The organism is Neisseria basseii (assembly GCF_962707005.1).
GTDB lineage: Bacteria > Pseudomonadota > Gammaproteobacteria > Burkholderiales > Neisseriaceae > Neisseria > Neisseria bergeri.
Map to the genome: position 1 here is coordinate 1 of NZ_CAUIXH010000018.1, position 41916 is coordinate 41916.

Consider the following 41916-nt stretch of genomic DNA (forward strand, 5'->3'; position numbering starts at 1 on the left):
TGGATTGTTCATATAAACCTAATTCAATTAAAGAATGATAAAGATTATTATTTTATTTATTTTTAACAAATTTGCAAATGCTTTTTTATTTTTTTTTAGGGAATACACCAAAATCCCGTCATTCCCGCGCAGGCGGGAATCCGAACGCGTCCGCACGGAAACCTATATCCCGTCATTCCCACGTATATCCCGTCATTCCCACGAAAGTGGGAATCCAGTTTTTTGAGTTTCAGTCATTCCCGATAAATTGCCTTAGCATTGAAGGTCTAGATTCCCGCCTGCGCGGGAATGACGGGATTTGAGATTGCGGCATTTATCGGGAGCAACAGAAGCCGCTCTGCCGTCATTCCCACGAAAGTGGGAATCTAGTTTTTTGAGTTTCAGTCATTTTCAATAAATTGCCTTAGCATTGAATGTCTAGATTCCCGCCTGCGCGGGAATGACGAATCCATCCATACGAAAACCTGCACCACGTCATTCCCACGAAAGTGGGAATCTAGTTTTTTGAGTTTCAGTCATTTCCGATAAATTGCCTTAGCATTGAATGTCTAGATTCCCGCCTGCGCGGGAATGACGAATCCATCCATACGGAAACCTGCATCCCGTCATTCCCACGAAAGTGGGAATCCAAGACGCAAAATCTCAAGAAACCGTTTTACCCGATAAGTTTCCGCACTGACAGACCTAGATTCCCGCCTGCGCGGGAATGACGAATCCATCCATACGGAAACCTGCATCCCGTCATTCCCACGAAAGTGGGAATCCAGGACGCAAAATCTCAAGAAACCGTTTTACCCGATAAGTTTCCGCACCGACAGACCTAGATTCCCGCCTGCGCGGGAATGACGGCGGGGCGGTTTCTGTTTTTTCCGGTAAATACCCACAAGCTAAAATCCTGTTATTTTCACAAAAACAGAAAACCAAAAACAGCAACCTGAAATTCGTCATTCCCACGCAGGAGGGAATCCGAATACATCTGCACAGAAACCTGCATCCCGTCATTCCCGCGAAAGCGGGAATCTAGAACGTAAAATCTAAAGAAACCGTTTTATCCGATAAGTTTCCGCACCGACAGGTCTAGATTCCCACTTTCGTGGGAATGACGGGATTTTAGGTTTCTGTAATCTCGGGCAGCTTTCCGTCATCGTTTTAACCCAAAGACACCATTTCAATCTGCTCCATCGTCCTGCCCAGAAAACGCTCGCCGATGGTTCTGAATTTCAAAGGAATATCGCTGACGTAAAAACGGTAGTCGGGATTGTTGTTGTCGGTATTGAGCAATCCTTCCTGAGCAAGGACGCGTGCGGTTTCTTCGGCAGTCGTAATCGCGGAATCGACCAGCGCGACATTGCCCGCCTCCCTGCCGATTAAGGGCTTGAGCAAGGGAAAGTGCGTGCAGCCCAACACCAGCGTATCGATGCCATCTGCAAGCAATGGTTTGAGGTATTCGCATACGGTCAGGCGGGTAACTTCGTGTTCCAACCAGCCCTCTTCCACCAAAGGGACGAGCAGCGGCGCGGCCTGCGTGCGGACAAGCGTGTCGGGGTTGTCCCTATGGATGGCGCGTGCATAAGCATTGCTGTTAACTGTCGTATTGGTGGCGATAATGCCGATTTTGTTGTTGCGCGTGGTTGCCAGCGCGGCTTTCGCGCCGGCGGAAATCACGTCCAACACAGGCATATTGCCCGTCTTTTGACGGATTTTCTGCCCCGCCACCGCCGCAATCGTATTACACGCGATAACCATCGCCTTGACATCGTGTTCCAATAAAAAATCGACAATCTGCATCGAGAAATTTTCGATGGTCGCCTTAGATTTCGTCCCGTAAGGCACGCGCGCCGTATCGCCGAAATAAATGATGTTCTCCATCGGCAGCCGCTCCATCAGTGCGCGCACATTGGTCAAACCGCCGATTCCCGAGTCAAAAACGCCGATGGGTCGCTGCCTGCCGATATTTTCCATCCTTCTTCCAATCTGTCCTAAACATACAATCCGCGTATTGTACACGCGCCGCTTTTTCTTGACAGCCATGCCGTCTGAAAGCAGAACGCGTATTTGGCTGTTATAATGCTCGGACAAGAAGCATCCGCCCCTCGGGTGCAAAGTTTGTAAAACCTGCAAAACTGCCCATAATACCCCAAACCTTACAACAAACCGTTTCCATGTCTGATTTACCCTCCATCTCCCGACTCCTTGCCGATGAAGCCGCCACACTCGATTTGGGTGAAGCATGGTCTTCCCGTTTAAACGCACCGCTGGTCATTTACCTCGAAGGGGATTTGGGTGCGGGGAAAACCACGCTGACACGCGGCATCCTGCGCGGATTGGGTCATCAGGGCGCAGTCAAAAGCCCGACTTACGCCATCGTCGAATCTTATCCGCTGGAACGCTTCACCTTGCACCATTTCGACCTCTACCGCTTCTCGTTCCCCGAAGAATGGGAAGACGCGGGGCTTGACGAACTGTTTGCCGCAAACAGCGTCTGCCTGATCGAATGGCCGCAACAGGGCGGGGAATTTACGCCGCCTGCCGACATCACCGCAACATTGACACACGACGGCGACGGCAGAAAATGCCTGCTGACCGCCCATACCGAACGAGGAAGCGAAAGCCTGCCGCTATGATCAAACTGACACGAAGACAAATCATCCGCCGCACCGCCGGCACACTGTTCGCCCTAAGCCCCATCGCATCCGCCGTTGCCAAAACGGTACACGCCCCGCAGTTTACCGCCGTACGGATATGGCCGTCGCACACCTACACCCGCCTGACGCTGGAAAGCACCGCCGCGCTCAAATACCAACACTTCACGCTCGACAACCCGGGCAGGTTGGTCGTCGACATACAAAACGCGAACATCAATACCGTATTGCACGGACTGTCTCAGAAGGTTATGGCGGACGACCCCTTTATCCGCAGCATACGCGCGGGTCAGAACACACCGACCACCGTCCGCCTCGTCATCGATTTGAAACAGCCTTCCTACGCGCAAGTTTTTTCCCTCCCCCCCGTCGGCGGCTTTAAAAACCGCCTCGTCGTCGATCTCTATCCGCAAGGGATGGATGCCGACGATCCGATGATGGCGCTGCTTAACGGCAGCCCGAACAAAACCCGGCGCGGCTCTCCGGAAGCCGACCTCGCCCAAAACACCACACCCCAACCCGGGCGCGGCAGAAACGGGCGCAGACCCGTCATTATGATCGACCCCGGACACGGCGGCGAAGACCCCGGTGCCGTCAGCTCGGGCGGTTTGCAGGAAAAACACGTCGTCCTCTCCATCGCCCGCGAAACCAAAAAACAATTGGAAGCCTTGGGTTACAACGTCTTTATGACGCGCAACGAAGACGTGTTCATCCCATTGGGCGTGCGTGTCGCCAAAGGGCGCGCGCGGCGTGCCGACGTATTCGTCTCCATCCACGCCGATGCCTTCACCAGCCCATCCGCGCGCGGAACGGGGGTTTATATGTTGAACACCAAAGGCGCGACCAGCTCTGCCGCCAAATTCTTGGAACAGACGCAAAACAATGCCGACGCGGTCGGCGGCGTACCGACCAGCGGCAACCGCAACGTCGATACCGCCCTGCTCGATATGACCCAAACCGCCACGCTGCGCGACAGCCGCAAACTCGGCAAACTGGTGCTTGAAGAATTGGGCAGGCTCAACCACTTGCACAAAGGCAGGGTGGACGAAGCCAATTTCGCCGTTTTGCGCGCGCCCGATATGCCGTCTATCCTGGTCGAAACCGCCTTCCTGTCCAATCCTGCCGAAGAGAAGCTGCTGGGCAGCGAATCCTTCCGTCGGCAGTGCGCCCAATCCATTGCCTCGGGTGTCCAACGCTACATCAATACATCCGTATTGAAGCGGGGTTGATTCCGAAAAATAAATGCCGTCTGAACATTTTTCAGACGGCATTTTTGTACACTTTCCTCAACGGTTCGATCCCTGCACCATATCAATCAGAAACAGGCGGCAATCGAGGTTGCCGTTATAAAGTGGGATTTTGCGTTTTGGCGACAGGCGCATGAATTTGGGCATTTCCCTGTCGCCGGTAAACATACCGACTCGCCAGCCGGCATAGTGTTTTTTCAACCACGTACCCAACTGCGGATAAAGTGCCTGCAAGGCGCGGACTTCCTCAAGGCGCACACCGTAGGGCGGATTGGACACCATAATGCCGCCCACGCCGTTCGGCCGGACGGATTGCGCGTCGGCAACGCTGAAGGAAACGATGTCGTCCACTTCGGCACTGCGTGCGTTGTCCAATGCCGTCTGAACGATGCGGCGGTCGTTGTCGCTGCCCGAAATCGGGGCGCGGACGGGGCGGGTTTGCGCTTCGGCGCGGCGGCGCAAATCTGTCCACAGCGTTTTATCGAAATTTTGCAGTTTTTCAAAACCGAAACGGCGCATCATGCCCGGTGCGCGGCCTGTGGCAATCCAAGCAGCTTCGATAGCAATCGTGCCGCTGCCGCAAAACGGGTCTTGAAACGGCTGCGTGCCGTCGTAGCCTGCCGAGAGCAGCAGTCCGGCGGCAAGGTTTTCGCGCAACGGGGCTTCGCCCGTATCGAGACGGTAGCCGCGTTTGAACAAGGCTTCGCCCGAAGTGTCGATGAAGATTTCGACATTGCGTTCGTCCAAAAAGGCGTGGATGCGGACATCGGGCGCGGCTTTGTCCACGCTCGGACGTGCGTCGTAAATATCGCGAAAAGCGTCGCAGACGGCATCTTTGACGGTCAAACCGACAAATTGGATGCTCTTAACGTTGGCACGCTTTGCCTCGACTTTGACTTTGAACGTCTGCTGCAAGGTAAACCAATTAAACCAGTTGATGTTTTTGGCGAGTTTGTAGATGTCGCGCTCGGTGCGGTATGTCCCTTTGGTCAGACGCAGCAGGATACGGCTGGCGGTGCGCGAGTGCAGGTTGGCGGCGTAGGCCTGTTCCAATCCGCCCCGGCAGGAAACGCCGCCGTCAAACGCTTGGACATCGGTACAGCCGAGGCTTCCGAGTTCTTGAGATAAAACGGTTTCCAAGCCGCGCGGGCAGGTGGCGAAAAGTGTATATAAAGTATTCATAGCGTGTCCTTTCCGGACGGATGTTCCGGCAATGGCGGATTGAAAGGTTTATTCGGCGGTAAATGCCGTCTGAAATGTCCGACTGCCGATTGTAATGTCCGCCGTAAAATCGCGCCTGCCTTCGACACAGACGGGCAGGCGGATGCGTACTGCCTGCCAATTCCCCGACGATTGCCGCTCGAACATATAGCGGTTGAACCCCATATCCATATTTTTCATACTGAAGCTGATACTGACCTGTTCCGTGTCGGCGGGCGCGTGTTCGATATAAATATCGAACGGTTCTTTCGTTGAAACAGAGGTGGCGCGGACGCGGCTTCCGTCCGGCAGCGTGCAACCCTCGGTCAAATCGCATTGCGCCGCCACGGCTTGCGGCTGCTGCGACTGCCACCATTGCAATAAAACGAGCTTGAAGGCGGCAAAGGCAATCAGCAGCAATGCGGCAAGCAGTAATTTGCGGTTTTTAGCCATTTCCGTTCCCCATTTTTTCATCGGCCAACACGGCGTGTGCGCCCGCCGCCAGCCATTGCCCGCCGCAATGCGATGCCGTCTGAACGTCGGCGGCAACGACCAGCGGCACGGATACGCCGTGCTTCAACACTTCGTCCACCGCTGCGGCTTGTGCGGCATTACCGACCCGCCACACGACCACATCCGCGCCCTTTTCCTGCGCCTGCCGCCATTGTTCGCGGGTCTGCACCATCATCCACACGCTGTCGGCGTGTTCGGGTCTGTCCTGCCATTGCGCCGCCTCCATCAAAACGTTCGCACCGCTTCCCTCTGCCGAACCCAAAGGCAGGACGCGGTACGCGCCCATACTGTTCTCACCGTACAAACCTGTTTTCAGGCTGCCGTACAAACGGCGCGGAACGGACAGCGAACGCAAAAGCGCGCCGTTGGCGGGCAGCATGGGGGCAACGGTAAAATCACCCGCCTTCTGCCAAGACCATTCCTGCCCTTCGCAGGATTGCGGTTTGCCCGTCCATTGGTCGGGGTTTACCCATAGGAATTTCAGGCAGACGCGGGCGTGTTCATAGGAATGGATTTTGGTTAACCAAGGCGTGGCGGCGAGGATGCGGATGCCGAGTTCTTCTTCAAACTCGCGTTGCAAGGCTTGGAAGTCGGTTTCGCCCGCTTCGACCTTGCCGCCGGCAAATTCCCAATATCCGGCATAGGGCTTGCCTTCGGGGCGCGAGCTGAGCAGGTAGTCGCCGTCTCGGTTGAGCAGGATGCCGGCAACGACGCGGATAAGGGGGCGGGTGTCTTGGATCATGGCGGGTATGCGGTTGGTCGGTCGGAGTGCAAATGAGAGACGGGCAATGCCGTCAACGGGTTTGCCGCATTTCAGACGGCATTATTTTTCGGCAACGGCAAACGCCAACACGGTATCGCCTTCGTCCGCCATACTCAGGCTGACGCGGCTGATGCCTTGTTCTTCCAGCCATTCGGACAGGGCGGGGCCGTAGAAAAATTCGGGCTTGCCCAATGCGTCGTGCCCGATGCCGATGTTGCGGAAGGAAACCGCGCCGCGTATGCCCGTACCGACGGCTTTGGCAAAGGCTTCTTTGGCGGCAAAGCGTTTGGCAAGGTAGTTGACGGGTTTGCCCGCCTGAGGGAATTCAAGCAGTTCTTCGGGGGTGAGGATGCGCTCGGCAAACGCCTGTCCGAACTTTTTGCTCAGGCGGACGATGCGTTTGAGGGAAACAATATCTGTGCCTATGCCGTAAATCATATTTGCGCTCCTTTGTCGTGAAATGCCGTCTGAAACGGTTTGCCTGCCCTTACGGCAGCATTCTTGCACGGAACATGGTTTCTTTTATCTGGCGCACGGCCTCGGGCAATCCGAGGAAAAGTGCCTGCGAAATCAGCGAATGTCCGATGTTCAGCTCGCGGATGGCGAGGATTTGGGCGATGGGGGTAACGTTGTGTATGGTCAGTCCGTGTCCGGCGTTGACGACCAAGCCCAAATCGCTGGCAAAATGCGCGCCGTTTTGCAGACGCTCGAATTGCTTGAGTTGTTCGGCGTGGCTGCGTGCATCGGCGTATGCGCCGGTGTGCAGCTCAATAACGGGTGCGCCGACATCACAGGCGGCCTGGATTTGCTCGTTGTCGGCATCGATAAACAAGGACACGCGTATGCCTGCGTCGGTCAGGATTTTGGTGAACTCGGCAATTTTGTCTTGTTGCGCCAATACGTCCAAGCCGCCTTCGGTCGTGATTTCCTGACGTTTTTCAGGCACGATGCACACGTCTTGCGGCATGACTTTAAGTGCGTTTTCCAACATTTCTTCAGTCAACGCCATTTCAAGGTTCAGGCGCGTGCGGATGGCGTTTTTGACGGCGAACACGTCCGCGTCTTTGATGTGGCGGCGGTCTTCGCGCAGGTGCATGGTAATCAAATCCGCACCGTGCGTTTCCGCGACCAATGCCGCTTCCACAGGGCTGGGATAGGTCGTGCCGCGGGCATTGCGGACGGTGGCGATGTGATCGATGTTGACACCTAAAAGCATGATGTTTCCTTTCCTCTTCGATTTTTTATTTTGCAGCATACCGGTACGCTGCGTCGGCACCTATGTTGCACGACGGTCAAACTGCCGTATCTGTTCCAAAACCTGCCTCGACTTTACCCCTTCAGGAAGCAGGCTGCCTGTCAGCAGCCGTGTGATTTTCAGGGCATCCTGAAGGCTTTGCGCACTGCCGAAACTGCCCGTCTGCAAATCAATCAGGCTCTGCCCGTCGGCAATAATGACGGTTTCAGACGGCAAAACGCATTCCCTGCCTACGGGCATGACTGCTTCTTCCGGTCTGATACAGTATCTGGCGGATGACTGGATTTCCCTGCCCTCTCCGTCCGTATGCAAATCGGGGGCGACGCCTAAGGCCGTCAGCAGCTTCCACTCGAAGCGGCGCAAATCGGCAACATGGTCTGCCTCGCAGCAGACTGCCTTCATCACTTCAGCCAATGCATCGTATAACTCAGGCATGGGATCTTCGCGCGCGGTCAGTTTTAAAACCAGCTCGTTCACATACAATCCGCCAAACAACGCCCTGCCCTGCGGCTGCCGCCATCCGCCGACCCATTCGGCGCGGTGAAGGGTTTTGAGTTCCTGACTGCCGTACCACGACACGCTGACAGGGACGAACGGAACCAGCACGCCGCGCAATTCGCTCTGCCGCTTGCGCGCGCTTCTTGCCAAAAGTGCCACGCGCCCGTAACGGCGGCTGAATGCTTCAACCCACAGGCTGCTTTCGCGCCAAGGCGAAGATGCCAGCATAAAAACGGGTTCGTGGTTGACTCGGTATTCGGACATAATCGTTGGGGGAATGCCGTCTGAACGCTGCCGCAACTACAAAACGGCAGTCGGATACGAACCAATGATTTTGACAAACGAAGCGCGCCTGCCCAACTGTTTTAATGCCGTCTGAACCTTGTCATCCGTCCGGTGTCCCTCGATATCGATAAAGAACAGGTATTCCCACAACGCCGCCTTTCCGGGACGGCTCTCAAACTTGGTCATGGAAATGCCTGATTCGGTCAGGGGTTGCAGCAGCGAGGCAACCGCGCCTGCCCGGTTGGGTGCGGAAACGACCAGCGAGGTTTTGTCGCTGCCGCCGGCACCGGTTTCGTGATGTCCCATCACCAAGAAGCGCGTGGTGTTGTTCGTCTCATCCTCAATGCACTCAGCAACGGGGCTGAGTCCGTAGATTTCCGCCGCAGTACGCCCGGCAATGGCGGCAACCGTACCGTCTTCCAATTCGGCAACCAGCCGCGCGGCTTCGGCATTGCTGGAGACCGCCACCCTCTCGGCGTTGGGCAGGTGTCTGCCCAGCCAGTCGTTGCACTGCGCCAACGCCTGTGCGTGCGAAAATACTTTAGTGATGCCTTCGGTATTGCTGCTGTTTTTACGCAGAAGGTTGTGGTGTATGCGCAAGACGACTTCGCCGCAAGCCTGCAATGCGGTAACGGCAAGCAGATCTAACGTGCGACCGACCGAGCCTTCGGTCGAATTTTCCACGGGGGCGACCAGATAATCCGCCTGACGCGTTTCAACCTGTTTGAAGCAGTCGTCTATGGTCGGACACGCCATAGTGTGTGCGGCATGACCGAAATGCTTAATCGCCGCCTGTTGGGTAAACGTGCCCTGCGGTCCCAGATAAGCGATGGTCAGCGGGCGTTCGACGGCGAGGCACTCGCTCATCACTTCCCGAAACAGGCGTGCTACCGATTCGTCGGGCAGCGGGCCTTTGTTCAAATCCTGAATGCGGCGCAACACGGCGACTTCGCGTTCGGGGCGGTACACCGCGCCCGTGCCTTTCAATTCGCCGATGGCGTGGGCGTGTTGCGCGCGTTCGTTGAGCAGGCGCAGGATTTCGGCATCGATGGTGTCGATGGCGTTGCGGTGCGGGATGAGGAGTTCGTCGATAGTTTGGGACATAATTTCGCCTGAACAGTATAATTTTCCGTGCATTCTAACATCAAATGCCGTCTGAAGCGGTTTCAGACGGCATTTTCCGTTAAAGGTATTCGCTTTGCCCGTTTTCTTTCCACGCCCGATGCGAGCAGAGCCACAGCAGTACGATGCCGCACGATGTCGAGGCGGTCATTACTGCCGCCATGACGAGTGCCGAACCGTCGTGCAGGACGGTTGCCGCCATGCCCACGCCCGCGCCGATTAAGGACTGGAACACGCCCAACACGGCGTTCGCGCTGCCGCCCTCTTCTTTGAAATAGGACATGAAACACACCTGCGTGTTCGCACCGACCAAGCCCTGCGTGCCGACGGAAAACATCACGCACGCAACCAGCAGCCAAAACGGGGGCAACCCGAAAAACAGCACGGCGGCGAGTTGGGACAGGTTGGCGGCAAATTGGACGACAATCCCCCACAGCAGGATGCTTTGCGGATGCGCGCCGGTTTTGAGCCGCCACGCGGTAATACGGTTGAACGACATCATCGTGATGATGTTGAGCGCGAACGCCCAAGCGTACTGGTGCGGCGTAACGCGGTAAAGCTGCCGGTACACGAAGGAAGATTCGGTCAGAAAGGCGAACATCGAACCGAAGCTGAATGCCTGAAAAAACAGATAACCCATCGCGGCGCGTGTTTGCAAAACACGTTTGAACCGCCCAGCTACCAATCCGAACACGTCCCGTCCGATTTTGCCGCCGGCGGCGGGCTTGGGCAGGAAATGCTGCACCAAACCGAGCAACACCAGCGAATACGCCGCCAGAAAAACAAAAATTGCCTGCCAGCCGCCCAAACCCTGCAACAGTGCGCCGGCCATAGGTGCGACCAGCGGCACAACCATCAGGATAATGCCGATAAGGGCAAACATCTGCGCGGCTTTGCGTCCGGAATAATAGTCGCGCACCATCGCGCCGACAATGACCACAGTCATACCCGCGCCGAATGCCTGTACCGCACGCAGGTTGAGAAGCTGTTCGGCACTTGAGGCAAATGCGATGGCGGCAACGGCAAGGCAGTAAACGGTCAGACCCGCCAGCGCGACGGGTTTGCGCCCCTTGATGTCGGACACCGAACCGCCGACTACCTGTCCGAACGCCGTACCGAACATAAACACACTCAGGCTCTGTTCGATACGGTGGACATCCGCGCCCAGCGATTGCGCCATTTCGGGAATCGCGGGCAGGTAGGCATCGATGGAAAACGGCATCAGCGCGACCAGCATCGCCATCAAAACCGCCATCAGTTTTTCGTTCATTTCAGGATAATGGGCAGAAGGCATAAATTCTCGTCCGATTCGCAAACAAACCGCCCGGCGGCGGAAAACACAATACGCGGAAACGGAAAATTTTAACACACCGGCACAAACAGGCGGCAACAAAAGCCACGGGCAAAACCGGGCAGGCCGGAACGATATAGTGGATTAACAAAAATCAGGACAAGGCGACGAAGCCGCAGACAGTACAAATAGTACGGAACCGATTCACTTGGTGCTTGAGCACCTTAGAGAATCGTTCTCTTTGAGCTAAGGCGAGGCAACGCCGTACTGGTTTTTGTTAATTCGCTATAAAAAAGCCGGAGGCGGGCAAAGATTTGAAAAATATTGTATAATGGAATGGGATTCCCTAACGGATTCCCTAACGGATTCCCTAACGGATTCCCTAACGGATTCCCTAACGGATTCCCTAACGGATTCCCTAACGGATTCCCTAACGGATTCCCTAACGGATTCCCTAACGGATTCCGATATTCAAAAAATTTTGAACATTTTTAGGAATCAAGAAATGAAAAAACTCCTTACTGCATTAACCGTGCTTGCCCTTCCCGCTGCCGCATTTGCCGCCGACAACCAACCGGGCGTTTATGTACAAGGTGACGCGGGTCTTGCCTCCATCCACGCCGATGGCGAAACATTCAACAATTTCCTCCCGCGCGTTTCCGTCGGCTTCGATGCCGGCGATATGCGTATTGCCGCAGACTACTACCGCGTCCGCGACAAAATTGACGACGCTACCGCCACACTCCAAGGCGCAGGCGTTGCCGTCATCAAAGACTTCAACACCAATTCCATCGTCAAACCTTATGTCGGCGCGCGTTTGGGACTGAACCGATTGACCGTAAAAGATGAAGACGGAAAATACAGTAAAACCAAAGCAAGCATCGGCGCATTGGGCGGTGTCGGCTTTGAAGTCGCACCCAACGTTACTTTGGATTTGGGCTACCGCTTCAATTATTTGGGCAAATTTGACGATACAAGGGTATTTGCCAACGAATATACCGCCGGCGTCCGCGTAAAATTCTAACCCCCGAAACCGGCATCCGCCGGCAAGCCGACCGCCGCCATTGCGGCGGTTTCTTTTTCCTGCTTTCCACCTGCGGCAGGGCTTGTGCAAAAACAGCCTGTTTGCGAAATCCGACGCATAAAACAGTTATCCCCGAATTGCGGGATTGATTTATCTTAAATCATTCTGAAACCCCGTCATCCCCCTGATGTCCGCAACCTTTCGTCATTCCCGTGGAAACGGAAATCCGGAACCTCAAACTTTCAGATAATCTTTGAATATTGCCGTTTCCCGAAGGTTTAGATTCCCGCCTGCGCGGGAATGACGGGTTTTTATAATCTTTAGAAACTGCCGTTGCCCGAGCACGGGAATGACGGCGGCGGGGGCGATGCCGTCTGAAGCCCGACAAGGCATTTGATGCCGTCGAAGCGGTGGGCTGAAGCCCACCCTACAGCACTGCCCTATGCTGCAAGCCTTGGCGGTTGCGCGTTCAAAGCGGAGGCTGCCGGGGTGTTCGATAGGGACGGGATGTGCCAAAAAATGTCCAATCGGCGGACACTTTGATATATCTCACCCCGCCAAAGGGGTGCAATACTTTTTTTAATTCTGAAAAAAATAGAAAAATCAGGATGCTTGTTCATCTTGGAAACGGCATCGGACATAAAGCCTGCATCACTTATGCGGCTGCAACGGCTTCCGCAAAATATGTGGCGCGCGTCCTCATCGGCGCAAATACAACAAACCCGTCCCACCGCCTTCAGACGGCATCGCCCTCCCCGCCCCTGTTGCGCGACAGCCAGCCGGCGGCAAAAGTGGCGGCGATGACGACAAACACGCCCAAGGCGGACACGGGCGACAGGTGCTCGCCCAAAATCAAAACCGCCAATAACACGCCGACGACGGGTTCGAGCGAAATCAACAGTCCCGACACGTTTGCCGGAACACTGCCCGTACCTTTATTCCACAACCAATAGGCGTACCAGCTGCACCCTACGCCCAAATACAGCAGCGACACCACGCCCTGCCAGCTCCAATGCACCGTATAACTCTGTGCCAAGGCAAGCGAAAACGGCAGACACATCAGCGATGCGGCGGCAATGGAAACAGATGTAAATGCCGGTGCGCAGATACGGGCAATCAGCCTTTGCGTCGGGCGGACTGCCGTGCAGAAACCGATTCCTGCAAGCAGCACCAGAAAACAGCCGAACCAACCGACTTCGCCACCCTCTTCCGCACCGCCCGCCATCAGCAGCGCGACACCGGCAAATGCCGCCGCGCCGCATATCCAGTGGTAGGCACGCGCTTTGTCGTTGAAAAAGAAGTGTCCGACAAACACCATCAGCAGCGGCTCGAGTCCGACGATGGTCGATGCACTGGCGGCAGACGTATATTTCAGTCCGACAAACTGCAGCATCAGGGTGAATACATAAGTGATGAAGGATACCGCCAGCAGGGGCTTCCATTCCCTGCGCGGAATCTTGCCGATATACCGGCGGCAGGCGGGCAGCACCAAAAGCGCGGCAATCAGCAGGCGCGCGCCAACCATCAGTGCCGGATCGATGACGGCGTAGGCATATTTGGCGGCAATAAAAGAGCTGCTCCAGATAATCAGGGCAAGGATTTGGTAAAACATTTCAACTTATTCGGCTTAAAAACGGTGTTTGTTGGCGGAGGGGCGGATGGGAAGTTTCACACCGGCGGGGCAAAACAAACCGCCTGCCGCGTTCAGACGGCATCCAAAACCATGTGTTTTAAAGCAGGTAGCCTGCTGCGGACGCTGTTCAGCCTGCCTGCATCGATGTCTGCCATAACAACGCCTTCGCCCTCGGGTAATACGTCCAGAACTTCCCCCCACGGATCGACAATCATACTGTGTCCGAACGTGCGCCTGCCGTTTTCGTGCAGCCCACCCTGCGCCGCCGCCACAACATAACATTGGTTTTCGACGGCACGCGTACGCAAAAGCAGCTCCCAGTGCGCCTTGCCCGTCGTATGGGTGAATGCCGCCGGAAGCATCAATACGTCAAACGGCAGCTGGCGGCGGAAAAATTCGGGAAAGCGGACATCGTAACAAATACCTGCCGCCACCGGCACGCCTTCTGCCGACAAGTGCGGCACTTCCCGCCCTGCGCGGATGGTATCGGCTTCGGCATAGCGTTCGCCCAAACCGGAAAAGCCGAAGAGGTGCATTTTGTGGTACAGCCCCGTCCGTTTGCCGTCGCGCCCGTACACCAATAAAGTATTCATGACCTTGCCCGCCTCGGGGCTTTGCAGCGGCACAGTTCCGCCGAACAGCACCACGCCGCACGCTTTCGCCGTTTCCGCCAATGCCGTCTGAAAACGTCCGTTGTCCAAAGGCTCGGCAAGCGCGAGTTTGTCGGCATCGTTTGCGCCCATCAGCACCCAATATTCGGGCAGCAGCACCCAATCCGCACCCTGCTCCGCCGCCCGTGCGACCAGGCGTTTCATGGTGGCGACGTTGGTTTCCGGCGACACGCCCGACACCATCTGCACGGCGGCAACTCTGATTTTGTCCATTTCTTCTCCTTTTTCCTGCCGACCTTGCGGCATATTCCGCCGATACGCTACCATAACGGCAGTTGACGAAAATCTTTACACAAATGCCCATTTTGAACCATATTGCCCTCATCGGCGTCGGGCTGATCGGCGGTTCGTTCGTTCTCGACCTCAAAAGACAGGGACTCGTCCGCACCATTACCGGTATCGACACCGACCGCGACAACCTCGAACGTGCATTGGAACGCGGCGTGATTGACCGGGCTTCCGCCGTCATCAACGCGGACAGTATCGGCGGTGCGGACTTGGTGCTGATTGCCACGCCCGTCGCCTCCGTCCCCGCCGTTTTGACCGCGCTGCGCCCCGTTTTGCCGGAACACACTTGGATTTCCGATGTCGGCAGCACCAAATCTTCGGTCATCGAAGCCTTCCGCCGCTGTCTGCCCGACCGCCTGCACCGCTGCATCGCCGCGCACCCGATTGCCGGTTCGGACAAAAGCGGGGCAGATGCGGCGCAGTACGGCCTGTTCCAAAATAGAAAACTCATCATCACGCCCCACGGCGGCGAAGATTCAGACGGCATCGCATTGATAGAAAACCTGTGGCACGCGGTCGGTGCGGACATTTTCACGATGGACGCGCAAAAACACGATGCAGTTTTCGCCGCCGTCTCCCATATGCCCCACCTGACCGCCTTTGCCTATGTCCACCAGCTTTTCGACCACCCCGACGGAAAGGCGTATCTGAAATTTGCCGCCACGGGCTTTCAGGACTTTACCCGCATCGCTTCCGGCCACCCAGCCGTGTGGGCGGACATCTGCCTTGCCAACAGGGACAACCTGTTGGAGATGATTCGGGGTTTGGGCAGGCAGTTGGACACTTTGGAAACCATCCTGCTGAACCGAGACCGTCCCTCCCTGTACCGCTATTTTGAAGAAGCCAAAGCCACGCGCGACCGCTGGTCTGATGAGAATTGATGTTCAGACGGCATCGCGCCCAAACCGAAACCGCCGCAGACCGAGAATCTGCGGCGGTTTTACTCAACCGGGCCTGCCGTCGGAACGCGGACGGATCAGCCAAGGAATATACTTCCACGCATACAGCAAAAGCGCGATGGCAAACAAAACCGAAGATGTGCGTATACTGTGCGTATAGGCGGTACCGGAAGAAAATACGGCAACCATGCGGACGGCGGTTGCCGCCATCATCAGCCAAAATGCGACCGGAACGGATTTGGGCGGCGGATAAATGGGATTGCCCGTATGACCGAGCGCGGTACGCGCCATCATGCCCAAAGTCAACACGCCGATACCGCCCACACCGATCAGGTGCACGCCCAAATTGAGGAAGGCAGGTTTGAAATAAGACGCGCCGACCGCAATCAGCCCCAATCCGGTAAACAGATAACCGGCAAACAGAATCCACAGCATCGGCTCTTTCAACACGGGCCTATACCACCAACGGTAAACCTGTACGGTAAAAATCACACCTGCCGCAAACGCGAAAACGGCAGACAGCCAAGGTAGCGCGCCGTGCGCCATCAGCATGGCGGTCAACATAGGCAGCCACAGCGAAGCCTGCGCCACCCATTTCGGACTGGGAATCTGCGGCACGTTCAAACGTTTGGACGTAAAAAACGAAATAATCCGCATCCCGATCAGACCGATAAAGCCCGACACCATAATCAGCCCCGACTGCAAACCGCCCAACAGCCCCTCGAAATTGCCGTTGTGCAACTGGACGTGGAACGCCGCGTGCGTACCGCCCAAGACGAACAGCGCGAACACGGCAACATAATTGCGTTGATTCTGCGAACGGATAACGGGCAAAGCCATGCACACCGCGCCGTACCAGAAAAACAGCGTACCGAGTATGCCGCTTGCCGCCGCACCCCAACCCGGGATAAAGACGGCAATCCGCGCAGCCAACCAAAAGGCGGTCAACCCGACCAGAACGCCGCCCCTCGTAGGCGGCTGCCCCGTCCAAGTGGCGACGGCGGTCAGCAGGAAGGCGATGACGACGAGACCGGCATAACCCCAAATCATCTCATGCGCGTGCCAATAGAAACCGGACAGCTCGTGCGTTCCCGTGTAGCCGAAACCCCACAGCAATACGGACAATGCGCCGTACAGTGCCGCCAGCGAATAAAACGGGCGGAACGCCATTGCCCAGACGGGGTGCTTGGTAAATTTCATGTGTGTTCCTTGTTTATCATTAATATATTTGCCGCAAAACGGAATCATGCCGGCAAAAACGGTTCGACGGCGGGAAACAGCTCGCGTTCTTCAAAGCGCGCGTGGTCGCGCAGGGTTGTGGCAAAAGCGGTATTCCACGCCGCGTTACCGTATTCGGGGCTTGCCATCATCTGCCGCAGTTTGGCGTGATCGCCTTCAAAACGGGTTTTCAACTCAAGCGCGATATTTTGCCAAATTGGGGCAAACATGGTTTCTTCTTCACAGAAATGGATTTCCAGTTCGGCAAAATGCAGCTCGAGTTCGGCACGATGGTCTGCCCCGGGCGTCCGCAACAGACGCACGCACAGGGAAAGCGAGTGGTGGTGTTCGCGCGAAAGCCCGACAAGGGCGGAATGTCGTTTCAACGGTTTCATAAATTTAGGTTACAATAACAAATTATCAAACAGTAGCGCGGATGTTTCAGACGGCATACCGCCGCAGACAGGCTGCATTCTACCGCCCCGACGGACAGGGTTTCAACCATTAAGGTATTTTCCGTGAAACTTAAACCGTACCGATAAGAATAACGATCCATACCGAGAAAATCATGTATTTGACACAACATACGGACTACGGGCTGCGCGTCCTTATCTACACTGCCATCAACGACGATGCGCTGGTCAACATCAGTACCATCGCCGTAACCTACGGCATTTCCAAAAGCCATCTGATGAAGGTCGTTACCGCGCTGGTCAAAGGCGGCTTCCTCCACAGCGTGCGCGGAAAAGGCGGCGGCCTGCGGCTTGCCGCACCGCCCGACCGCATCAACATCGGCTCGGTTGTCCGCCACCTCGAACCGATGCAGCTGGTCGAGTGCATGGGCGAGAACAACGAATGCCTGATTACACCATCCTGCCGTCTGACAGGCATACTCGGCGGTGCAATGAAGTCGTTTTTCACGTATCTGGACGGTTTCACGCTCCAAGACCTGCTCAACAAGCCGACCTACGACCTGCTCTACGAACCGAGAATTCCGATTGTAACGCAACATTAAGGCTGAAAAAGGCTGCAAAAATGCCGTCTGAAACACAAACCGCCTCCGGAGGCAGTTCGGTTTCAGACGGCATTTCTTTATTCAGACCAAATTACAGCCCCGCGGCTGCTTTCAATGCAGCAGCTTTGTCGGTGCGTTCCCAAGTGAACTCAGGTTCTTCGCGGCCGAAATGTCCATAAGCGGCGGATTTTCCGTAAATCGGGCGTAAGAGGTCGAGCATTTGGACGATGCCTTTGGGGCGCAGGTCGAAATGTTCGCGAACTAAGGCAATCAGTTTTTCTTCGCTGATTTTGCCTGTGCCGAAAGTGTCGATGGAAATCGAAGTCGGTTCGGCAACGCCGATGGCGTAGGAAACCTGAATCTGACATTGGGTCGCCAAACCGGCGGCTACGATGTTTTTCGCAACATAGCGGCAGGCGTAAGCGGCGGAACGGTCCACTTTGGACGGGTCTTTGCCGGAGAACGCGCCGCCGCCGTGCGGAGCTGCGCCGCCATAGGTATCGACGATGATTTTACGGCCGGTCAAGCCGCAGTCGCCTTGCGGGCCGCCGATAACGAAGCGGCCGGTTGGGTTGATCAGGTATTTGGTTTCGTCGGTCAGCAGTTCAGACGGCAGAACCGGTTTGATGATGTATTCGATAACAGCGTTTTTCAGCTCTTCGTAACCGATAGACGGATCGTGTTGCGTAGAAAGGACGACGGTATCAATGCGTTTTACCTTGCCGGTTTCGCTGTCGTAAACCACGGTCAGTTGGGCTTTGGCATCAGGGCGCAGCCAAGGCAGGCGACCGTCTTTGCGTAATTCGCTTTGACGCTGCATCAGGCGGTGGCTGTAATAGATGGCAAACGGCATCAGGGTAGGGGTTTCGTCGCAGGCGTAGCCGAACATCAAGCCTTGGTCGCCCGCGCCTTGGTTCAGGTCGATGCCTTCGCCTTCGTTCACGCCTTGGGCGATGTCGGGGGATTGTTGGTCGTAGTACACGCCGACCGCGCAGCCGTTGGCATCAAAGCCCAACTCGGACGAGTTGTAGCCGATGCGTTTGATGGTTTCGCGTGCGACTTTGATGTAGTCCACTTGGGCAGTAGTGGTGATTTCGCCTGCCAATACGCACAAGCCTGTGTTGACCAAGGTTTCCGCCGCGACGCGAGCTTTGGGGTCTTGCGCCAAGATGGCATCCAAAATCGCATCGGATACTTGGTCGGCAACTTTATCCGGATGGCCTTCGGATACCGATTCGGAAGTAAACAGATATTCGCTCATTGCTATTCTTTCATTAAAAACAGGCTGCTGTGTTTTCAGACGGCCTTTTATTTCGGACAGCGGAAATCATAACAAAAACTCCGCTTTTTCTCTATACAAGTGAGAAACATTCGCACTTGCCTACTGTTTCGGAATCCTGTTGCGCGTTTCTTACAGGCAAAAAAATTCCCGCATTAAGCGGGTTTGGATTGCTCTGGCGAGCCACATCGGTTTTTCAACCGTCCACCTTACCTTTCCATTTGAAAAGCAGGTTGGCATGGAATTCCCAACTCTTAATGCAGCGCGCATCGTAGCAGAAAAGGCATATTGCCGCAATACTTCCCTTTTTCAGACGGCATGTTTCGTTTACAATTCAGGCTGTTTCCCCCTTGCTTCCCCGTTATGCACATCCTACTGACCGCCCTGCTCAAATCCTTTTCCCTGCTACCCCTACCCTTTCTGCACAAATTGGGTGTTTTCCTCGGACATCTGGCGTTTTACCTGCGCAAAGAAGACCGGGAACGTATTATTGCCAATATGCGTCAGGCAGGCATGAATCCCGACCCGAAAACGGTGAAAGCCGTATTTGCGGAAACAGCAAAAAGCGGTTTGGAACTTGCCCTCGCATTTTTCAAAAAACCGGAGGACATCGAAACACTGTTCAAGTCGGTACAGGGTTGGGAATATGTTCAAGAAGCTTTGGACAAACACGAAGGGCTGCTGTTTATCACGCCGCACATCGGCAGCTACGACTTAGGGGGGCGATATATCAGCCAACGGCTGCCATTCCCCTTAACCGCCATGTATAAACCGCCGAAAATTAAAGCAATAGACAAAGTGATGCAGGCAGGCAGGGTTCGCGGCAAAGGAAAAACCGCGCCTACCAGCATACAAGGGGTCAAACAAATCATCAAAGCCCTGCGTTCGGGCGAAGCAACCATCGTCCTGCCCGACCACGTCCCCTCCCCTCAAGAAGGCGGGGAAGGCGTATGGGTGGATTTCTTCGGCAAACCTGCCTATACCATGACGCTGGCGGCAAAATTGGCACACGTCAAAGGCGTGAAAACCCTGTTTTTCTGCTGCGAACGCCTGCCTGGCGGACAAGGTTTCGATTTGCACATCCGCCCCGTCCAAGGGGAATTGAACGGCGACAAAGCCCACGATGCCGCCGTGTTCAACCGCAATGCCGAATATTGGATACGCCGTTTTCCGACGCAGTATCTGTTTATGTACAACCGCTACAAAATGCCGTAACGAAAATAAAAATGCCGTCTGAACAGGTTTCAGACGGCATTTTGTCATCTGACGATTTCCGACAGCGGCCAACGCGGGCGTACATTGAATGCGCCGGCCTCTCTACCCATTTTCAAATGCATTGCACCTGCAAAGGCAATCATTGCGCCGTTGTCCGTGCAATATGCCATCGGCGGAAAAAATACATCGACCTTTTCCTCCCGGTTTTTCGGCCTGCCTTTTTGCACAGGTTCTTGCACCGACAAGCTGCCGAACGTTTCGCGCAGCTTCCAATTCGCACCGACACCACCTGCCACAACCAGTGTCCTGAATCCCGTCTGCAACAGGGCCTTTTTCACTTTTGCCGTCAATACGTCCACAACCGCATCCTGAAATGCGCGGCAAATATCGTTGCGGGTTTGCTCGGGAATGGTTTCCGAACCGTTTGCCTCACGCACTTTTTCAACGGCAGTCAAAACAGCGGTTTTCAAACCTGAAAAACTCATCTGCAAATCGTCGGAATGAATCATCGGGCGTGGAAAAACAAACGCTTCGGGCCTGCCCGATTCCGCAAGTTCCGACAGTTTCGCACCGCCCGGATACGGCAAGCCCAGCAGTTTCGCCGTTTTGTCGAATGCCTCGCCCGCCGCATCATCGACGCTCTCGCCCAAAAGCTCGTAGTCGCCTATGCCCCTGACCGCCATAATCTGCGTATGCCCGCCCGAAACCAACAGCGCGACAAAAGGAAAATCGGGTTTTTCCTCCGCCAACAGCGGCGACAGCAGATGTCCTTCCAAATGATGGACGGGAATAACAGGCTTATCCAACGCTAAAGCCAGGGCATTGGCGTAACTCGACCCCGCCAACAGCGCACCGCCCAAACCGGGGCCTTGGGTGAAGGCAACCGCATCGATGCCGCCATACGGCACGCCGGCCTCCTTCAAGCAGCCTTCCGTCAACGGGACGAGGCGGCGGATATGGTCGCGGCTCGCCAGCTCCGGCACGACCCCGCCGTATTCCGCGTGCATCGCCATCTGCGTGTGCAAATGATGTGCCAACAGACCGTGTTCCGTATCGTAAAGCGCAACGCCTGTTTCGTCGCAAGAAGATTCGATTCCCAATACCAACATAATCCGATACCGTCCGAAAATGAAAAAACCGGCGCGCCCGAAGCGGGAAATGCCGTCTGAAGCCTTCAGACGGCATTGTCGCACCGTATCAAAGCGTTCCGTAAGAATGCAGCCCGCTCAAAAACATATTGACCCCGACAAAGGCAAAGGCAGTGACAAACAGTCCGATTACCGCCCACCAAGCCAACACGCGCCCGCGCCAGCCCGCCACCAGCCGCAAATGCAGCCACACGGCGTAATTCAGCCAAACGATAAACGCCCACGTCTCTTTCGGGTCCCAGCTCCAATAACGCCCCCACGCGTCCGCCGCCCACAGCGCACCCAAAATGGTCGCAATGGTAAAGAACAAAAAGCCGACGGCAATCGCCTTATACATCACCTCGTCAATCAATGCCGACGGCGGCAGCCACAGTTTTCCGCCTTTTTCTTCCGCACGCAGGGAAAACAGCTCGGCAATGCCCAACATCGCGGAAATGCAAAACGCGCCGTAACCGATAAAGTTTGCCGGAACGTGGATTTTCATCCACCAAGACTGGAGCGCGGGAATCAGCGGCTGGATGGTGTGCGCCTCGCGGGACACGCTGTACCACAACACAAAGCCGACGACGACCGCCATAAAGCCGAATACGAATCCGCCCAGTTTTTGCACGGCGAATTTTCTTTCATAATACAAATACATCAGCGCGGTAATCACCAGAAACAGGATGAAGACTTCATAAAGGTTGGAAACCGGAATATGCCCCGCATCGGGACGGAGCAGATAGCTTTCGTGCCAACGTACCAGCAGACCGGTAAAGCCTGCTACGGCAGACACCCATGCAAACACGGTTCCCATACCCAACAGCGTGTTGGTCGGCACATTTTTTACGCTTGCCAAAACCGCGCCCGAAATATAGGCAAACAGGGCGAAAAAGACGAATGCACACTGCCACATAATCGCCGACTGGCTGCTGAGGAAATACCGCAGCAGGAAACCGTCTGCCGATTTGATGTTGCCGCCGTACAAACCGACGGCAGCATAAGCAAGCAATACGCCCAAAGGGATAAATCCGCGCATCGGCTTGAAAAACCAGCCCAAAAACACGGCAATACCGGCACTTGCCCACAGAATGGCCGTTTCGTAAACATCCAGCCGGATACCGAAACGCGCCTGAACAAACACCGCCCCCCCGAACACCGACAGGGCAAACAGCCAATCCGGGGCATTCAGGTTGCGGATAAAGGATTTTTCAAGCAGGAGCTCGTGTTCGGGCAGGGTTTTAATGTGTTGCGTCATAATTCAAATCCTTACCGAGCCGTTGCAGACTCTCGACGTGTTTTGGAAACTCTTTTTGCACATCCCGTTCGCTGCGGGCGGAAGACATAGCAAAGCGGATTTTGCCGTCTGAAAACAACAGCCACGCCCGCTTTTCGCGTATATAAAACATAAATACCGTACCCAATACCAACAGCACCGAGCCGAAATAAACCAAAACCGCGCCCGGCGAGCGGGTCATCTGCAAACCTGAGGAACGCACTTCCGAAAACCCGTCAAGTTGCAGCAGCATAGGGGCGGGATATTCCGTCAATCCCGTGTATGCATCCATACTGTGCAGCAGGAAACGGTTCCGCGCTTCATCCTGCTGCCATTCGGGCAAGCCGTACCGGCGTATGGCCTCATCCAAAGCGGCGTTCATCACGCCGTAAAGCATTTCGTAGAAATAGCCCTGCATCTTATCCTGCTGCTCTTTCGGGATATTGGACGTAATAAATTCGTCCAATCCCAAATAGCCTTTTTGTGCAAAGATGTTCAGCGTGTTTTCCGCCGCCAGCATGAATTGTTCGCGGATTTCGGCAGGTGCGTCTTTGGTTGCGTCGGCAACCAGACGTTTGCGCCCTTCCCCATCTTTCAAAAACTCGCGCAATGCCATGAAAGTGTCCGCTTTCCCTTGTTTGTCCAAAGGAATACGCAGCCAGCGATATTGCTGTTGCAAACCGCTGCGCGTGCCGGTCAGCCAAAAATAATCTTTGTCCTGCAAAATCGGCAGCATATAGTTTTTATATTCGACCGCCTGCCCTGCCGCATCACGGATGCGGTACACGATGGAAGGACCGATATTGGTGTATTTTTTACCTTCCTGAGTAACGGCGCGGACATCGTTCAGCGTGGATTTCAAGCTTTTTTCCCGTTCCGCGCCCTCGCTCATGTCCTCCACATTCATAGAGGTAAACTGATCGAACTCAAGACGATATTTGTGTTTGCCAATTTCCAACGGAAACTGCCGCATGGATGTTGCCTTCAACACGACAGGCTCGCGCGAAGCATCACCCAAATTCCACGCCTTGAATGTCAAATCCGAACCGCCGTCGGCAAAACTCGCCTGATAAATCGTGATGCCGTGCAAAGTCAAAGGATGGTTCACGCGAATGGTCCGCTCGAGTTTCTCACCGGTTGCCTTGTCCGTTACTTCAATATCACTGGCAAAATCGCGCGGCATACCGGTATTGTAAAAGTCGATATGAAATTTTTTCAGTTTGACTTCAAAAGGCAAGTCCTGAACCAACATCCCGTTGTCAGCATTAAGGAAAACCACATCCGCACTTTGCCCTTCGGAAATATTGACGTTGCCCCTAAATGAGAGATTGGACGCACCCAAAATACTTTCGGGCTTGAAATCCTTAGCATAAACCGCCTGATTGTCCGGAACAATCCGACCGGTCAGCATACCCAGTTTCAACAGCAGGTTACTGTCTATCAGCCCACCCAGGCAAATGACAATCAAAGCAATATGGGCAAAGATATAGCCCCATTTGTTCATCGTGCCTTTTTTGGCGGCAATCAGAACCGACCCGTCCTCACGGCTGACGGTTTTTCCCTGAAAACCCTGCACCTCCAAATAACGTTTGGCAACTTCGGGCGCAATTTTTACATCCAACAGCGAAGAATGGCGCATCGCCGCCAAAGATTTTTCTTTAACCTTTTCCCGAAAAGACTTCATTTCGCGCCAGAACGGCGGCACATTGCGAATCAGGCACAAACTGGTTGAGATGACCAAAAAGAGCATAATGACAACGAACCATGCCGAAGCATAGACATCATACAGTCCCAGAAAACCAAAAATCTGCACCCAAAACGGTCCGAATTTGACCAAATAATCTGTCTGCGGCTGGTTTTGCTGTAACACCGTGCCGATAACCGATGCAATACCCAGCAGACTGAGCAAGGCGACCGCAAAACGCATCGAACTGAAAAAAGCGAACCACGGATGTAAAAGAAGCGGGGTAGATCTACGGGATTTACTCATTGTGTGTTTCTTCCGCAATCAGGAATATAGAAGACGGAATCGGACAATAAAGGACACTCTGCTCCGATTCTACTGTCTTGATGCCTTTTATTTCAAGACTATAAAGATGGTTTATATCAATCCTAACAAATGCGATTTAGAAAACTTATCGCAAAATTGTCTGAAGCCGTCTGAAAACCTTTTCAGACGGCTTCTGAAGCAGACCCTTGGATGATTAACGCAAACCCTGGATAAAGTTAGCAACTGCTTTTAAATCTTCTTCGGACATTCGGTTTGCAATATCCGCCATAATGGCATTTTTGCGCTGACCGGATTTATAAGCGTTCATCTGGTCGATAATATATGCCTGATGTTGTCCTCCCAAGCGCGGATAAGCCTGAATTTCACTCCCCCCCCCGGGCATACCTGCACCGCTCGGACCGTGGCAGGACATACACGCCGGCAATTTTTTATCGCTCAAACCGCCGCGATAGATTTTCGCGCCCAATTCGGGATTTTCCTTAGGATTGGCTTCGCCGGATTTGGGCTGCTGTTTGGCATAGAATGCGGATACATTCAAAATATCCTGATCGCTCAAATTCATTACCATCGGTTTCATCACAGCTGCCGACCCGTGGGTGCGTTTGCCGTCGCGGATACCGATAGTTTGATGATAGATGTAAGCAGTATGCTGTGCCGCCAAACGCGGATACATCGCAATGCCGCTGTTACCGTCTGCTGCATGGCAAGCCGCACAAACCGTTGCGGCAACCTGTTTGCCTTTTTCCACGTCTGCTTTGGGAGATGCGGAAACCGCACCGGCAGCCAAAACAAAGGCCAATAAAGTCAATCGTTTCATGGAGTGCTCCTGATTACAGCATTGGATAACGCAACAATGCTCTTTTTATATTCAAATACGGGATTTTTAATCCGATTAAAACCGATGATTCTGCAAACGTGATATTCTATACTAAATTTACATTAAATTACTACTGTGTTTCACATAAAACCAACCGCATATTTTTGCTGTCGGTCAAACGGCGGCAGAAAACAAGGATATGTCCATGAACCTTTTTCAAAACGCCAAATTCTTCACAACGGTAAACCATCTCAAAGACCTGCCGGACACATCGCTCGAAATTGCCTTTGTCGGCAGGAGCAATGCCGGAAAATCCAGTGCCATCAATACCCTGACCAACCATGTCCGTCTTGCCTACGTTTCAAAAACACCGGGACGGACGCAGCATATCAACTTTTTCGAGCTGCAAAACGGCAATTTTATGGTCGATTTGCCCGGCTACGGTTATGCCCAAGTCCCCGAAGCGGTACGCGCACATTGGGTCAATCTGCTCGGCGACTACCTCCGCCATCGGAAACAGCTTATCGGTCTGATTCTGATTATGGATGCCCGCCATCCTTTAAAAGAACTCGACATCCGTATGCTGGACTTTTTCCACACCACAGGCCGGCCGGTTCACATCCTGCTGTCAAAAGCCGACAAATTATCCAAAAGCGAACAGATAAAAACCCTGTCCCAAGTCAAAAAACTGCTCAAACCTTATTCCGACAGGCAAAACATCAGCGTACAGCTGTTTTCCAGCCTGAAAAAACAAGGTATTGACGAAGTCAACCGAACTGTCGGAAGCTGGTTTGACGCAGCAGATGCCACCGCTTCCTCTCCAGAGGAAGACTGAACCCATTATACGGAAACCGTATTTCCCCCACTTGACCGACCGCAAACATTTAAAAAATTGCCACTGCCAAATCTAAAATGCCGTCTGAAAGACTTTTCAGACGGCATTTCGCGGAGTCTTTAAAACAGAGAATCCAACTGCTGCTGTTTGGAATCCGTATTGCTCGGAAGCGCCGGCGTTTCCTGTACATCCTGACGCGTTTCGTCAGACCTTCCCTGCTGTTCTTTTTCTACTGCCGCTTCATCATCTTCTCTTGCCCGTCGGGAAGGTTGCGGCGCAATACCGCTGTTGTCCAGCATCAAGCCTGGATCGGTTACCATACGTTCTTTCATATAGTATTCGCCATTGCTGCTGACCACACCCTCAGGCATTTTCATCCCTTTGCCCTGCTTTCCTTTCAACGCAAAACGCATATAGTCCACCCAAACCGGCACCGCAATCGTACCGCCGTAGCCGGCACGCCCCATACTCTTAGGTTTGTCGAAGCCGATATATACGGCAGTAACCACATCAGGGTTAAACCCGACAAACCACGCATCCTTATTGTCATTGGTCGTACCCGTTTTACCGGCAATATCCGTTCTTCCCAACGCAGCTGCCCCCCTTGCCGTACCGACACGGACCACATCCTGCATAATCTTATACATAATATAGGCATTGCGCGGATCGATTGCCTGAGGCGCATTTTGCCCGGCCACCAAAGGTTGCATTTGGGCACGCAACCTGCCGTCTCTGTCATAAATCTTATCGATCACGTGCGAAGAAACCCTATATCCGCCGTTCGCAAATACGCTATATGCCTCCGCTATCCTCAACGGTGTCGTCTCGCCCGTACCTAAAGCCATAGACAGGCTGACAGGCAGCTCGGACGGTTTGAAGCCGAAACGCCGGATATACTGTTGCGCGTAACCGACACCGATAGACATCAAAATACGGATGGAAACCATATTCTTGGAAGCTGTCAGAGCCTGCCTTAAAGTGATATATCCCGAATATCTGCCGTCTGAATTTTTAGGTGTCCAAACCGAACCGTTCGGCCCTTTCCCCGGCAGGGAAATCGGCGCATCGTTAACCATTGTGGACGCGGTCATACCCTTAGATAATGCCGCCGAATAGACAAACGGCTTAAAGGTCGAACCCGGCTGCCGCATTGCCTGAACGGCACGATTGAATGTTTTGCTGTGAAAATCATAACCGCCGACCAGCGCGCGCACCGCCCCGGTTTTCGCATCCAGCGAAACCAAAGCACCTTGCAGGAGCGGCTCTTGAACCACCGCCCAACGCCCGCCATTGTTTTTGACACGGATGACCGCGCCCCTGCGGATACGATCCTCACCCATTTTCTCATTATCGACCGCGCGGGCCGCAAAACCCAAGGCACGCCTGTCAAGCGTAACCCGCCTGCCGCCGGGAAGCTGTATGACGACATTTTTCTTTTTAGTAACATCCAACACAACGGCGGGAATCATTTTATCGACGGTATAGAGTCCCGACAGATACTGGCTGACAGTCTCCTCGACATCTTCACTCTTACTCAAATCGATATAGTTTTCCGCACCGCGGTAGCTGCTGCCGCGATCGAAATTCCGTAGAGCCTTGCGCAATGCCTCAGTTGCCACCTTCTGATGATCGGTGCGGACCGTGGTATAAACCTTAAAACCCTGCGTATAGGCATCTTCACCGTATTTCTCATACAGTTCCTGACGCACCATTTCCGCCACATATAAAGCACTCTGATCGATTTTCTGAACAAACCGCTCGTAATGCAGCTCCTCATTCAACGCCTGATCGCGCTGTTGCACGGTAATCATCTTCTCCTCGAGCATATTGTTCAAAATATACTTCTGGCGCAACTTGGCACGTTCCGGATTAACAATCGGATTATAGGCAGACGGAGCCTTGGGCAGTCCCGCAAGCATGGCAGCTTCCGCCAAAGTCAAATCTTGGACATTCTTATTGAAATAGATTTGCGCGGCAGATGCAAAACCATAGGCGCGCTGACCGAGGTAAATCTGATTGAAATACAACTCGAGGATTTTGTCTTTGCTTAAAGACTGCTCGATCTTATAGGCAAGCAACGCCTCATTGAATTTGCGTGTGAACGTTTTTTCACTGCTCAAATAAAAATTTTTCGCCACCTGCTGTGTAATCGTACTCGCACCCGACTGCACGCTGCCGGACACGACATTGCCGACGGCAGCGCGGGCAACACCCCAAACATCCACCCCCCAATGCCGGTAAAAGCGTTTGTCCTCGGCGGCGATAACCGCATTCCGCAACACCTCGGGGAAATCGCCGATTTTTGTAAATTCGCGCCGCTGCTCCCCATACATACCGATGACTTCTCCATCCGCCGAATAAATAGTCAACGGCATTTTAGGCTGGTAATGCTGCAAAGAATCCAAAGACGGCAGTTTCGGATACGTTACCAAAATAGCAATGGCAACCAGCCCCACTCCAAATACACATAATCCAAAAACCAAACCAAAACAGGTAGTTATAATCTTTTTAATCATAGCTGAATGATAATTTACCATTATCGGTATTAAATAAAGTAAAATAGCAGCCGATTTCTACAAAGCACAGTTTCAACGTGTAAAAAACAAGAAATCCATTACGGATACCGAAACGGTTACTCACTGTACAAATAAAGTAGGAACTTCATCATGCGCTTGTTTAACAGCTTGAAAAACCCTAAAAAAACAGATGCCAAGCCCCAAAAGAAATCCTCAGGGCTCAATAACCGCACGGCAATCGGCGTCGACATCGACCAACATTCCATCAAAATGGTCCAATTGTCAGGACGTAGTTTAAACCAAATCCAATTGGAAAAATACATTATTGTCAAACTGCCGAAAAATATTGTCCAAGGCAACAAAGTTCAAAATTACGATCAACTTGTTACATATTTGCAACAAGCCTATTCCGAACTGGGTGCTTCGTGCAAAAACATCATCGCATCCGTCCCGCAAAATCTGACAACCATCGAACAATTGACCTACACGGCCAAAGATGCGGAATTAGATCTGCAGGGGTTCGTGGAGTCCTCCATCTCCGAAGTCAGCTCAATATCGCTCGAAGAAGCCAATTACGACTATCAGGTCTTGTCCCAATCGGCCGCCGGCGAAGCTGTTTTGGCCGTTGCATCGAGAAAGGATGAAATCGAACCCCTGATTGACGCATTCAACGCCGCCGGTATGAAATTATCCGCGCTTGATGTGGACATTTTCGGGCAATACAACGCCTACGCGCTGTGGATAAACCATTTCGCCCCCGAACTTGCAGCCGAAAAAGTCGCCATTTTCGGCGTATATGCCGCACAAACCTACGCCTTGGTCATCCAAGACGGAAAAATCCTATACAAACAGGAAACCTCCGTCAGCGAAGAACAGCTCAACCAACTCATCCAGCGCACCTATCAGGTGACAGAAGAAAAAGCGGAAGAAATCATCAACTCCCCGCAAAAACCTTCCGATTACCAAGAAAGAGTGGCAGACCATTTCAACCAGCAGATTACCCAAGAAATACAAAGGGTCTTGCAGTTTTATTACACCACGCAGACCGCAGACGATATGACCGACATCAAGCATATCCTACTGACGGGGGAAGCGGTGCGCCAGGAAGGCATCGCCCAAACCGTCGCCTCGCAAACCAATGCGGATGTACAATGCGTCCATCCCGCACGTTATTTTGCGGACGACCTCAAAACAGACAAACAACAATTCGAACTTGATGCGCCGACACTGACCAGGGCGTTCGGTTTGGCGGTACGGGGATTATAATTATGAACAATTTAATCAAAATCAACCTCCTCCCCTACAGGGAAGAGATGGACAAGCGCAAACAGCAGCAGTTTAAAATGCTGATGTACGGCGCCGTGCTGACGGGCGTTGCCGCCGTTGCGGCAACCTACCTGTTTATCGACAACATGATCAATAACCAGTCGGAAAGAAACACGCTGCTGGAAACCTCCATCGCACACTTGGATACCGAGCTGTCAGAAATACAAAAGCTCAAACAGGAAAAAGATGCCTTCCTGATTAAGAAAAACAAAATCGAGGAACTCCAACTCAAACGCCTCCAAGCCGCAAAAATCCTCGACAGCCTGAATGAGGCCGTCCCCGAAAGCACCTACCTGACCTCGCTGGATGCCGTTACCGCCGACTCTTACCGGCTCAACGGCAGGACATCCAGCGACAACCGCGTTGCCGCCATGATGAGGGCGATGCCTAATACCGGCATATTCAAGCAACCCGAATTGTTAAGCATCAAGAAAAACAATTCGTATCAAGAATTTACCCTTCAGGCAACATTACAACCTATCGTAAAGGCGGCCGAATCCAAAGAGAATCCGGCTTCGGGAAATGCACAGGAGGCAAACTGAATGGCTTCTAAATCATCTAAAACCAACTTGGATCTCAACAATCTTCACCTGCTCAACCTTCCTGCCAGGCTTTTTATCGCCCTGCTGGTCGTTGCCGCCATGCTGGGGCTCGGTTATGCCGGATTGTTCAAAAGCCAGATGGAATCCCTTGAGGAATATGAAGCAAAAGAAACCGAACTGAAAAACACCTACAAACAGAAAAGTATCGACGCGGCCAGTTTGGACAACCTGAAAGAAGAGCTTGCCTCCATCCGATCCGCCTTCAACATTATGCTGAAACAGCTTCCGACCGATTCCGAAATTCCCAATCTGGTTCAAGAGCTTCATCAGGCGGGTTCGAGCAACGGCCTGCGCTTGGACAGCGTCATACCGCAGCCGCCTGTTGACGACGGCCCGATACAAAGGCTGCCCTATTCCATTTCCATTACCGGAAACTACAATCAAATCAACCAGTTCACGCGCGATGTCGGCAGCCTTTCGCGGATTATCACCCTTGAATCGCTCAAAATCACCCAATCCTCCGAAAACGGAGGGGGGGCGGACGGCAAAAGCAACATCCTGAACCTCAGCGCCATTGCCACTACCTATAAGGCAAAATCCATAGAAGAACTTGCCGCACAACAGCAGGCTGCAGAAGCGGCACAAAATGCCGAACAAAAATAACTTATGTTAGGGAAACCATGAAATATTACGCCTTATTCATCAGCCTTGCCACCCTATCTGCCTGTTCCCAAGATGCTGAAGACCTGAACGGGTGGATGGCTCAGACACAGCAGGAAGCCAAAGCAGGAATCATACCTTTCCAAGCTCCGACCCTGCCGGTCGCGCCGGTATACAGCCCCCCTCAGACGACAGGACCCAACGCTTTCGATTTCCACCGAATGGAAGCCGCCAAAAAAGGGGGTAACGCCCCCGACACCAAGCGTATTAAAGAAACGCTGGAAAAATTCAGCTTGGAAAACATACGCTATGTCGGCATTGTGAAGTCCGGTCAGAAAGTATCCGGCTTCGTTGAAGCCGACGGTTATGTCTACACAGTCGGCATCGGCAACTATTTGGGGCAAAATTACGGTAAAATCCAAAGCATTACCGACGACAGCATCGTTTTGAACGAATTAATCGAAGACGGTACGGGCAACTGGGTTTCCCGCAGGGCGGAACTGCCTCTGAACGCTTCCGACAAAAACACCGAACAAGCGGCAGCACCCGCCGCAGAACAAAATTAAGAAGGGGATTAATCCATATGAATACCAAACTGACAAAAATCATTTCCGGCCTGTTTGTCGCAACCGCCGCCTTTCAGACGGCATCGGCAGGAAACATTACAGACATCAAAGTCTCCTCCCTGCCCAACAAACAGAAAATCATCAAAGTCAGCTTTGACAAAGAAGTTGTCAACCCGACCGGCTTCATAACCTCCTCACCGGCCCGCATCGCCTTGGACTTTGAACAAACCGGCATTTCCATGGATCAACAGGTACTCGAATATGCCGACCCTCTGTTGAGCAAAATCAGTGCCGCACAAAACAGCAGCCGTGCGCGTCTGGTTCTGAATCTGAACAAACCGGGCCAATACAATACCGAAGTACGCGGAAATGAAGTTTGGATTCTCATCAACGAATCGGACGATACCACATCCGCCCCCACCCGCCCCGCCGTAAAAGCCGCGCCTGCCGCACCGGCAAAACAACAGGCTGCCGCACCGTTTACCGAGTCCGTAGTATCCGTATCCGCCCCGTTCAACCCCGCAACACAACAAACGGCAGCTGTACAGGCAAAACAAACCAATATCGATTTCCGCAAAGACGGCAAAAATGCCGGCATTATCGAATTGGCGGCATTGGGCTTTGCCGGGCAGCCCGACATCAGCCAACAGCGCGACCACATCATCGTTACGCTGAAAAACCATACCCTGCCGACCGCGCTCCAACGCAGTTTGGATGTGGCAGACTTCAAAACACCGGTTCAAAAGGTTACGCTGAAACGCTTCAATAACGACACCCAGCTGATTATCACAACAGCCGGCAACTGGGAACTCGTCAACAAATCCGCCGCGCCCGGATACTTTACCTTCCAAGTCCTGCCGAAAAAACAAAACCTCGAGTCGGGCGGCGTGAACAATGCGCCCAAAACCTTCAAAGGCCGGAAAATCTCCCTTGACTTCCAAGATGTCGAAGTCCGCACCATCCTGCAGATTTTGGCAAAAGAATCCGGGATGAACATTGTTGCCAGCGATTCCGTCAACGGCAAAATGACCCTCTCCCTCAAAGACGTACCTTGGGATCAGGCTTTGGATTTGGTTATGCAGGCGCGCAACCTCGATATGCGCCAGCAAGGGAACATCGTCAACATCGCGCCCCGCGACGAGCTGCTTGCCAAAGACAAAGCCCTCTTACAGGCAGAAAAAGACATTGCCGATCTGGGTGCGCTGTATTCCCAAAACTTCCAGTTGAAATACAAAAACGTAGAAGAATTCCGCAGCATCCTGCGTTTGGACAATGCCGACACGACCGGAAACCGCAACACGCTTATCAGCGGCAGGGGCAGCGTGCTGATCGATCCCGCCACCAACACCCTGATTGTTACCGACACCCGCAGCGTCATCGAAAAATTCCGCAAACTGATTGACGAATTGGACGTGCCCGCGCAACAAGTGATGATTGAGGCGCGTATCGTCGAAGCGGCAGACGGCTTCTCGCGCGATTTGGGCGTTAAGTTCGGCGCGACAGGCAAGAAAAAACTGAAAGATGCAGACCGCGCATTTGGCTGGGGTGTGAACTCGGGTTTTGAAGGCGGCGACGGCAAATGGTCTGCCCAAACCAGCATCAACCTGCCGGTTGCCGCTGCCGCAAACAGCATTTCGCTGGTGCGCGCGATTTCCTCCGGCGCGTTGAATTTGGAATTGTCCGCATCCGAGTCGCTTTCAAAAACCAAAACGCTTGCCAATCCGCGCGTACTGACCCAAAACCGGAAAGAAGCCAAAATCGAATCCGGTACGGAAATCCCCTTCCAAGACACTTCAAGTTCGGGTGGCAGCAGCAGCACGACCACAACCTTCAAAAAAGCCGTATTGGGGCTGACCGTTACGCCGAACATCACGCCCGACGGGCAAATCATTATGACCGTCAAAATCAATAAAGACACACCTGTCGACTGTACCGTAAAAGATGAGACGACCAAGTGTATCCAAACCAAAAACCTGAATACGCAGGCTATGGTTGAAAACGGCGGCACTTTGATTGTAGGCGGCATTTATGAAGAAGAGAACGGCAATACGCTGACCAAAGTCCCCCTGTTGGGCGACATCCCCGTTATCGGCAACCTCTTTAAAACACGCGGGAAAAGCACCAACCGCCGCGAACTGCTGATTTTCATTACCCCGAGGATTATGGATACGGCCGGCAACAGCCTGCGCTATTGATGCGGCAAAATAAGGGCATATGTTTTATGGCATATGCCCTTTCTTTATGCTTTTGCCGCGCCCAAAATGCCGTCATTCCCGCTCAGGTGGGAATCCAACTTGTCCGGTTTCGCTTGTTTTTCGTCTCGTAACTTTTGAGCCGTCATTCCCGCGAAAGCGGAAATCCGGTCTCTTCAGTTTCGGTCATTTCCGATAAATTCCTGTTGCTTTTCATTTCTAGATTCCCACTTTCGTGGGAATGACGGCGGAAGGGATAAATCCTCACAATCCAAAGCCTCATCATTTCCACAAAAAACAGCAACCCGAAACACCCCGTCATTCCCGCGCAGGCGGGAATCTAGGTCTTTAAACTTCGGTTTTTTCCGATAAATTCTTGCCTCATTGAAATTCTAGATTCCCGCTTTCGCGGGAATGACGGGATATGGGTTTCCGTGCGGACGTGTTCGGATTTCCGCCTGCGCGGGAATGACGATTAGGGCATTCCTGACGATTCATCGAGCCGTAGGGTGGGCTTCAGCCCACCAATTTCACCGCATCAAGGGTTTTGGGGAATAGGCGTGATTCGGCGGTTTCGGTTTTCGGCGGAGTTGGTTGAAATCGGTGGGCTGAAGCCCACCCTACAGTCCACCCTACAACCCATCTTACGCATCCGCCTTACGCATTTATCCTGCGCCTGCCGAAATGCCGTCATTCCCGCGCAGGCGGGAATGACGGATTTTAGGTTGCTGTTCTTTGTTTTCTGTTTTTGCGGGAATCCGTTTTTTTGATCGGCTGTGTTTGAATATAGTATTGATAAACATATTATCTTCAATATATTCAATTGGATAATTGTTTACCTAAGCAAAGATAATTGCCTTTTCCTGACAAATAAGTGAAATCAACGGATTGTCAAAACACAGCCTGAAATAAAAAACCTCCCTGATTTCTTTTATTTTTCCTTAAAATCAGAAAGATTCGGGATGGTCGGGTTATTTTTCCAAACGTACCGCCGCCCTGCCGATTTCGTATAAAATCCTGCCGTAACCCGACAAGCCCGAACCCTGCCGCCCCGAAAGGCGGGGTGTCAAACATTAAGGAACCGTGATGAAAAACTTTAACGACAAACTCATCCTCATCGGACTGATGGGCGCGGGCAAAACCACGCTGGGCCGGCAAATGGCGCAGCGGCTGGATTACCGTTTTTACGACAGCGATCACGAAATCGCCGCAGCGGCGGGCGTTCCCATCCCCACCATATTTGAAATGGAAGGCGAACAGGGATTCCGTTCGCGCGAAACCGCCATACTCAGAAAACTGATTGTCCTGCCGCATATCGTCCTGTCCACCGGCGGCGGCGCGGTGTTAAAAGAAGAAAACCGCGCCCTTATCCGCAAAAGCGGCACAGTCGTCTATCTGCACGCGCAACCTGAGACGCTCCTCGAACGGACGCGCTGCGACAGTAGCCGCCCCCTTTTACAAGTTGCCGATCCCTTAGGCAGATTGCGCGAACTCTATACCGCACGCGACCCGCTTTACAGGCAAACCGCCGACTTCACCGTCGAATCGGGAAACTGCCGGGAAACCGTGCAAACCCTGCTCAAACGCTTATCCAGATAAACCGGCATATGCGCCGCGCCCAAAAAACCAAACCGCGCCCCGCCCGGCGGGCCGGCGGTTCAAACTTTAAGGAACAACAATGAAAACACTGACCGTACACGCACCTTCGCACACCTACCCTATCTTTATCGGCAACGGACTGCTGCCGCAGGCGGGCAGCCTGCTCCAACCGCATTTGGGCAAACGCACCGCCATCATCACCAACGAAACCGTCGCCCCACTCTACCTCGGCACGCTTCAGACGGCATTGGATGCGGCAGGCGTATCCCATTTCAGCATCATCCTGCCCGACGGCGAGGCGCACAAAAACTGGCAGACGCTCAACCTCATCTTTGACGGGCTGATGCAAAACCGCGCCGAACGCAAAACCACGCTCATCGCACTGGGCGGCGGCGTGATTGGCGACATGGTCGGCTTTGCCGCCGCCACCTACCAGCGCGGCGCACCGTTCGTTCAAATACCGACCACGCTGTTGAGTCAGGTCGATTCCTCCGTCGGCGGCAAAACCGCCATCAATCACCCGCTCGGCAAAAATATGATCGGCGCGTTCTACCAGCCGCAAGCCGTACTTGCCGACTTGGACACGCTGCACACCCTGCCCGCCCGCGAACTGTCCGCCGGTATGGCGGAAGTCATTAAATACGGCACGCTCGGCGACATCGGTTTTTTTGAATGGCTGGAACAGCATATGCCCGAACTGATGACGCTCGATCGGGAAAAACTCGCCCAAGCCGTGTACCGCTGCTGTCAGATGAAGGCAGACATCGTCGCCCAAGACGAAACCGAACAAGGCATACGCGCATGGCTCAACCTCGGACACACCTTCGGACACGCCATCGAGGCGGAAATGGGTTACGGCGTATGGCTGCACGGCGAGGCCGTTGCCGCCGGCTGCGTGTTGGCGGCGCGTTTGTCCGAACAACTGGGCAAAACCTCCGCCGCAGATACCGCGCGGCTCGCCGCCCTGCTCGAAGCCGCCGGACTGCCGTCCGCACCGCCCGTGTTTGCCTTTGAAAAATGGCTCGAACATATGAGCCACGACAAAAAAGTCAGCGGCGGCGTGATGCGCTTTATCGGTCTGAACCGGCTGGGCGAAGCCGTCATCACCGAAATTACCGACACGGACATCCTCCGCCGCACCCTGCAACCGTATCTCTGATCAGCCATACCGATGCCGTCTGAAGGGCGTTCAGACGGCATCGGCTTTACCGGTGTGCTGCCGCGCGGGTTTGACGCACGATGATGACTTTCCATCATCATTCTCCACGAAAGCGGGCATCTGGTTATTCCATATCGCAGGGATTTATCCGGAATAACGACAATCCGTCCGCCGTCATTTCCGCGCAGATGGAAATCCGGAAATTCAAAATCACTGGAATTTATCCGGAATAACAGCAACCCTGTCGCCGTCATTCCCGCAAAAGCGGGAATCCAGTCCGTTCCGTTTCGGTCATTTCCGATAAATTCCTGTTGCTTTTCATTTCTAGATTCCCACTTTCGTGGGAATGACGGCGGAAGGGTTTTGGTTTTTTCCGATAAATTCTTGAGGCATTGAAATTCCAGATTCCCGCCTGCGCGGGAATGACGGCTCAAAAGTTACGAAACGAAAAACAACCGAACCCCGACAGACCGGATTCCCGCCTGCACGGGAATGACGGAATCTTAAGTTTCCGTCTTTGTTTTCTGTTTTCGCGGGAATAATAGGGAACAAGCCGTATTTCAGACGGCATTTTCGGTTCGGGGTATAATCCGAATACTTGCGACCATCTGAATCATTTGGACAAACTATGTGTCAACTGCTGGGCATGAACTGCAATACGCCGACCGATATTATGTTTTCCTTTGAAGGCTTCCGCCGCAGGGGCGGCATTACCGACCATCATGCCGACGGTTTCGGCATCGGCTTTTTCGAAGGCAAAGGCGTGCGCCTGTTCCATGACGACAAGCCGAGTGCAAATTCCCCCGTCGCCGACCTCGTACGCGCCTACCAAATCAAATCGGAAAACGTCGTCGCCCATATCCGCAAAGCATCGCAAGGACAAACCTCGCTGGCGAACACTCATCCCTTTATGCGCGAAATGTGGGGCGGCTACTGGCTGTTTGCCCACAACGGGCATTTGGTCGATTTTTTTCCCGAACAGGGCGAATTTTTCCACCCCGTCGGCACAACCGATTCCGAACGCGCGTTCTGCCACATCCTCAACCGCCTGCGCACCCGCTTTGCCGTCCGTCCCGACGACGACACGCTGTTTGACGCGATTGCGGGGCTGACGCACGAAATCCGCAAGTTCGGGCTGTTTAACTTTATGCTTTCAGACGGCATTTCCCTGTTTGCCCACGCCAGCACGCTGCTGCACTACATCGTCCGCCAAGCCCCGTTCGGCAAGGCACGCCTGCTCGACGACGATGTAATGGTCGATTTTGCCGAAGTAACCACGCCGGACGACCGCGTTGCCGTTATCGCCACCCTGCCGCTGACCCGCGACGAATCATGGTCCCAACTTGCCGTGAACGAACTGGTCATGTTCCGCGAAGGCAAAATTATTTTAAACGACCGACCCCGTAACCCCGTCTATATGAGTGCCGAAGAAGGCCTGGAAATCGCACGCGCAGCCGGCGTATCGGTTTGACGTTCAGACGGCATCAGTGAGGAAATACCATGAAATGCCCGTTTTGCAGCCACCCAGACACCCGAGTTGCCGATTCCCGCCTGATGGAAGAGCGCAATACCGTCCGCCGCCGCCGCCACTGCCCCAGCTGCGGCAAACGCTTCGGCACACTCGAAACCGTCGAACTCAAAATGCCCGCCGTCATCGGTCCGGACAAAAAACGTTCGCCCTTCAATGCACAACGTCTCCGCAACGACCTGACCGCCGCCGCCCGAAAATCCGCCCTGACACCCGAACAGATTGACGAAACCGTCCGCCTGACGGAACACAGGCTCTACACTTCGGGTCTTCGCGACATCCCCTCTGCCGAACTTGCCGACATGGTGCTAAAAGAGCTGCTTGAGCACAACACGGAAGCCGCCGTCCGCTTCGCCGCCCTGCACAAACGCTTCGACAGCACGGAACATTTCGCCTCGTGGCTGGCGCAAGCCGTCAAAACAGGCGGCAAAACCTGATTCTCCCCAACCCATACTGATACGGTATCCCCATGTTTTCGGACACAGATACATCCATGATGCAAAAAGCCCTCGACCTTGCCGCTTTGGGGCGTTTTTCCACTTCGCCCAATCCGCGCGTCGGCTGCGTTATCGCACACGGCAGCCAAATTGTCGGGCAGGGCTTCCACGTCAAAGCGGGCGAACCCCATGCCGAAGTCCACGCCCTGCGTCAGGCGGGCGAAATGGCACAAGGTGCGACCGCCTTTGTTACCCTCGAACCGTGCAGCCATTACGGGCGTACCCCGCCCTGTGCCGAAGCTCTGCTCCGTTCCGGCGTAACACGCGTCGTTGCCGCCATGCGCGACCCCAACCCGCTGGTTGCAGGCAAAGGGCTTGCCCTGCTCGAAGCAGCGGGCATCAAGACGGAATGCGGGCTGCTTGAAAACAAAGCACGCGAACTCAACCGGGGATTTTTATCGCGCATCGAACGCCGCCGCCCCTTCGTCCGCCTCAAATGCGCCGTTTCGCTGGACGGCAAAACCGCGCTTTCAGACGGCAGCAGCTTTTGGATTACCGGCAAAGAAGCGCGTGCCGACGTACAGGTTTTGCGCGCCGAAAGCTGCGCGGTGCTGACCGGCATCGGCACGGTGTTGGCGGACAATCCCCAACTCAACGTCCGCGACTTCCCAACCCTGCGCCAACCCGCGCGCATCGTGTTAGACAGCCGCCTGCGCCTGCACCCGTACAGCCATTTGGTTACCGACGGACAATCTCCGACCTACATTGCCACCTTGGAACGCGATGAAGACAAACTCCGCCCCTATCGGGAACACGCACACATCCGCATCCTGATGCCGTCTGAAACGGCAGACGGCAAAATCGACCTGCACCACCTGATGCGCCTGCTTGCCGACGAAGGTTTCGGCGAAATCATGGTCGAAGCCGGTTCCCGACTCGCCTCCGCATTTTTGGCGGAAAATTTGGCGGACGAAATCGTCCTGTACCGCTCACCCAAAATCCTCGGCAACGGCAAAGACCTGTTTTCCCTGCCCGAAAACCGCGCCGCCCTTTCCGCAACGCCCTTGTGGACACCCGTTTCAAGCGAAATCCTCGGACACGACATCAAAACCGTGTTCCGAAAAAACGGCAACGCCTTTTAAAGGGTTTGCGCCGTTTCACTATATAATAACGCCGATAAAAAACGGCCCCGTTCAGACCGCCGCCCGCCCGGAAAAGCGCAAACCGGACTGCCGCACCCCGCCGGCAGCCGCGACGGACTGAAAGCCGTCAAATTCCGATCAAAAAAGGCTTCAGACGGCACCGGCGGCATCCCGCCTCCGCCCGGACATCAAAAATGGACACAAAAGAAATCCTCGGCTACGCGGCAGGCTCGATCGGCAGCGCGGTTTTAGCCGTCATCATCCTGCCGCTGCTGTCGTGGTATTTCCCCGCCGACGACATCGGGCGCATCGTGCTGATGCAGACGGCGGCGGGACTGACGGTGTCGGTATTGTGCCTCGGGCTGGATCAGGCATACGTCCGCGAATACTATGCCGCCGCCGACAAAGACACCTTGTTCAAAACCCTGTTCCTGCCGCCGCTGCTGTCTGCCGCCGCGATAGCCGCCCTGCTGCTTTCCCGCCCGTCCCTGCCGTCTGAAATCCTGTTTTCGCTCGACGATGCCGCCGCCGGCATCGGGCTGGTGCTGTTTGAACTGAGCTTCCTGCCCATCCGCTTTCTCTTACTGGTTTTGCGTATGGAAGGACGCGCCCTTGCCTTTTCGTCCGCGCAACTCGTGCCCAAGCTCGCCATCCTGCTGCTGCTGCCGCTGACGGTCGGGCTGCTGCACTTTCCGGCGAACACCGCCGTCCTGACCGCCATTTACGCGCTGGCAAACCTTGCCGCTGCCGCCTTTTTGCTGTTTCAAAACCGATGCCGTCTGAAGGCCGTCCGGCGCGCGCCGTTTTCGCGCCCCGTCCTGCACCGGGGGCTGCGCTACGGCATACCGATCGCACTAAGCAGCATCGCCTATTGGGGGCTGGCATCCGCCGACCGTTTGTTCCTGAAAAAATATGCCGGCCTGGAACAGCTCGGCGTTTATTCGATGGGAATTTCGTTCGGCGGGGCGGCATTATTGTTCCAAAGCATCTTTTCAACGGTCTGGACACCGTATATTTTCCGCGCAATCGAAGAAAACGCCCCGCCCGCCCGTCTCTCGGCAACGGCAGAATCCGCCGCCGCCCTACTTGCCGCCGCCGTCTGCCTGACCGGCATTTTCTCGCCCCTCGCCTCCCTCCTGCTACCGGAAAACTACGCCGCCGTCCGGTTTATCGTCGTATCGTGTATGCTGCCGCCGCTGTTTTGCACGCTGGTAGAAATCAGCGGCATCGGTTTGAACGTCGTCCGCAAAACGCGTCCGATTGCATTTGCCACCTTGGGCGCGCTGGCGGCAAACCTGCTGCTGCTGGGGCTTGCCGTACCGTCCGGCGGCGCGCGCGGCGCGGCGGTTGCCTGTGCCGCCTCATTCTGGTTGTTTTTTGTTTTCAAGACAGAAAGCTCCTGTCGCCTGTGGCAGCCGCTCAAACGCCTGCCGCTTTATATGCACACATTGTTCTGCCTGGCCTCCTCGGCGGCCTACACCTGCTTCGGCACACCGGCAAACTACCCCCTGTTTGCCGGCGTATGGGCGGCATATCTGGCAGGCTGCATCCTGCGCCACCGGAAAGATTTGCACAAACTGTTTCATTATTTGAAAAAACAAGGGTTTCCATTATGAAAATCATCCTGACCACTTCTATGTCGGGCTTGGGCGGCACGGAAACCGCCACCGTCCGCCTCGGGCGGCTGCTCAAACGGCGCGGGCACGACATCATCCTTGCTTCTTCGGACGGGCCTTTTGTCGGAGAGGCGCAAGCATCGGGCATCCGTTGGCAGCCGGTTGATTTTTACCGGGGCGGGCTTGCCGGCTACCTCAAAAGCACCTTTGCCTACGCCCGGATGCTGCGCCGCGAACAACCCGACATCATCGACTGCCAAATGGCGCGCGTCGTTCCAGCCTGCGCCCTTGCCGCCAAAATCGTTTCGCCGAAAACCAAAATCATCTACCACTCGCACGGTTTGGACGCGGCAACCTACCCCAAAATCGCCAAGCTCTTCGACAAGCTGGGCGTGTACATCATCGGCAACTGCAAACACGAGCGCGACAAACTCATCCGCCACGGCTTCCCCGCCGGCCGGATTGCCTACGCCTACAACGCACTCCCCCCCCCCCCCCCCCCCCCCCCC

At 54.2% G+C, this 41916-nt stretch carries 39 protein-coding genes and 1 riboswitch; of the genes, 19 read left to right on the plus strand and 20 right to left on the minus strand.

The features are described 5' to 3' along the window. Nucleotides 1–1149: 1149 nt before the first annotated feature. On the minus strand, nt 1150–1962 hold the full coding sequence (gene murI, locus Q9I99_RS08780; RefSeq protein ID WP_002241147.1) for a glutamate racemase: 813 nt from the start codon (nt 1960–1962) through the stop codon (nt 1150–1152). Between the two features lie 200 nt (nt 1963–2162). On the opposite strand from murI, the gene tsaE reads away from it, so the two are divergent. Together tsaE and Q9I99_RS08790 are read left to right on the plus strand one after the other, a co-directional pair. Next, complete coding sequence (gene tsaE / locus Q9I99_RS08785) at nt 2163–2624, plus strand: tRNA (adenosine(37)-N6)-threonylcarbamoyltransferase complex ATPase subunit type 1 TsaE (protein WP_301667107.1); 462 nt, start codon at nt 2163–2165, stop codon at nt 2622–2624. Then, the gene (locus tag Q9I99_RS08790; protein ID WP_301667108.1) at nt 2621–3871 is read left to right on the plus strand and encodes an N-acetylmuramoyl-L-alanine amidase; all 1251 of its coding nucleotides are present in this window, start codon (nt 2621–2623) and stop codon (nt 3869–3871) included. Before tsaE ends, Q9I99_RS08790 begins: the two co-directional genes overlap by 4 nt. A gap of 57 nt (nt 3872–3928) precedes the next feature. On the opposite strand, the gene Q9I99_RS08795 is transcribed toward Q9I99_RS08790, so the two are convergent. The 8 genes from Q9I99_RS08795 to Q9I99_RS08830 all read right to left on the minus strand — a co-directional run bounded on the left by Q9I99_RS08795 (nt 3929) and on the right by Q9I99_RS08830 (nt 10819). Beyond that, complete coding sequence (locus tag Q9I99_RS08795) at nt 3929–5071, minus strand: THUMP domain-containing class I SAM-dependent RNA methyltransferase (RefSeq protein WP_301667109.1); 1143 nt, start codon at nt 5069–5071, stop codon at nt 3929–3931. A 48-nt stretch (nt 5072–5119) separates the two neighbouring features. Further along, nucleotides 5120–5542 carry a hypothetical protein gene (locus Q9I99_RS08800; protein ID WP_301667110.1) on the minus strand — a complete coding sequence of 141 codons (423 nt, stop codon included), beginning with the start codon at nt 5540–5542 and terminating at the stop codon, nt 5120–5122. Then, nucleotides 5535–6344 (minus strand): NUDIX domain-containing protein, encoded by an 810-nt coding sequence (locus Q9I99_RS08805; RefSeq protein WP_301667111.1) that lies wholly within the window; start codon nt 6342–6344, stop codon nt 5535–5537. The genes Q9I99_RS08800 and Q9I99_RS08805 overlap by 8 nt, the downstream gene beginning before the upstream one ends. An 81-nt stretch (nt 6345–6425) precedes the next feature. Continuing rightward, nucleotides 6426–6803 (minus strand): holo-ACP synthase, encoded by a 378-nt coding sequence (gene acpS / locus Q9I99_RS08810; RefSeq protein WP_301667112.1) that lies wholly within the window; start codon nt 6801–6803, stop codon nt 6426–6428. Nucleotides 6804–6852: 49 nt separating this feature from the next. After that, entirely contained in the window at nt 6853–7581 is a 729-nt protein-coding gene (gene pdxJ / locus Q9I99_RS08815; protein ID WP_301667113.1) for a pyridoxine 5'-phosphate synthase, read from the minus strand. 60 nt (nt 7582–7641) lie between these two features. After that, complete coding sequence (gene recO / locus Q9I99_RS08820; protein ID WP_003676684.1) at nt 7642–8382, minus strand: DNA repair protein RecO; 741 nt, start codon at nt 8380–8382, stop codon at nt 7642–7644. Nucleotides 8383–8418: 36 nt separating this feature from the next. Beyond that, nucleotides 8419–9507 carry a prephenate dehydratase gene (gene pheA / locus Q9I99_RS08825; RefSeq protein ID WP_301667114.1) on the minus strand — a complete coding sequence of 363 codons (1089 nt, stop codon included), beginning with the start codon at nt 9505–9507 and terminating at the stop codon, nt 8419–8421. Between the two features lie 79 nt (nt 9508–9586). Next, a complete protein-coding gene (locus Q9I99_RS08830) occupies nt 9587–10819 on the minus strand; it encodes a multidrug effflux MFS transporter (RefSeq protein ID WP_301667115.1) in 1233 nt (410 codons plus the stop codon). Nucleotides 10820–11321: 502 nt separating this feature from the next. Here Q9I99_RS08830 and Q9I99_RS08835 point away from each other — a divergent pair. Next, nucleotides 11322–11840: an opacity family porin gene (locus Q9I99_RS08835; protein ID WP_114935715.1), complete on the plus strand. Its 519-nt coding sequence runs from the start codon at nt 11322–11324 to the stop codon at nt 11838–11840. Between the two features lie 234 nt (nt 11841–12074). Here Q9I99_RS08835 and Q9I99_RS08840 read toward each other — a convergent pair whose 3' ends face one another. From Q9I99_RS08840 to Q9I99_RS08850, 3 genes are all read right to left on the minus strand, one after another. After that, a complete protein-coding gene (locus tag Q9I99_RS08840; protein WP_304666209.1) occupies nt 12075–12356 on the minus strand; it encodes a hypothetical protein in 282 nt (93 codons plus the stop codon). Between the two features lie 220 nt (nt 12357–12576). Then, on the minus strand, nt 12577–13452 hold the full coding sequence (locus tag Q9I99_RS08845) for a DMT family transporter (protein ID WP_301667548.1): 876 nt from the start codon (nt 13450–13452) through the stop codon (nt 12577–12579). A gap of 92 nt (nt 13453–13544) precedes the next feature. Beyond that, nucleotides 13545–14357 carry a carbon-nitrogen hydrolase family protein gene (locus Q9I99_RS08850; RefSeq protein WP_301667547.1) on the minus strand — a complete coding sequence of 271 codons (813 nt, stop codon included), beginning with the start codon at nt 14355–14357 and terminating at the stop codon, nt 13545–13547. A gap of 83 nt (nt 14358–14440) precedes the next feature. Here Q9I99_RS08850 and Q9I99_RS08855 point away from each other — a divergent pair, with 83 nt between their 5' ends. Next, nucleotides 14441–15313 carry a prephenate dehydrogenase gene (locus tag Q9I99_RS08855; protein WP_301667546.1) on the plus strand — a complete coding sequence of 291 codons (873 nt, stop codon included), beginning with the start codon at nt 14441–14443 and terminating at the stop codon, nt 15311–15313. 63 nt (nt 15314–15376) lie between these two features. Here Q9I99_RS08855 and Q9I99_RS08860 read toward each other — a convergent pair whose 3' ends face one another. Both Q9I99_RS08860 and Q9I99_RS08865 read right to left on the minus strand, forming a co-directional pair. Continuing rightward, a complete protein-coding gene (locus Q9I99_RS08860; RefSeq protein ID WP_301667545.1) occupies nt 15377–16531 on the minus strand; it encodes an NnrS family protein in 1155 nt (384 codons plus the stop codon). A gap of 44 nt (nt 16532–16575) precedes the next feature. Next, a complete protein-coding gene (locus tag Q9I99_RS08865; RefSeq protein ID WP_003750248.1) occupies nt 16576–16944 on the minus strand; it encodes a hemerythrin domain-containing protein in 369 nt (122 codons plus the stop codon). Between the two features lie 173 nt (nt 16945–17117). On the opposite strand from Q9I99_RS08865, the gene Q9I99_RS08870 reads away from it, so the two are divergent. Next, entirely contained in the window at nt 17118–17564 is a 447-nt protein-coding gene (locus Q9I99_RS08870) for an Rrf2 family transcriptional regulator (protein ID WP_025457981.1), read from the plus strand. Between the two features lie 91 nt (nt 17565–17655). Here Q9I99_RS08870 and metK read toward each other — a convergent pair whose 3' ends face one another. After that, nucleotides 17656–18825, minus strand: a complete 1170-nt coding sequence (gene metK / locus Q9I99_RS08875) for a methionine adenosyltransferase (RefSeq protein WP_301667544.1) — start codon at nt 18823–18825, stop codon at nt 17656–17658. A gap of 173 nt (nt 18826–18998) precedes the next feature. Then, nucleotides 18999–19109: riboswitch (SAM-I-IV-variant riboswitch) on the minus strand. Nucleotides 19110–19206: 97 nt separating this feature from the next. Here metK and Q9I99_RS08880 point away from each other — a divergent pair. Then, nucleotides 19207–20058 (plus strand): lysophospholipid acyltransferase family protein, encoded by an 852-nt coding sequence (locus Q9I99_RS08880; protein WP_301667551.1) that lies wholly within the window; start codon nt 19207–19209, stop codon nt 20056–20058. A 44-nt stretch (nt 20059–20102) separates the two neighbouring features. Here Q9I99_RS08880 and tsaD read toward each other — a convergent pair whose 3' ends face one another. The 4 genes from tsaD to Q9I99_RS08900 form a co-directional block, all read right to left on the minus strand. Continuing rightward, nucleotides 20103–21167 carry a tRNA (adenosine(37)-N6)-threonylcarbamoyltransferase complex transferase subunit TsaD gene (gene tsaD, locus Q9I99_RS08885; RefSeq protein WP_301667550.1) on the minus strand — a complete coding sequence of 355 codons (1065 nt, stop codon included), beginning with the start codon at nt 21165–21167 and terminating at the stop codon, nt 20103–20105. 88 nt (nt 21168–21255) lie between these two features. After that, nucleotides 21256–22443: a c-type cytochrome biogenesis protein CcsB gene (ccsB, locus tag Q9I99_RS08890; RefSeq protein ID WP_301667543.1), complete on the minus strand. Its 1188-nt coding sequence runs from the start codon at nt 22441–22443 to the stop codon at nt 21256–21258. Beyond that, entirely contained in the window at nt 22427–24388 is a 1962-nt protein-coding gene (locus Q9I99_RS08895; protein WP_301667549.1) for a cytochrome c biogenesis protein ResB, read from the minus strand. The genes ccsB and Q9I99_RS08895 overlap by 17 nt, the downstream gene beginning before the upstream one ends. Nucleotides 24389–24665: 277 nt before the next feature. Next, a complete protein-coding gene (locus Q9I99_RS08900) occupies nt 24666–25289 on the minus strand; it encodes a c-type cytochrome (RefSeq protein ID WP_127231103.1) in 624 nt (207 codons plus the stop codon). Between the two features lie 205 nt (nt 25290–25494). Here Q9I99_RS08900 and yihA point away from each other — a divergent pair, with 205 nt between their 5' ends. Next, nucleotides 25495–26124, plus strand: a complete 630-nt coding sequence (gene yihA, locus Q9I99_RS08905; protein ID WP_301667542.1) for a ribosome biogenesis GTP-binding protein YihA/YsxC — start codon at nt 25495–25497, stop codon at nt 26122–26124. 119 nt (nt 26125–26243) lie between these two features. On the opposite strand, the gene Q9I99_RS08910 is transcribed toward yihA, so the two are convergent. After that, nucleotides 26244–28640, minus strand: coding sequence for a penicillin-binding protein 1A (locus tag Q9I99_RS08910; protein WP_301667541.1), 2397 nt, complete (start codon nt 28638–28640; stop codon nt 26244–26246). A gap of 150 nt (nt 28641–28790) precedes the next feature. On the opposite strand from Q9I99_RS08910, the gene pilM reads away from it, so the two are divergent. The 12 genes from pilM to Q9I99_RS08970 form a co-directional block, all read left to right on the plus strand. Continuing rightward, nucleotides 28791–29906, plus strand: coding sequence for a type IV pilus biogenesis protein PilM (gene pilM, locus Q9I99_RS08915; protein ID WP_301667540.1), 1116 nt, complete (start codon nt 28791–28793; stop codon nt 29904–29906). 2 nt (nt 29907–29908) lie between these two features. Continuing rightward, nucleotides 29909–30508, plus strand: coding sequence for a PilN domain-containing protein (locus Q9I99_RS08920; protein WP_107819766.1), 600 nt, complete (start codon nt 29909–29911; stop codon nt 30506–30508). Then, nucleotides 30509–31171: a type IV pilus inner membrane component PilO gene (locus Q9I99_RS08925; protein WP_301667539.1), complete on the plus strand. Its 663-nt coding sequence runs from the start codon at nt 30509–30511 to the stop codon at nt 31169–31171. A gap of 17 nt (nt 31172–31188) precedes the next feature. After that, a complete protein-coding gene (locus Q9I99_RS08930; RefSeq protein WP_301667538.1) occupies nt 31189–31734 on the plus strand; it encodes a pilus assembly protein PilP in 546 nt (181 codons plus the stop codon). Between the two features lie 17 nt (nt 31735–31751). Beyond that, entirely contained in the window at nt 31752–33929 is a 2178-nt protein-coding gene (locus Q9I99_RS08935; RefSeq protein ID WP_301667537.1) for a type IV pilus secretin PilQ, read from the plus strand. Nucleotides 33930–35012: 1083 nt separating this feature from the next. Beyond that, a complete protein-coding gene (locus Q9I99_RS08940; protein WP_301667536.1) occupies nt 35013–35525 on the plus strand; it encodes a shikimate kinase in 513 nt (170 codons plus the stop codon). A gap of 79 nt (nt 35526–35604) precedes the next feature. Beyond that, nucleotides 35605–36684, plus strand: a complete 1080-nt coding sequence (aroB, locus tag Q9I99_RS08945) for a 3-dehydroquinate synthase (protein ID WP_301667535.1) — start codon at nt 35605–35607, stop codon at nt 36682–36684. 628 nt (nt 36685–37312) lie between these two features. Then, nucleotides 37313–38155, plus strand: a complete 843-nt coding sequence (locus Q9I99_RS08950) for a class II glutamine amidotransferase (RefSeq protein ID WP_301667534.1) — start codon at nt 37313–37315, stop codon at nt 38153–38155. A gap of 29 nt (nt 38156–38184) precedes the next feature. Continuing rightward, nucleotides 38185–38649 carry a transcriptional regulator NrdR gene (locus Q9I99_RS08955; RefSeq protein WP_118997011.1) on the plus strand — a complete coding sequence of 155 codons (465 nt, stop codon included), beginning with the start codon at nt 38185–38187 and terminating at the stop codon, nt 38647–38649. Nucleotides 38650–38681: 32 nt separating this feature from the next. Beyond that, entirely contained in the window at nt 38682–39791 is a 1110-nt protein-coding gene (gene ribD / locus Q9I99_RS08960; protein ID WP_301667533.1) for a bifunctional diaminohydroxyphosphoribosylaminopyrimidine deaminase/5-amino-6-(5-phosphoribosylamino)uracil reductase RibD, read from the plus strand. Between the two features lie 194 nt (nt 39792–39985). After that, nucleotides 39986–41407 carry a lipopolysaccharide biosynthesis protein gene (locus Q9I99_RS08965; RefSeq protein WP_301667532.1) on the plus strand — a complete coding sequence of 474 codons (1422 nt, stop codon included), beginning with the start codon at nt 39986–39988 and terminating at the stop codon, nt 41405–41407. Next, the coding region (locus Q9I99_RS08970) for a glycosyltransferase (RefSeq protein WP_304666211.1) at nt 41404–41916 on the plus strand (513 nt) is incomplete at its 3' end. The genes Q9I99_RS08965 and Q9I99_RS08970, both read left to right, overlap by 4 nt.

Excerpts from the sequence above, each read along its gene's own strand:
- Q9I99_RS08800 (WP_301667110.1), bottom strand. The coding sequence starts at position 5,542 with ATGGCTAAAAACCGCAAATTACTGCTTGCCGCATTGCTGCTGATTGCC.
- tsaE (WP_301667107.1), top strand. The coding sequence starts at position 2,163 with ATGTCTGATTTACCCTCCATCTCCCGACTCCTTGCCGATGAAGCCGCC.
- Q9I99_RS08895 (WP_301667549.1), bottom strand. The coding sequence starts at position 24,388 with ATGCGTTTTGCGGTCGCCTTGCTCAGTCTGCTGGGTATTGCATCGGTT.
- aroB (WP_301667535.1), top strand. The coding sequence starts at position 35,605 with ATGAAAACACTGACCGTACACGCACCTTCGCACACCTACCCTATCTTT.
- Q9I99_RS08910 (WP_301667541.1), bottom strand. The coding sequence starts at position 28,640 with ATGATTAAAAAGATTATAACTACCTGTTTTGGTTTGGTTTTTGGATTA.
- Q9I99_RS08965 (WP_301667532.1), top strand. The coding sequence starts at position 39,986 with ATGGACACAAAAGAAATCCTCGGCTACGCGGCAGGCTCGATCGGCAGC.
- murI (WP_002241147.1), bottom strand. The coding sequence starts at position 1,962 with ATGGAAAATATCGGCAGGCAGCGACCCATCGGCGTTTTTGACTCGGGA.
- Q9I99_RS08795 (WP_301667109.1), bottom strand. The coding sequence starts at position 5,071 with ATGAATACTTTATATACACTTTTCGCCACCTGCCCGCGCGGCTTGGAA.
- acpS (WP_301667112.1), bottom strand. The coding sequence starts at position 6,803 with ATGATTTACGGCATAGGCACAGATATTGTTTCCCTCAAACGCATCGTC.
- Q9I99_RS08845 (WP_301667548.1), bottom strand. The coding sequence starts at position 13,452 with ATGTTTTACCAAATCCTTGCCCTGATTATCTGGAGCAGCTCTTTTATT.
- Q9I99_RS08830 (WP_301667115.1), bottom strand. The coding sequence starts at position 10,819 with ATGCCTTCTGCCCATTATCCTGAAATGAACGAAAAACTGATGGCGGTT.
- Q9I99_RS08790 (WP_301667108.1), top strand. The coding sequence starts at position 2,621 with ATGATCAAACTGACACGAAGACAAATCATCCGCCGCACCGCCGGCACA.
- pdxJ (WP_301667113.1), bottom strand. The coding sequence starts at position 7,581 with ATGCTTTTAGGTGTCAACATCGATCACATCGCCACCGTCCGCAATGCC.
- Q9I99_RS08835 (WP_114935715.1), top strand. The coding sequence starts at position 11,322 with ATGAAAAAACTCCTTACTGCATTAACCGTGCTTGCCCTTCCCGCTGCC.
- Q9I99_RS08920 (WP_107819766.1), top strand. The coding sequence starts at position 29,909 with ATGAACAATTTAATCAAAATCAACCTCCTCCCCTACAGGGAAGAGATG.
- Q9I99_RS08805 (WP_301667111.1), bottom strand. The coding sequence starts at position 6,344 with ATGATCCAAGACACCCGCCCCCTTATCCGCGTCGTTGCCGGCATCCTG.
- Q9I99_RS08955 (WP_118997011.1), top strand. The coding sequence starts at position 38,185 with ATGAAATGCCCGTTTTGCAGCCACCCAGACACCCGAGTTGCCGATTCC.
- Q9I99_RS08860 (WP_301667545.1), bottom strand. The coding sequence starts at position 16,531 with ATGAAATTTACCAAGCACCCCGTCTGGGCAATGGCGTTCCGCCCGTTT.
- yihA (WP_301667542.1), top strand. The coding sequence starts at position 25,495 with ATGAACCTTTTTCAAAACGCCAAATTCTTCACAACGGTAAACCATCTC.
- metK (WP_301667544.1), bottom strand. The coding sequence starts at position 18,825 with ATGAGCGAATATCTGTTTACTTCCGAATCGGTATCCGAAGGCCATCCG.
- Q9I99_RS08855 (WP_301667546.1), top strand. The coding sequence starts at position 14,441 with ATGCCCATTTTGAACCATATTGCCCTCATCGGCGTCGGGCTGATCGGC.
- Q9I99_RS08870 (WP_025457981.1), top strand. The coding sequence starts at position 17,118 with ATGTATTTGACACAACATACGGACTACGGGCTGCGCGTCCTTATCTAC.
- Q9I99_RS08880 (WP_301667551.1), top strand. The coding sequence starts at position 19,207 with ATGCACATCCTACTGACCGCCCTGCTCAAATCCTTTTCCCTGCTACCC.
- Q9I99_RS08935 (WP_301667537.1), top strand. The coding sequence starts at position 31,752 with ATGAATACCAAACTGACAAAAATCATTTCCGGCCTGTTTGTCGCAACC.
- Q9I99_RS08900 (WP_127231103.1), bottom strand. The coding sequence starts at position 25,289 with ATGAAACGATTGACTTTATTGGCCTTTGTTTTGGCTGCCGGTGCGGTT.
- Q9I99_RS08950 (WP_301667534.1), top strand. The coding sequence starts at position 37,313 with ATGTGTCAACTGCTGGGCATGAACTGCAATACGCCGACCGATATTATG.
- Q9I99_RS08850 (WP_301667547.1), bottom strand. The coding sequence starts at position 14,357 with ATGGACAAAATCAGAGTTGCCGCCGTGCAGATGGTGTCGGGCGTGTCG.
- Q9I99_RS08865 (WP_003750248.1), bottom strand. The coding sequence starts at position 16,944 with ATGAAACCGTTGAAACGACATTCCGCCCTTGTCGGGCTTTCGCGCGAA.
- ccsB (WP_301667543.1), bottom strand. The coding sequence starts at position 22,443 with ATGACGCAACACATTAAAACCCTGCCCGAACACGAGCTCCTGCTTGAA.
- recO (WP_003676684.1), bottom strand. The coding sequence starts at position 8,382 with ATGTCCGAATACCGAGTCAACCACGAACCCGTTTTTATGCTGGCATCT.
- Q9I99_RS08925 (WP_301667539.1), top strand. The coding sequence starts at position 30,509 with ATGGCTTCTAAATCATCTAAAACCAACTTGGATCTCAACAATCTTCAC.
- Q9I99_RS08930 (WP_301667538.1), top strand. The coding sequence starts at position 31,189 with ATGAAATATTACGCCTTATTCATCAGCCTTGCCACCCTATCTGCCTGT.
- pheA (WP_301667114.1), bottom strand. The coding sequence starts at position 9,507 with ATGTCCCAAACTATCGACGAACTCCTCATCCCGCACCGCAACGCCATC.
- ribD (WP_301667533.1), top strand. The coding sequence starts at position 38,682 with ATGTTTTCGGACACAGATACATCCATGATGCAAAAAGCCCTCGACCTT.
- pilM (WP_301667540.1), top strand. The coding sequence starts at position 28,791 with ATGCGCTTGTTTAACAGCTTGAAAAACCCTAAAAAAACAGATGCCAAG.
- tsaD (WP_301667550.1), bottom strand. The coding sequence starts at position 21,167 with ATGTTGGTATTGGGAATCGAATCTTCTTGCGACGAAACAGGCGTTGCG.
- Q9I99_RS08940 (WP_301667536.1), top strand. The coding sequence starts at position 35,013 with ATGAAAAACTTTAACGACAAACTCATCCTCATCGGACTGATGGGCGCG.